We start from the raw sequence: 57,193 nt of genomic DNA, 5'->3' as shown, positions 1-57,193 counted from the left end.
GTGCTTCGGCTGCTCGAAAGACGCATTTGCACTGCGGGACATCAGCCACGAGCGCTGTGAGAATGGGACGCCGGTGTTGGCGGATTGCCTTGCGCGGTTCGAATGCGAACAGCACGCGTATCACGATGCAGGCGATCACGTTATTGTGGTTGGAAAGGTTCTCAAGGCCAGCATGTCGGATGGAGACGCGCTGACATTTTATGCCGGGAAACTCGGCCAATTCGCGAAAGTCTAAGCGCGATTTGATGACCGTGGGGGACACCCACGGCTGACCAAGGGAGGATCCGCATGGGCGGACTGGCATCGGTGCTTGCACCGATTGCATTCGTGAACGAAACCGTGCTGCGTCTGGGCCGGGCGTTTGGTGTTGTTGCGATTGCGCTCATGGTGATCGCAATCTTGATCCAGGTGTTTTTCCGATACGTTCTGGGCAATGCGCTGCCGTGGCCGGATGAGGCAGCGCGGTTCTGCATGTTGTGGATGACCGGTCTAATGGCGCCCACCGCCTTTCGGCGTGGCGGCTTTGTGGCCATAGACATGCTGGAACGCTTCCTTCCCCGTATCATCGGTCAAACGCTGAATCTGTTCCTGCTTTTGCTCTCGTTCGCCGTCCTGCTGGTCGCGGTCAATATCGGCTGGTCTGAGGTTACCGGCTTTGGCGGAAAATTCGCCACTGCCGCGCTGTATTTGCCCACCTCTTTCGGGTTCGATGAATGGTATCGCATTCCGCGCAGTTGGATGATGGCATCGCTGCTGGTGGGGATCATCCTGCTGATCTCGGTGAATATCGAGCTGATCCTGCGATCCTTCATCACCTTGCTGGGCGGCGGCCACCTGTTGCCTGAAATTCCTGATGCGGCAGTGGGGGCCGAATAAGTGCTGATCTGGTTCCTGCCCACCTTCCTGATTTTCCTGCTGATCGGCCTGCCGGTCTTTTTTGCTTTGCTGGCGGCGCCCGGTATCCTGCTGTGGCTGAACGGCCAGACGAACGACATCACGTTGCTGTATCGCAATGTCTATAACGGCATGGACAGCTTCCCTCTGATGGCGATCCCCTTCTTCATGCTGGCCGGAGAGCTCATGAACCGAGGCGGCATCACCATCCGCCTTGTCGAGTTTTCGCAGGCTCTGATGGGTCATCTGCGCGGTGGTCTGGCGCATGTGAACGTGCTGAGTTCGATCCTGTTCGCGGGCCTCTCGGGATCCGCCGTGGCGGACACCTCGGCGCTAGGGTCGATGCTGATCCCGGCGATGGAGAAACAGGGCTATACCCGGAAATTCGCCGCCGCGATCACGGCGGCAAGTTCCGTGATCGGGCCGATCATTCCGCCCTCGGGCATCATGATCATCTACGCCTATGTGATGGGCGAAAGCGTGGCCGCGTTGTTCCTTGCGGGGATCGTGCCGGGCGTGATGGTCGGTGTCGGTCTGATGCTGATGATCAAACTGATGGCCGACCGCTATGACTTCCCCGTCGCCAGCCGCAAATACACATGGCCCGAGCGGCGTCAGGCCAGTTTGAAGGCCTTTTTCCCATTGATGACACCGGTCATCATTCTGGGCGGTATTCTGGGTGGTATCTTCACACCGACCGAGGCTGCGGCAGTCGCCGTGGGCTATGCCTTCATCATCGGGTTCTTCATCCTGCGGACATTGACATGGAAAGAGGTCCCCGAGGTGCTCAGCAATGCAGGCATGACTTCAGCCGTTGTTCTGCTGCTGGTTGGTGCTGCGATGGCGTTCAAGACGGTCGTCAGCCTCAGCCATGCGCCGGAACAACTGGCCTCGCTGATCCTCAGCCTGTCAGAAAACCCGCTGATCCTTTTGTTCCTGATCAACCTGCTGCTGTTCATCGTCGGCATGTTCCTGGACGCAGGCCCCGCGATCATCATCCTTGGACCAATCCTTGGACCGATCTTCACCAGTCTCGGCGTCGACCCGATCCATTTCGCCATCATCATGAGCGTCAACCTGACCGTCGGCCTCGCCACCCCGCCAATGGGCCTTGTGCTGTTCGTGGCCGCCGCCGTATCGCGCGAACGGGTTGAAACCATCGCCAAGGCGATCCTGCCGTTCCTGGCGGTCGAAATCATCGTGATTTTCCTGATCACCTACATACCCGCACTATCCATGACGATCCCGAGGATAACGGGATTTGCCAACTAACTGAGTTCCACAGGGAGGAAACGCATGCTCAGAGAATTCATCAAAACCGCAGCGGTGGCCACATCGCTGGTGGCGGCGTCCGCCATGGCTGCGACAGCCGCCGATTATACGCTGCGCGCAACCGCAAATTCGAACGAAAACGATGAGGATTATGACGGTCTGATCGTCTTCAAGAACTATGTCGAATCTGCCTCGAACGGCGCCATCGAGGTTGAACTGTTCATCGGCACGCAGCTCTGTTCGAACGGTGCTGAGTGTCTACAGGGCGTGGCAGACGGCACCATCGACATCTACATCTCGACCTCGGGCGGTGCCTCAGGCATCTTTCCTTACGTGCAGGTTCTGGACCTGCCTTATCTGATGGCCGATGACCGCATTGCCGAGCATGTCCTGTCGGGCGATTTCACCCGCACAATGCGCGACATGGCGCTTGAGGACTCGGGCGGCGCAATCCGTCTGATGACCATCGGCAACACAGGCGGCTGGCGCAACTTTGCCAACACACAGCGCCGCATTGCCGAGCCCGCGGATATGGAAGGTCTGAAAATCCGCACCGTCGTCGCCGACCTGCCGCAGGAACTGGTCAAGGCGCTGGGTGCGTCGCCCACCCCGATCCCGTGGCCGGAACTGTTCACCAGCTTCCAGACCGGTGTCGTTGAAGGATCCAAGAACGGCATCACCGACATCATGGGCATGAAATTCCCGGATGCGGGCCTGCAATACGTAACGCTGGACGGCCACGCCTATATGGGCGCATTGTGGTGGATGAACAACGCCAAGTTCCAGGAGATGCCCGAGGATCTGCGCCGCGTCGTTGTCGACGGGTTTTATGCCCTGCAACAGGCCACTTTCGCCTCCCCCAAGCGCAAGTCGATCCAAGCCTATGAAGATTTCGTCGCCGGTGGCGGAGACCTCTATGTGCTGACACCCGATCAGAAGGCTGCGTTCAAAGAGGCCGCAACGCCAGTCTATGATTGGTTCCAGTCCAACGTTGCGCGTGGCGACGAGATCTTTGCTGCACTGACCGAGGCGGTCGCGGCGGCTGAGGCGGACGTCAACGCCGCTCGTGATGCGGATCTGAAGTGAACGGTTGGGCCGGGCTTTGCGGCCTGGCCCTCACCGAAACGGGTACATCCACCCTTTGTAGTCGTTGACCAGAACATGCGCCTTTTCGATCTGCTCCGGCGACATTTTCTTGACCACTTCCTCAAGGCTGATCGCCGCGTCGGGGTCGCCGCCAATGGCGCTGAGCGTGTACCACATATACGCTCGCACCAGATCGGGCGCGGGCATGCCCAGACCCAATTCATAGTACCAGCCAACGCCCGATTGCGCCCCCGGATGCCCCTTCATCGAGGCGCGCAGATACCATTCAAAGGCCCGTTCGTAATCCTGCTCGACTCCCAAACCCAGCCCGTACATCACGCCGATCAACTCTTCAGCCTCGGCGTTGCCCGAGCGCGCGGCTGGAAGAAGTTCCTCGCGCGCAGCTGCAAACTGTCCGGCTTCCATCATATCGCGGGCTTGTTCCAGTTCAGACAGAGCCGGAGACGCAAATACGCAAAGGGCAAAAACAAGCTGGCGCATGGGATCGTTGCCTTCTTCTGGGTCGGGGCCGCTGTGGCACAGGATTTGCCGCGCCCGCTGACCGATGATGACTTTATCCCCTTTGATATGAAACAGGCCGCCATCGGTCATCAACTGTTTTACGACCCGATCCTGTCAGGCAACCGCAACATCGCCTGCGCCCATTGTCACCACCCGGATTTCGGCACTTCGGACGGGTTGTCGCTGGGCATAGGAGAAGGCGGGCAGGGGTTGGGGCCGGACCGCACACCCGGCACCGGGGCCGACAGAATACGCAAGCGCATCCCTCGGAACTCTCTGGGCCTGTGGAATCTTGCGGCCAAGGACATACACACCGTCTTTCACGACGGCAGGCTGAGCATTTCCGACGTCTACGGCAACGGCTTCAATTCCCCGGCGCAGGAGTGGCTGCCCGAGGGCCTGAACTCCCTGCTGGCGGCACAGGCTCTGTTCCCCCTGACCTCACAATTCGAGATGGCGGGCAATGTGGCCGAAAATGAAGTCACAGGCGCGGTGCATGATCGTATCGACAACGGCTGGCCCATTCTGGCGAAACGCGTCCGCACCGATCCGCGCTATGGTCCGGCCATCGTCGCCGCCTTTGATGAGGTCGAGACGACCGAGGACATCATGATCACGCAAGTCGCCAACGCTCTGGCCGCTTTCATGGCGATCGAGTGGCGTAGCACCGACAGCCCGTTTGACCACTATCTTGCGGGCGACATGAATGCCCTTTCACCTGCGCAAATCGAGGGGATGAGGCTGTTCTACGGAAAAGCCCGCTGCTCCGCCTGCCACCGCGGACCGCTCATGTCAGATCAGAAGTTCCATGCACTGGGCTTGCCACCCTTTGGGCCGGGTCGCACCCGGCAGTGGGATCCCTTCGTCCGGGATGTCGGCCGCATGGGTGAAAGCAACCGCCTTGAGGATGCCTACAGGTTCCGTACCCCGATGCTACGCAATGTTGCCCTGACCGCGCCTTACGGTCACAATGGCGCTTTCCCCGATCTTGAAAGCGTCATTCGCCATCATTTGGATCCGCAGGCCAGCCTGGACAAATGGACCCCTCAAATGGCTGCCTTACCCAAGGTGCCATGGTTGCAAAAAACGGATTTTCTGGTTTGGCAGGACCAATATGAAATGGCACGTCAACGCAAGAAAATTGATATTGATCCGATCCAGCTTGCGGAATTGGAAATCGAAAACCTGATTGCTTTTCTGCATTCGTTGACAGGTCGCAGCGTAGACTCTCCGATATTCGGTGTGCCGAAAGGATTTACTCCTTAGGGTCAGGATGCATTGATTTTCAAAGCGCTGCATGATTCACGGTTCGAAAAACGGAGCGGTGATATGAGCGACCTTTTCTGGCTGACTGACGAGCAGATGGCCAAACTTTCCCCTTTCTTTCCGCGGTCGCATGGCAAGCCACGGGTCGATGACAAGAGGGTGCTGAGCGGGATTATCTTCATCAATCGCAATGGGTTGCGGTGGCGTGACGCTCCCAAAGAATACGGACCGCACAAGACGCTTTATAGCCGGTGGAAGCGTTGGAGTGAGAAAGGTATCTTCGCTCGGATGATGGTCGGCTTGGCAGCCGAACACGGCGAGGAAAAGACCGTGATGATCAACGCGACCTATCTGAAAGCACATCGTACCGCGACCAGCATGGCCGCGAAAAAGGGGGGCGTGGTCGCCTGATTGGCCGAACCAAGGGCGGCATGAATACCAAACTGCATGCTATCTGTGACAGCCAAGGGCGACCGATCAGCCTTTTTGTCACCGCTGGCCAAGTCAGTGACTACATCGGTGCGCGAGCGCTACTGAGCAGTATTCCAGATGTCGACTGGCTGCTCGGGGATCGTGGCTATGATGCAGACTGGTTCCGAGATGCGTTAAAAGACAAAGGGATACGCGCCTGCATCCCAGGTCGAAAGCAACGCAAGACAACCGTGAAGTATGACCAGCGCCGATACAAACGGCGCAACCGTATTGAGATCATGTTTGGTAGGCTCAAGGACTGGAGGCGCGTAGCGACACGTTATGATCGCTTTCCCAAAGTCTTCCTCTCCGCAATCGCCCTCGCAGCAACCGTCATCTATTGGTTTTGAATCCTGACCCTAGGTCCGTTTCGAGCCGATCCTCAACGGCATTATCCGTCCCGGTATGTCGACCTCGCCAGATTGGTTTCGCTTGGGGTGTCCTCACACTCGACTCTTAATCTGCCTCACTCCACAAGGATTTTGAGACGCAAACTTGTATTGCCCTCCTTCCGAGGCCCACGCATAAGCGTGGGTTTTCGTTTTTCTGGATGTAAGCTTGACTTGGGTTGTGTATTTGACAGCAACGACAGAAATGTGATCCGCGCCGGAAGCCGGGCTTTGCACAGTGCGCGTATCTGCGCGCCGTCGGATTAATTAAGCTGAAGACCGTGGCCAAGCGTTCGCAATTTACGACCCCAATGATGGGCTGAGCCGCAAACCTCCAATGCCAGCCACTCAGCGTAGGACCGTCTATCATAAATGGGAGTGACTTGGTGCGCTTGATTTCCTTATTAAGGATCCGCCGCTCGGTGGCTAAAACGCAGTGTACCTGAAAAACGTCCTTAGCCAGATCCAGACCTACATTTCTTCTCCGTAATTGGATGGCTCCTCTCTTTGCAGTCGATAACAACTGCACTTTGGCGCGTTCGATGCCGACGAAGGAGGAACTATCCACCTCATCCGGTAAGGATCGATTACTTCAAAAAGAGCGTTTGAAGTAGCAGTAATTCAGACTGCGAGAAGTAACTTTTGTTGGCGGAAAGGTAAGTTAACTGGTCAAAAGGCAAAATATCTCTGCATTTGACAAGTTGATTTCATTGGTCGGAGTGAGAGGATTCGAACCTCCGACCCCTGCCTCCCGAAGACAGTGCTCTACCAGGCTGAGCTACACTCCGACCGTGGCGGGTGATCTATACGCGGCGGGTCTGATGCGCAAGAGGATTCTGTAATGCGACTACCCGAATCTTTCGATCTCAACACCCAAAAATATATGGCAGCGGACCAATGGGCACGGAACCCGGTGATCTAAGCAGGTCGCCATGTTTATGGTTCGCAAAAACGAGCGTTTACATGTTTGCGTTCTGCTGTTGACCGGCGCGCACAGTGTCCGCCAACTTGTTCACCTCCCCCCCCCCCGCCGGGCAGGTCGCGATGGCACCGGTGTTAAAACGTTGGCTGGATGACAGGCTTGTTGAAAGGCAAGGGAATCGCAACCTTTTGCGGTGGAAACCCTGTGGTTTCTTTGTCCGCTTTCGCCCGCGCAGCCATCGTCATCAATTGGTTGTGAAGCGTCCCAGGCAATCACGGCAAGGGATCTGTTTTGTACAGACGAATTTTGGTTCCACCATGGTCGACGACCGGTCCTGGCGCCAGCAAAGGCAGGCGTGTGGCCCGGGCAAGCCCCGGAGCGCTGGTGATCACGCCGACCCGCCATCCCTGGAACCGGTTCATCAGGGTTTTGCCCATCGCGCCATAGACCGAGCGCAAGCGTCTTTCGTCACCAATTCGCGCCCCGTAGGGCGGGTTCACAATGACCAGCCCCGCAGGACCTTCGGGGGGTTTTATGTCGCTGACGGAACGCTGTTGAAACCGTGTCACGGCACCGACTTGGGCCCTTTCGGCATTGGCAGTCGCCGCGTCAACCGCGCCCGAGTTGCGATCCGAGCCGTAGAAGGTAAGCGCGCATTCCGCCGCCTTCGTTTCCCGTCGCATTTCCTGCCACTGATCAGGGTCAAAGCCCGCCAGGTCCTCGAATGCAAAACCGCGGGAGCGGCCAGGGCGTAGACCCAGAGCGATCTCGGCGGCCTCGATCACGAAGGTACCCGATCCGCACATCGGGTCCAGTACGGGTTCATCGCCCGAGTAGCCACATTCTTTCAGGAACATGGCGGCCATTGTTTCGCGCATTGGGGCCTTGGCAATGGCTTCCTTGTGACCGCGTTTGTGCAACAGCTCGCCGGAACTGTCGACCGAGATCGTGCAGATGTCTTTTTCGATTCGAAGCAACACCCGAAGGTTTGCCTCGGATGAAATCGAGGTGCCCAATGTTTCGGATATTGCCCGCTCGATCCTCTGACGAGCTGCACCGGCGTGATAAATTCTGGATTTGCGGCTGATGGCTTCCACCTTGACCGGCACGTCAGGACGCAAAACGGTGCCCCAAGGAAATTTCCGAGCACGTTTGTCCAATTGGGCAAGGTGCACGGCGGGGAAGCTGCCCAGTCGCACCAGAACCTTGTTGGCGCCGCGCAATGTCAGGTTGGCACGCCAGACCTCGGGCCATGAACCCCGGCATGTTACCCCGCCGGGTACAGTTCTGACCTGCGCGAATCCGTTGAATTGCGCCTCGTCACCAAGAGGCGCCTCGAGGCCCGGCGTGGCAACCAGAAAGATTTCCAAATCTGTGTCTTTTTCCATTCCGGTTGCTTACACTGGAACCTTGGTGGGCGCGATATGCAATTATACGCCATGGATTCAGAAGAAATGACCGATCAATCGCAGGATTGTGTGGTTCATCCTCAAGTTTTGGCGGTAACAGGTTTGCGTTTATGACCTTCCCCGCGTAAAGGGTCCTTGATCGGAAATACGCCTGCGGATTTTGGACCGTTTTCGACGCTTTTGCGACGGAGGCTCGGAAAAACCGCGCTATTGCATGACCCCGAAAGGGCGTTAGCAGAGCTGGCGCAGAAAAGAGGCTTGGAAGAACGTAGCAACATGCAAACTTTCAAACTGAAAAAGGGGCTGGATCTGCCGGTGGAAGGCGCTCCTGACCAGACCATTCACCCGGGCCCGGAATACGCGACCGTTGGCGTCCTGGGCGGTGACTACATCGGCCTGAAACCCAAGATGCTGGTGCAGGAAGGCGACAGCGTCGTACGTGGCGCGCCGCTGTTCTGTCACAAGAACGCGCCTGACGCGATGATGGTCGCACCGGTAAGTGGCAGGGTCGTCGCGATCAACCGTGGTGCCCGTCGGGTGCTGCAAGGCGTCGTGATCGAAGTGACAGATGTCAATGACACCGGTGTTGATTTCTCGGGCATAGGGGATGCCGACAGCGCCGAAGGCGTGACGGCCAAGCTGTGCGCCGCCGGCTTGTGGACGTCGTTCCGCACGCGCCCCTATTCAAAAATGCCGAACCCCGGCGTCAAACCGGATGCGATCTTTGTCACCGCCATGGACAGTGACCCGCTGGCCGCTGACGCTGCCACGATCATTGCCGAGGCGCCCGAAGAATTTACCGCCGGTTTGGCGGCAGTCAGCACATTGACCGAGGGCAAAACCTATCTTTGCCAAAAAGAGGGTGACACGATACCCGGCGCAGATGTCGCCGGTGTCGAAGCTGCATCTTTCGCAGGCCCGCACCCATCGGGGCTGGCCGGAACGCATATTCACTTCCTCGAACCCCTTGCAGGCGACAAGCAGGTCTGGACCATCGGGTATCAGGATGTCATCGCTATTGGTCGCCTGATGCTGACCGGCCATCTGGATCCGAATGTCGTGATTGCCCTGACGGGGCCGGGTGCGCGTCAACCACGTTTGATCCGTACCGTGATGGGCGCATCAACTGACGATCTGATCCGCGACGAAGTCGATGTGGACGGCACGCCCCGCATCATTTCGGGTTCGATCCTGTCGGGCCGGCACGCTGAGGGCCCGACCGCCTATCTGGGCCGGTTCGCGCGTCAGATCAGCATCATCCGTGAAGATCCCGATCAAATCCCGTTGGGCTGGATTCGTCCGATGCCGTCGAAATACGCGGTCCAGCCTGTATTGGGTTCGGCATTCGCCAAGAAGCTGTATGCGTTCACCTCCAATCTGAACGGCGGGCGTCGGGCCATGGTGCCCACAGGTGTTTTCGAAGACCTGATGCCGCAGGACTATCTGCCCACTCAGTTGCTGCGGGCGCTGCTGGTAATGGATACGGACACTGCCCAAGCCCTGGGTGCGCTGGAGCTGGACGAAGAGGATCTTGGCCTTGTGGGCTTTGCCTGTCCGGCAAAATATGAATACGGGCTGGCGCTGCGCGACTGCCTGAGCAAAATTGAAAAGGAGGGCTGAGCCGAATGGGTTTGCGCAGCTTCTTTGACAGGATCGAGCCGAACTTTACCAAGGGCGGCAAGTACGAAAAGTACTTCCCCATCTACGAGATGGTGGAAAGCTTCATCTACACTCCAAAAACCGTGACCACGGTGGCGCCGCACGCGCGGTCCTATGTGGATATGAAGCGGATCATGACCTATGTCGTGATCGCGACGATCCCCTGCATCCTGTGGGGGATGTGGAACACCGGCTATCAGGCAAACTCTGCGATTGCTTTGCTGGGTCCGGAATCGGCCACCGGCTGGCGGATTGCTTTGTTGCAGATGTTCGGGATTTCGCTGGACCCGTCCAGCATCTTTGCCAATGTCATGCATGGTCTGATGTATTTCCTTCCGATCTACATCGTCACGCTGGTCGCGGGCGGTATCTTCGAGGTCATCTTTGCCACCGTGCGCGGCCATGAGGTGAACGAAGGCTTCCTAGTTACATCAATGCTTTACACGCTGATCATGCCTGCTACGACGCCCCTGTGGCAGGTGGCATTGGGCATCATCTTCGGCGTTGTGATCGGTAAGGAAGTGTTCGGGGGCACCGGCAAGAACTTTCTCAACCCCGCGCTTGTGGGGCGGGCGTTTTTGTATTTCGCCTATCCGGCGCAGATGTCGGGGGATGCGGTCTGGACACCCGTTGACGGGTTCTCGGGCGCAACTGCATTGGGCGTGTCTGCGGCCGACGGCGTGCAGGCGCTGGCCGCTGAAGGCATCACCTGGTCGAGCGCGTTTTTCGGCACCATTCAGGGCAGCTTTGGCGAAACATCGACGCTGGCCTGCATGATCGGTCTGGCTTTCCTTCTGATGACCAGGATCGCCAACTATCGCCTGATTGTGGGCTGTCTGGCGGGCACCATCGGCTTTACCCTGCTGCTGAACCTGATCGGATCGGATACCAACCCGATGTTCGCGATGCCATGGTACTGGCATATCGTGTTGGGCGGTTACGCTTTCGGGCTGGCCTTTATGGTGACGGAACCGGTTTCCGCCAGCCACACCAATGTAGGGCGTTATATTTATGGCGCTCTGATCGGTGTCATGGTCGTGATGATCCGCGTGATCAACCCGGCTTTCCCCGAAGGCATGATGCTGGCAATCCTGTTCGGCAACGTCTTTGCACCGCTGATCGACTATTTCGTCGTGCAAGCCAACATCAAACGGAGGGCGCGTCGCCATGTCTGATACGCAATCCCCAGATCAAAACGAGGCACCCAAGGGCGCATTAGCCAAATTCCTGGCGGCGTCGCCGGATTCTGTTGGCAAGACGATCTTCATCGCCGTTGCCGTCTGTCTGGTCGCCTCGATGGTTGTGTCCGCGGCCGCAGTCAGCCTGCGCCCGGTGCAAGAGGCCAACCGGCTGAAGGACAAACAGGTAAACGTTCTGCAAGTTGCGGGCGTGTTCGAGCCGGGCATCGACGTGACAGAGGCTTTTGCCGCCTTCGAACCACATGTGCTGGAGCTGTCCACAGGCACCTTCGTCGATGATCAGTTTGATCCGACCACATTTGACGACATCGCCGCCGCTAGCGATCCTGAGCTGAGCGTCGCGTTGGACAATGACCCCGCCGGTATCGGCCGCAAATCCAAATACCGTGTTATCTATCTGCTGCGCGATGATGCAGGTGATCTGGACAAGGTGATCCTGCCTCTGCACGGATACGGCCTGTGGTCGACGCTCTATGGATTTATCGCGCTTGAAAACAACGGCAACGATATCTACGGCCTGCAATTCTATCAGCATGGTGAAACTCCGGGTCTTGGGGCCGAGGTGGACAACCCACGCTGGAAAGCCCTGTGGAACGGGAAAAAGCTGCGCGACGAAGCAGGTGATCTGCAAATCACCGTTGCCAAATCGCAGCCCGCAGCCGGGCCAGATTTCTATGTGGATGCGTTGGCGGGGGCCACGCTGACGTCGGTCGGCGTCGATAACCTTGTGAAATTCTGGATGGGCGATGCGGGCTATGGTCCCTTCCTGGCCAAACTTCAAGCAGGAGAGATTTGATGTCCCAGACCAAGAAAGAGATGCTGGTCGACCCGCTTGTCGACAACAATCCGATCACATTGCAGGTGCTGGGCATCTGTTCAGCACTTGCGGTGACATCATCGTTGCAAGTGTCGATGGTGATGGCGCTGGCGGTGATCTTCGTGACCTCGTTTTCGTCGTTCTTCATTTCGTGCCTGCGCAACCAGATCCCCGGTTCGATCCGGATCATCGTTCAGATGGTGATCATCGCGTCGTTGGTGATCTTGGTGGACCAGATCCTGAAAGCCTATGCTTTCGAGATTTCGAAAACCCTGTCGGTTTTCGTCGGCCTGATCATCACCAACTGCATCGTGATGGGCCGCGCCGAGGCGTTTGCGATGAAGAATCCGCCGGTTGCGTCCTTTATCGACGGAATGGGCAACGGCATGGGCTATGGTCTTATCCTGCTGCTGGTCGGCTTCATTCGCGAGCTGTTTGGCGCGGGGTCGCTGTTCGGCGTTACCATTCTGGAAACCGTCAACAATGGCGGCTGGTACGTGCCCAACGGCATGCTGTTGCTGCCGCCCTCGGCGTTCTTCATCATCGGTCTGATCATCTGGGCCTTCCGCACCTGGAAGCCGAACCAGGTGGAAGAGCGTGAATACAAAATTCAGCAGGTAGAGGCCCACTGATGGAAGGTCTGATCTCACTGGCCGTAAAGGCCATCTTTGTCGAAAACCTTGCGCTTAGCTTCTTCCTGGGGATGTGTACCTTCATCGCCGTGTCCAAGAAGATTTCGACAGCGCTGGGTCTGGGGATTTCGGTCATGGTCGTGCAGGCCATCACCGTGCCTGCCAACAACCTACTGCTGAACTACTTGTTGAAACCGGGCGCGCTGGCCTGGGCCGGGTTCCCGGATGTAGACCTGACCTTCCTTGGCCTGATTTCCTATATCGGCGTGATCGCGGCGATGGTTCAGATACTCGAGATGGTTTTGGACAAGTATTTCCCACCGCTTTACAACGCGTTGGGGATCTTTCTGCCACTGATCACGGTGAACTGCGCCATCCTTGGCGGGTCGCTGTTCATGGTGGAGCGTGACTATAACTTTGCCGAGGCGGCGACTTATGGCTTGTCTTCCGGTTTTGGCTGGGCACTGGCAATCACCGCAATGGCCGGAGTCCGGGAAAAGCTGAAATATTCAGACATCCCCGATGGTCTGCAAGGTCTGGGCATCACTTTCATTACCGCAGGTCTGATGGCTATGGCCTTCATGTCCTTCTCGGGCGTGAAACTGTAAGGGGGCGTTGATGGAAACCTTTACCTTAGGCGTAGCTCTTTTCACCGCAATCGTTCTGGCATTGGTGGCCATCATCATGGCCGCCCGATCCAAGCTGGTATCGACCGGAAACGTCAACATTACGATCAACGGCGAAAAGACCATTTCCGTTCCGGCAGGTGGCAAGCTGCTACAGACGCTGGCTGCCGAGAAGCTGTTCGTTCCTTCGGCCTGCGGTGGCGGCGGCACCTGTGCGCAGTGTCGGGTGCGGGTGCATTCTGGGGGCGGATCGATCCTGCCGACCGAAGAAAGCCATATCACGAAACGTGAAGCGTCATGTGGTGATCGCCTGTCTTGCCAGGTGGCGGTCAAGCAGGACATGGATATCGAAGTTCCGGAAGAAGTCTTCGGCGTCAAGAAATGGGAATGTACCGTTCGGTCGAACGAAAACGTAGCGACCTTCATCAAGGCGTTGATCCTGGACCTGCCCGAGGGTGAGGATGTGAACTTCCGCGCCGGTGGCTACATCCAGATCGAAGCACCTGCACACCAGTTGAAATACACGGATTTCGACATTGAAGAGGAATATCGCGAGGATTGGGATCGCTTCAATCTGTGGCAATATGAATCGGTGGTGACCGAACCCATCGAGCGCGCCTATTCGATGGCCAACTACCCGGACGAAAAGGGCATGATCATGCTGAACGTCCGCGTGGCCTCGCCGCCACCGGGGTCCGAAGGCATTCCGGCGGGTCAGATGTCGTCTTACATCTTCAACCTGAAGCCGGGTGATAAGGTCACCATTTCAGGCCCATTCGGCGAGTTCTTTGCCCGCGAAACTGACAAAGAGATGGTCTTTATTGGCGGAGGCGCCGGTATGGCCCCAATGCGCAGCCATATCTTTGATCAGCTCAAGCGTCTTCAGAACCGCAACCGCAAGATCAGCTTCTGGTACGGTGCGCGGTCGAAGAAAGAGATGTTCTTTGTCGAAGATTTCGACAGTCTGGCTGAAGAATTCGACAATTTCGAATGGCATGTGGCCTTGTCGGACGCGCAGCCCGAGGACAATTGGAAAGGCTATACCGGCTTCATCCACAACGTATTGTTCGAAGAGTACCTCAAGAATCATCCCGCGCCTGAGGATTGCGAATACTACATGTGTGGTCCGCCAATCATGAACCAGTCGGTCATCAACATGCTGCTGGATCTGGGTGTGGATCGTGAAGACATCATGCTCGACGATTTCGGCGGGTAAGGAACAAAAAAGAACCGGCGTTGAAGACGCCGGTTCTTTCATTTGGCGGTAAGCCTGCGTTATTTTCCGTAATACTCTCGATACCACGCGACGAATTGTGTGATACCGTCTTTCAGATCTGTCTGGGGGCGATAGTTCGTCAGTCTTTGTAGCAGCCGATTGTCCGCCCAAGTGGCATGAACATCACCCATCTGCATCGGCATGAAATTCTTGATCGCCTTCTGCCCCACGGCCTGTTCGATGGCTTCGATGAAATCCATCAGGCGCACTTTTTCGCCGTTGCCGATATTCACGATGCGATAGGGCGCGACGGGCGACAGGCTGTCTCCGTCCTCGATATCCTCACGGCTGGCTGGCCGCACCGGAGGCACATCGATCAGCAATCTGATGCCGCGTACAAGGTCCTGGACATGGGTGAAATCCCGGTACATGTCGCCGTGATTGTAAATGTCGATCGGGCGACCATCCAGGATGGCGGCGACAAATTTGAAATACGCCAGATCCGGTCGTCCCCAGGTGCCGTAGACGGTAAAGAAGCGGAACATGGTCGTCGGCAAATCCCACAAATGGGCATAGGAATGCCCCATCGCCTCATTCGCCTTTTTTGTCGCGGAATAGATGGTAAGCTGGGTGTCGGCTTTTTCCGTCTCGGTGAAGGGCATGTCCTCGTTGGCACCGTAGATGGAGGAGGTCGATGCCATCAAAAGATGATCCACCTTATGTTGCCGTGCAATTTCCATCACGTTGAATGTTCCAACGACATTCGATTCAACATAGCTGCGGGGATGTTCCAAACTGTGTCTCACACCGGCCTGAGCCGCCAGATGAACGATGACTTCCGGCTGAAATTCTTCGGCGACCTGCATCAACCGATCAAAATTTTCCAACCGATCCTCGGTTGCCGTGAACCCGGGTGTCTGAAGCAGAATTTGATGCCGACGCTGTTTCAGGACCACATCATAGTAATCCGTCATCCCGTCGTATCCATGCACGCGGAACCCTTCCTCTAACAGCCGCTTTGCCAGATGGAACCCGATGAACCCCGCAGAGCCCGTAATCAAAACCCGTTTCATAGAACCCTCAAAACGCCCTGCACGATCATCGCTGAACAAAAGGTTCTTCCCGTGATGCCGGGTCAAACATTTTGAACTGCGCCGAAGGTCATATCGAACATCCAGACGTCATTGGTCAACTCTTTGCTGATTCAATCAGATGCTCATTGCCGCCAATGGGCGAGAAGGATAGGGATCAACGTGTATGATTACGAACTGGATCAGACGGTGGTTCGACCGCACGGCGGGGCGGACAACGAATGCAGTGTCTTGCGACATCGCTCCGGCCGAGAAAGTGACGGCCGTGGGCGATATCCACGGTCGTCTGGACTTGTTGCAGGCGTTGTTGCCCAGACTGGACGATCAGAGCTTGCTGGTCTTTGTCGGAGATTACATCGACCGAGGGCCATACAGCGCGCAGGTGCTGCGCCACCTGTTTCACCTGAGCGAGACGTCAGGAGGACGCGTTCAGTGTCTTCTTGGAAACCACGAAGAGTTTCTGTTGCAATTCCTGGAGGTGCCGGAAGGCAACGCCCGGCTCTGGTTTCAAAATGGGGGTGTGCACACGTTGGCGTCTTTCGGGCTGAAACCGCCCGGGGATATCGACAACTACCAGCAGGTTCGAAAACTGGCGGATGATCTTCGCCTGAAGATGGGGGAAAGCCTGATCAACTGGCTAGCTGACCGGCCTTTGACCTGGACTACCGGCAACGTCACATTCGTTCATGCGGCGCTGGACCCCCGACATCCGACTGAGGCCCAGGATCGCCAGATTTGTCTTTGGGGACATCCCATGTTTCCCAGGCTGGCCCGCAGCGATGGCCAATGGGTGGTGCATGGCCACACCATCATGGACCTGCCCCGGATCAGGAACCGGGTGGTATCGGTTGACACGGGCGCATTCGCTTCGGGTCGTTTGACAGCCGCCGAGATCAACGCCGGAAGTGTTCGGTTCACCTCGACCGGATGAACAGTGGGCCTTTAACCGACGATCATTTGCTTCATGCGAAGCGCTTCATATTCCAACTCTTTGAGACGGAAGTGGACAACGTCTCCGATCGTGATGACGCCGCACAAATTGCCGTCGCGCAGCACCGGCATATGGCGAAAACGACCCTCGGTCATTGTTTTCAGAACTTCATTCAGCAGATCATCCGGTGTGCAGGTCTTAACATCCCTGGTCATGAGGTCTTCGACCGATTGCGGAAGGGTCTGGCCGGGTGTATCTGCCATGCGCCGAACGATGTCGCGTTCTGACAAAATCCCCTGCAATGCCCCGTTCTGATCCGTCACGAGAACAGCACCGATCCGCTTTTCCTTCAGCGTGTTGACCACGGAATGGATCGTGTCATTTGGCCGCACCGAAAACACCGCGTCCCCTTTACCTTCAAGCAGCCTGGCCACGGTTGTCTGCGAATGCGACAGGTTCGATTCCGCAGACTGGCTGTACGTCGTCTTGTCAGCCTTGTCGCCACGCGAAGGCGACTGGTAAGAGGTTGGAGCCATGGGCAATCTCCTTGTGGTTCTTGCAAAGTCTTTCCCTTTCACCTTAGCGCAGCTAAACGACCTGTATAGGGTGCAATTGCGCCGATCGGCAAAAACGCAGGCCGGAAAGGACGTTCAAGCCATTGAGTGAACTCTATCTTACGCCACCCATAGCGGCATTGATCTTCTTTGCCGTTGTTGTTTGTGGCCACAATTTCCGCATGGCGTGGAAGCAACAGCCGCCGGGTTGGCAAAAACGTGCGTGGTTGTTCGGCGTGCCGGCGGGGGTCGGCCTTTTGGTGCTGGGTTTCCTGCCGCTGAAGATGTGATCGCAGTTTGACTCTGGCGGGGGCCACTGGCATATGCCGGGCACAGAATTTCCCGGAGATCGCCGATGCGTCTTTTGCCTTTACTGGCCGTTGCCACCCTCCTTTCCGGCTGTTTGTTCGACAAAGAACCCGAGGTGGTTCGTCTGTCGGGCGAAACAATGGGCACGACCTTCAACATAACCGCGATCGGCGAAGATCTTGATGAGGCCGCATTGGCCGCGGCCGTCGAAGAGACGCTGGCCGAGGTGAACGCCAAAATGTCCAATTGGGATCCAGAATCCGAGGTGTCCGTCTTTTCCGCTTCAACTAGCACAGCCCCCGTTCCGGTCTCGGACGAACTCGCACTGGTCCTTTCGGCCGCCAATGACGTGCACGAAAAAACCGGTGGGACTTTTGATGTAACTCTGGGCCCGCTGATCGAACTTTGGGGCTTTGGCCCACGCAAGCCCGAGGATCCAGTGCCATCGGATCCCGAAATCGAGACCGCGTTAAGCGGCGTCGGGCAGGCCCGTTTGCTGACGCTCGACACCGAAGCCGGCACGCTGTCGAAGGCTGATCCGCAGGTGGGCATCAACCTGTCGGCGATCGCAAAGGGCTATGGCATCGATGCGGTTGCCGGCGCTTTGCAGGATGCTGGTATCGACGATTACCTTGTCGAGATCGGCGGTGATCTTGTTGCCAAAGGCAAGAATGAGCAGGGCGAAGCCTGGCGCATTGGCATCGAAAAGCCTGAAACGGGCGCTCAGAGCATTCAACTGATCGTTTCCCTGGATGATCGCGGCATGGCCAGCTCGGGCGACTACAAGAATTTTTTCGAACAGGACGGTGTGCGGTATTCGCATATCATCGATCCGACAACGGGACGCCCGATTACACATCGCACGACTTCTGTCACGGTTCTTGCGGAAAACGCAATGTTGGCGGATGCCTGGGCAACGGCCATGCTGGCTTTGGGTCACGAGAAGGGAATGGACATTGCGGAAAAGTATAAACTTGCCGTGTACTTCATTTCGCGGGATGTGACAGGCGGCGAAGATGCCTATATTACGTCGCACAGCACCGCGTTCAAAGACGCTTTGGGAACCAACTGACAGGCAGGAACCGAGATGAGCACTTTTATTCTGGCCTTTATTCTTTTGGCGCTTGTCATGGTCGGTATGTCATTGGGTGTCATGCTGATGGGGAAGACCATCAAAGGCAGCTGCGGCGGCCTGAATGCGATCTCGGGCGCCGATAAATGCGTTGTGTGCCAAAAGGATGTCGACCCGGACAGCCCGCTGCGCGATCAGTTGCAGTGCAAACGGGCCAGGAAGATGCTGGAACAGATGGAACATCAGGCCTGAAGCAAGTTTTGCTTCGCTCTGCGAACGGAAGTGGCTAACTAGGTTCCCATGACTTTCGGGGAGGCGCCGCGTTGGCCAAGGCAAAGAATATCCTGTTCATCATGTTCGACCAGCTGCGCTGGGATTATCTGAGCTGTTACGGGCACCCACATCTGCATACTCCGAATATCGATCGTCTGGCCGCGCGCGGTGTCCGCTTTGACCGGGCCTATATCCAATCGCCGATTTGCGGCAGTTCCCGTATGTCGACCTATACCGGGCGCTATGTGCATTCCCATGGGGCTTCATGGAACAACATTCCCCTCAAAGTGGGTGAGATCACGTTGGGCGACCACCTGCGCAAGGCGGGAATGGACTGCTGGCTGGTCGGCAAGACACATATGGCCGCCGATGCCGAGGGGATGGCCCGTCTTGGGTTGGAGCCCGACAGCATCATCGGGGCCCGCGTTGCGGAATGCGGGTTTGACGTGTTCGAACGCGATGACGGGTTGCGCGCAGAGGGTCCGGACGGGTTCTATGACCCGGACGGGGCAAAGAAATACAACCATTACCTAGCAGACAAGGGGTACGAGAGCGACAATCCGTGGCATGATTTTGCCAATTCCGGTCTGGATGCCGATGGCAACGTGCTGTCAGGGTGGTTCCTGAAGAATTCATCCGAACCTGCAAATATCGCGGAAGAGGACAGTGAAACACCATATCTGACCACCCGTGGAATCGAGTTCATGAACAGCCATGACGGACCATGGTGCTGTCACCTCAGCTACATCAAGCCTCACTGGCCTTACATCGTGCCGGAACCTTACGCTTCGATGTACAGGCCTGAACATGTCGTGCCCGTGGTCCGCTCGGAAACTGAGCGAAAGAATGCCCACCCCGTCCTGAAGGCCTTCATGGACACCAAGGTCGGGCAGGCATTTTCACGAAAGGATGTCCGCGAGGCGGTGATCCCAGCTTACATGGGGCTGATCAAACAAGCGGATGACCAGATGGGTCGCCTGTTTGACTGGATGGAGAAAACCGGGCGGATGGACGACACGATGATCGTGCTGACCTCAGATCACGGTGATTTTCTGGGCGACCACTGGATGGGTGAAAAGACCTTTTTCCACGATGCCTCAACCAAAATGCCGCTGATCATTTATGACCCATCACCCGACGCGGACGTCACGCGCGGCACCACCTGCGACGCGCTGGTCGAGTCGATCGATCTGGTGCCAACGTTTCTGGAACTGGCAGGCGGCGAAAAGGCCGGGCATATTCTCGAAGGGCATTCTCTGCTGCCGATCCTGCATGGTCAGTCCGACAAAACGCCCCGACAGGTCGCGATTTGCGAGTATGACTATTCCGCCTCTCCCATTGCGCAGCGGCTGAACGCATCTGTTCGTGACGCGGTGATGTTCATGGTCGCGAATGAAAAGTGGAAGCTCATCCATTGCGAAGGCGGGTACAGGCCGATCCTGTTCGATCTGGAAAACGACCCCGATGAACTGGTGGATCTGGGTGACAGCGCGGACCATTCGGACGTCATCGCGCAAATGTACGATTACCTGTTTGCCTGGGCGCGGCGCCCGTCACAGCGCACCACCCGGTCCGAACAGCAGTTGATCGATATGCGAACCCGAAGCGGGGGCACAGGCATAATGATCGGCATCTACGACGAAAACGACACGCCGCTGGAACTGACGGTCAAGTATCGCAACCGCAAGGCGAAGCCATACACGCGTTACTTCAAAGACTAGTCTCGTCCGGGTTGTCACCGCTAAAACCATGATGGCTTTAGGTCGAAAAATGCAGCGGCTCAATGTCCTCCAGCGATGGGCCGAAGCCGCTAGGCCGTTTAACTAATTCTGCGTAATTTGCCGCAAAGATGGTTCACCCCTTGCCGACCAGACGCTAGAAGAAGACCCAAGAGCAGTAATTGGAGAATTTCAATGCCAACCCCCAAACCCGTTGTTCTGTGCATTCTTGATGGGTGGGGCGTGTCAGACGACACACAGGCGAATGCGCCCTATCTGGCGAACACGCCGACCTTTGACGCGATCATGGCCAAATGCCCGCACGCCACGCTGACAACGCATGGCCCGGACGTAGGTCTGCCCAGTGGGCAGATGGGTAACTCCGAAGTCGGTCATACTAATATAGGTGCGGGCCGTGTTGTGGCCATGGATTTGGGGCAGATCGACCTGGCCATCGAAGACGGTTCGTTCTTTGGAAATGAGGCATTGCAGGCATTCATTTCCAAGGTCAAATCCTCAGGGGGGACGGCTCATCTCATGGGGTTGGTCTCGGATGGTGGTGTTCACGGGCACCTGAACCACATCATCGCTGCAACCAAGGCCATTACGGATGCCGGTGTTCCGGTCGCCCTGCATGCGGTCACGGATGGGCGCGACGTGGCCCCCAAATCTGCGCTGACCTATTTTTCCCAGTTGGAAGAACGGCTGCCCGAGGGGGCACGTGTCGTCACGGTAAGCGGTCGCTATTTCGCCATGGATCGCGACAATCGCTGGGAACGGATCTCAGAAGCTTATGACGCGATGATCAACGGCAAGGGCAGGGCGGCCGACACCGCACATGGCGCCGTGGACCATGCCTACAACCAGTCTGAATCTGACGAATTCATTACGCCGACCGTGTTGCAAGGTTACAAGGGCGTCACCGACGGCGATGGTTTTTTCTGTCTAAATTTCCGCGCAGATCGTGCTCGTGAAATCCTGCGCGCGATTGGTGAACCGGGCTTTGCCGAGTTCGAAACCGGGCCGCGGCCGAAACTGTCGGCGCTGCTGGGCATGGTAGAGTATTCCGACGCTCACAACGCATATATGACCGCGGTTTTTCCGAAACGGGCGATTGTGAACACGCTCGGGGAATGGGTCGCCAAACAGGGGTTGCGTCAGTTCCGGCTAGCTGAAACCGAAAAATACCCCCATGTCACTTTTTTCCTGAACGGGGGCAAGGAGACCCCTGAAAAAGGTGAAGATCGCTATATGCCCAAATCACCCAAGGTTGCGACCTATGATTTGCAACCCGAGATGTCCTCGGCTGAGGTCACAGCCAAGTTTGTCGAGGCGATCGAACAAGGTTACGACCTGATCGTAACCAATTACGCCAACCCAGATATGGTCGGGCATACCGGCGACCTTCAAGCTGCGATCCAGGCATGCGAGGCCGTTGATGCGGGGTTGACTCAGGTCGTTGCTGCCTTGGAAAAAGCAGGTGGAGCAATGATCGTCACCGCCGATCACGGTAACTGTGAAGTGATGGTTGATCCGGAAACCGGCGGTCCGCATACGGCACACACGCTGAACCCGGTGCCCATAGCTTTGGTCGGAGGGCCAGAGGGCGCGCAGGTGCGTCAGGGGCGGTTATCTGATCTGGCGCCGACCCTGCTTGATTTGATGAACCTGCCCAAACCGCCGGAAATGACCGGAGAAAGCCTGCTGTCATGAGGCTGGCCGCCCTAGCGATTGTGCTGCTTTCAGCTTGTCAGGCCTTTGCCCAGACCGACGCTTCTCGGGCAGCACTGGATGCGGCAAGGATGCTGGAACAAGCGTCGATCTCGCTGAGCGAAGCAGACGGCGCAAGGGATCGGGTGCGGGCGCTGACCAAAACGATACAAGCCTATGAGGCCGGGCTGAGCGCGATGCGGACCGGTCTGCGCAAGGCTGCAACACGCGAAGCGCAACTGAGCGCGCAATTGAGCGCGCGTGAAAAGGACGTCAGGCAGTTGCTTGGCATCTTGCAGACCATCGAAACGACCGCGCCGCCAGTGCTGATGCTGCACCCGTCAGGCCCGTTGGGCGCGGCGCGGGCCGGAATGATGCTGTCCGAGGTCACGCCTGGTCTTAATGCAAAAGCGCAAGCGCTGGCACAGGACCTGCAAGAGGTTCAGACCCTGCGTCTGCTGCAACAAAGCGCCTCGGAAACTTTGACCGAAGGGCTGCGCGGTGTGCAGGACGCCCGCACGCGGTTGAGCGAAGCGATTGCCGACCGCACTGATTTGCCGCGTCGGTTTGTCGAAGACCCGGTGCGCACGGCCATTCTGATTTCTTCGACCGAGACTCTGGATGGTTTTGCAAGCGGTCTGTCAGAGATTTCAGAAGGCGAGATCATTGAAACCGACGCAAGCATCCTGGATCAGAAAGGACAGATTCCCTTGCCGGTGCAGGGCATTCTGCTGCACAAGGCCGGTGAACCGGACGCCGCAGGGGTCGCCCGCGCTGGTCTGGTCATCGGCACCCGTTCCCGTGCGCTTGTAACATCCCCCACTGCGGCCACGATCCGTTATCGCGGGCCATTGCTGGATTTGGGAAACCTTGTCATTCTGGAGCCGCAACCGGGCCTGTTGTTCGTGTTTTCGGGCTTGCAAGAGGTCTATGGTCAACCCGGGCAGGTGATCCCCAAAGGCACTCCGGTTGGCCTGATGCCGGGTGAAACGCCGGAAATCGGCGCAATATTGTCAACAAGCGGTGATGGCACTGGAACTGATCGTCCAGAAACGCTCTATATAGAGGTAAGAGAAGACAACACCCCGGTGGACCCGGAAACGTGGTTTCGGACCGACAAGGATGGATAAACGAGTATGAAGAAATTTGTGATGGCCGGTTTGGCCGGAACTGTGGCAGGCATTCTTGCGACTACGCAGATCGCAGGCCCACTGCTGGCGCAAGAGGCTGTGAACAAGGCCAGCGTCTATGAACAGCTTGACCTGTTCGGTGACATTTTCGAACGCATCCGTGCGCAATATGTCGAAGAGGTCGAGCCCGAAGAACTTATCGAGGCGGCAATCGATGGTATGCTGACCTCTCTTGATCCGCATTCCAGTTATCTTTCGCCCGATGATGCCGAACAGATGCGCGTGCAGACCCGGGGCGAGTTCGGTGGACTGGGTATTGAGGTCACGCAGGAAGACGGTTTTGTCAAAGTCGTGTCTCCCATCGACGACACACCCGCTGACGAGGCCGGGATCGAAGCCGGAGATTTCATCACACATGTGGATGGCGAAAGCATTCTGGGCCTGACGCTGGACAAGGCGGTGGATCTGATGCGGGGGCCGGTCGGCTCCGAGATTGTTATTACCGTCGTGCGCGAAGGCGAACCTGATCCCTTCGATGTCACCATTATCCGTGACACGATCAAACTGACCGCCGTTCGCGCCCGCACCGAAGGCACAAGTGTCGTCCTGCGGGTAACGACCTTTAATGATCAGACTTTCCCCAACCTACAGGAAGGGTTGAAGGAACAGATCGAAGAAGCTGGTGGCATCGACAAGGTCAATGGTGTCGTACTGGACCTGCGCAACAACCCGGGCGGTCTGTTGACACAGGCCATCAAAGTTTCGGATGCGTTCCTGAACGAAGGGGAAATCGTCTCGACCCGTGGACGGGACCCGGAAGAGGGTGAGCGTTTCAATGCCACCCCCGGCGATCTGGCGGAAGGCAAACCCATTGTCGTGTTGATCAATGGTGGTTCGGCCTCGGCATCTGAAATCGTCGCGGGCGCGCTACAGGATCATCGCCGGGCCATCGTCGTCGGCACCAAAAGCTTCGGCAAAGGGTCGGTTCAGACGGTGATGCCGCTGCGGGGTGATGGTGCGATGCGCCTGACCACGTCCCGGTATTACACCCCATCGGGGCGGTCGATTCAGGCTCTGGGTGTCAGCCCTGATATTATCGTGGAACAACCCCGTCCGGCGCCAGAACCGGAAGAGGAAGAAACCAACGCCCGTTCGCGCTCCGAGGCCGATCTGCGCGGCAGCCTCAACAATGACAGCCTGAGCGAAGATGAGATCCGCCAGATAGAAGAAGATCGCGCCAAGGCCGAGGCAACCGCAGAGCTGAGGGAAGAGGATTACCAGCTGGCCTATGCCATCGATATCCTGAAGGGACTATCGGCCTTCAACCCCAACGGGCCGTCACAGTAAAACGGTAAGGGCTGCGGGTGTCGCAGCCCTTGGCTCCCGACTTCAGCTTTCGATCCGGTGCAGTTTCTTTTCGTCGAGAAGCAGCGCCAGAACGAGACCGACCGAGACGGACAAGGCCGAAAAGACGAAAGCCATACTCATCCCGCTGTCAAACGCCGCCGACAATGCCCGTTGAACCGTCTCTGCCTCGCTGGATGACAACCGGCTTATTACCGCGTGGGCGGACGGCGTATCAAGTGTTCCGCCATTGATCGTGCGAAGCTCTGCTTCGGTCAATTTGATGCCCGAAGCGGCCACAAACTGGCGAAGCTCAGACAGGCTGACGACGTACATGATGGCCGTGGCACAGGCGACAGAGATTGCGCCGTAAACCAGGTGGGTCATGAAACTCAGGCCGCCAACCAACCCAGCCCGTTCCGGCTTTACGGCGCACATTGCAGCAGTGCCTGACGGCCCAACCGTCAAAGTTGCGCCCAGCCCGATCATCGCCATGCCGGGCAGGATGCGAAAGTACCCCAGATCACCGGGCAGCACGACAATGGTCGCAGCGCCGATCGTTGCGATCAGATATCCCCAAAACAGCAGTCGCTTGGGGCCGAAATCATTGTAAAGCGTACCCGAAACAATTGATCCCACGGCAAGCAACACGGTCAGCGGCGCCAAGCCCAGTGCCGATTCAAACGTCGACCAGCCCAGCACCTTTTGCATGTATTGGGGAAAATACAGCAGCCCCACAAATGCCGCGGACACGTTGAACATGTTCAGGCCAAGGGTGATGCGAAACTCGCGGTTTTGCATCATCTGCGGCAAAAGCAGTGGCTCTGTCACGCGTTTCTCGACTTTGGGGAACAGAATGAAAAGCGCAGCGCTGGTGAAAAACAGCATCAACAACGGGACGGACGTCCACCCCCAGTCCGCGCCCACATCCAAACCGTAAAGCAGCAGCAAAACGGCAAAAGACAACACACTCATCCCGGCGAGGTCAAGGTGTTCATCCGGTTTGTGCTGTGTTTCGCGCTCCATCAGGATCAGCGCGGAGGCCATCGAAATGCAGGAAAAGACCACATTGGCGAGGAAAAAGTAGCGCCACTCTCCCAAGTTCACGGCCAATCCGCTTATCATCGGACCAAACACATTGCCGGTGGTCACACCTGCCAGAATTAGCCCCATCACCAAGGCTCGATGTTCTGGCTTTGATACTTTGGTTGCCCCGAAGGCCAGCGTGCAGGGCCATACACAACCCGCGCCGATGCCTTGCAGCGCACGCGCAATGACAAGAAAATCAAGACTGGGCGAAACAAAGCACATGACTGAGGAAAACAGAAAGATCGACAGGCCAAAAAGCATCATCCTGCGGTGGCCGTACATGTCGCCAAGTCGCCCGCCTGCGACCATGGTCATGGCAAAAAACAAGGCATAGATGTTCAGAACCCATTGGGTGCTGGTGATATCGGCGTCAAAGCTGCTTTCGATCGCAGGCACCAGCATCAGGGCGCCGGTAAAATCAATACCGATACCAAATCCGGTAACCATCAAAGCAATGACTTTGACTATGCTGCTGCGATCCATGATAAGGCGCGATCCGTTCAGAAAACGCCAATGATGCACGAATTTTGAAAGATTGACAGGAAAACCAGCCGGAACGGATCAGGGGTCGTCGCGGCAGATCCGCCGGAAAGCGCGTTTCAGCATATCCAGTTCAGCCCGCAGCAAATCAATTTCGGCCCTTAGGTCATCTGCGGCGGGCTCACCGGCAATCACCGTGAAGCTTCCCAGTTTCTCGGTTGTGGCTGCATCTGCAACGACGAACGTGTGCACGCCTTCGGATAGGGCTGCAACAGGCACCTGTATGCGCAAGTCCCATCCGTCTGCTGCGGGCGACAGGTCAACATTGCTCAGGGTTTCGCCCTGATAGCTTACCTCGGGGTTAGGCGTACTGCTGGCTTGAATGTGGCCTTGCCAGATTCCGTTTTCGAACCGTATGAAGGTTAGCTTGGTCTGCGTCATGACTGATCTTCTCACAAATCGGCGCGATGAAAACGGCAAAACGTAAGATCCCGCACCACCATGCGATTCATCTCGGGCGTTTCAAAAATCAAATCCAGCCAGATTTTTTCGATCCTGCGCTCATTCAGGGGGAGATGCGCCAGATCAAAATCCACGGCCTTTGATACCTCGCCGGGATCAAGGCGTCGCAACACCTGTTCCATATTGGGCCCGTGCTGAATGTTGAGGCGCGCGAAAACGCCCGATGGCTTTTCACACTCGATCAGGGTTTCCAGCCTCACAAGATGCTCGCGCGTCAGGTGAATTGCAGCGTCCTCAGGCAATTCAACCGAAACGGACAGGAAGGACCCCCCAAAGCTGAAAGCCTCGATCACGAGACTGAACGGAGCCAAATCTCTGTCCTCTCTGTTTCGGACTTGCCGCACGGCAATTTCAGAAAACGGGCAATCGTGGAACACGCTGACCTGACTGTCCAGGACGGTCTTTCGCGGTGCCGAAGCCACACCCGGTTGCGTGAGGGGCGCACGCCATAGGTCGGGACGGCAGCTCCAGTCTGTTCCGACGGGTTTGGGAAACTGTGTGGACCCAATCGTCGGCCGGATCAAGCGACTGTCTGCCTGCTGAATTAAATGATCAAGATGCCTGCGCAAACTGCGGGCCTGATCCCGTTGCAAGCGCAAATCTGCCTGGCTGGCATACGGCGCCTGATGCGCGGCCCGACGCCAGCGCCCCAGAGTCTTGCGATGAGTATAGCGATCCAGAATCCTGCCCATGGCCACGTCGTCCGATAATGCCCGGCCTTAGTCAAGGACAACGGCATGAACAAAACCGTAATAACGGAATTGCTATCGAAGCCTTGTGTTTTCCTGTTGGGGTCTGACCACAATTTGGATAGGCGCAACATGCTGAAACTGAACCGGTCTATTCTTGCAATGTACCGGGTCAGTGCTTACCGTTTGGCTCCTGCAAAGTGGGTCATCCCAAGAACAGCCACACAACAGTTTAGCGCATGACAAGGCCAGGTTATGGAGTCCACTTTATTTGCCTTCATTTGGAAATATTCGAAGAAACAGCAACTTGTTCTACTTCTGCTGACGGTCCTGTCGTTCCCGTTTCTTTACGCCTCGCTGGAACTTCCCAAACAGATCATCAACGACGCAATCGGCGCGCCGGGTGACACGGTAACCATCTGGAACTTCACCGTGACGCAGGTTCAGTATCTAATGATACTGTGTGTTGCGTTCCTGGCGACGGTGATCGTGAGCGGTGTCATGAAGATGCGCATCAACACGATGAAGGGCGTCCTTGCCGAGCGCATGCTGCGGCGCCTGCGCTATACGTTGTTTCAACGGTCGATGCGGTTTCCGAAATCCTATTTTGCGACCACCAGCCAGGGTGAGCTAGTATCGATGATCACGTCCGAGGCCGAACCGATGGGTGGCCTGATGGGGGATGCCATCGCGCAGCCGGTTTTCCAGTTCGGCCAGATGATGACGATCGTCACCTTCCTGTTCATGCAAAGCGTTTGGTTCGGACTTGCCAGTATCGCGCTGATCCCGCTTCAGGCCTGGCTGATCCCCAAGCTTCAGCGGCAGATCAACCTTCTAAACAAGGACCGCATTCAGGAAGTCCGACGTCTGAGCTCGGAGATCGGCGAAACTGCGGCAGGTATCAGCGATCTGCGTACCAACGGAGGGTGGCGCTATCGCCTTGCGCAATTCAGCCATCGGCTAGGGAAACTGTTCGAGATCCGTTTCAAGATCTACAACAAAAAATTCTTCATGAAGTTCCTCAACAACCTGATAACTCAGATGACACCCTTCCTGTTTTATTCAGTGGGAGGATATCTGGCGATTACCGGTGAGGTGACCGTAGGTGCGCTGGTTGCCGCATTGGGCGCCTACAAGGATCTGAGCGGCCCATGGAAGGATCTGCTGACCTATTACAACCAGGTGCAGGACATGTCTTTGCGTTGGGAAATCGTCACCGAAAGATTTGCGCCTGACAACATGATACCGGAAGAGCTGTTCGAGGGAGAACCTGAAACCATCCCGCGTCTGACTGGCGACATCGAGCTGCGAAATGTGACGGTTCGCGACAGCGATGGGAAAACCGTTCTCGAAGATCTTGATCTGACCATTCCGCGTGGCGCGCGCGTCGCAATTCAGTCTGGACAGGCGTCGGAACGCAGTGCGTTGGGACAGCTTTTGACTCGTGAGGTGTTGCCGGCTCAGGGTGAGGTGATAATAGCGGGGCATAATCTGCGGGGTCTGCATCAGGCCGTCATCGCGGCCCGGATCGGCTATGCCTATTCGCGCCCTTACCTGTTTGACGGCACATTGGGCGACAACCTCATGATGCCTTTGCGCACGCATCCACGACATCAAGCAGATATGCTCAAGGCCCCGACGCGGTGGCAGATCGAAGCTGTTCGTGCAGGCAATTCACCGGATTCTCTGGACGATGAATGGATTGACCCGGGTCTCGCCGGTCTTGACGATATCGACGACATACGTGACTGGTGGTTCCAGCTGGTGGAAGCGATGGGCATCGACGAGTTCATGTTCCGCCGCACTTTGCGTACGCAGTTCGACCCGGAAATTCACCCGGTCCTGGCACAGGAAGTTGTCAATTTACGAGGGACCATCGCCGAGCGCTTGGCAGAAAAGGGGCTTGATCGATATGTGTACCGTTTCGACCCTGATCGCTTTAACCCGGCAGTTCCGCTGGGCGGAAACTTGTTGTTCGCGGCGCCATCCAAGGACATTTCTCCGGATATACTGGCGGGTGACGAACGGTTCGTTCAGATGCTCAGCGCCCATGATCTGGTTGACGACGTGATCAGCATTTCTCAGGCCGTCATGGACACGCTCAGCAAGACCTTCGGGCGGGACGGGGCGGATCACCCGCTTTTCCTGAGGCTCGGCATGTCCAAGGACATGTATCACAAATTGCTGGATATCGAAGAACGGCGCAAAGCCAAGGGTGATATGGCTGTGAGCGACCAGGAGCGCGCATTGCTATTGACGGTACCGTTCCTGTTGACGGCCGAGCAGATCGGCCCCAACTTCCCGGAAGAATACAAGGAAAAGATTCTTGCCATCCGCAAAAGTCAGGCCAAGCGGCTGCTGGACGCGATGGGCGGCATGTTCATGTCAGTTGCGCCGGACATCTATGTGCCACGTCTGACCGCGATGGAAAATGCGATCTACGGCCGGGTTTCGTTGATGGCCGGTGCACACGCGGACGAAATAGAAGACGTTGTGGCCGAAGCCATGAACGAAGCCGGCCTGCGACGCCGTGCAGCTGCCATCATCTACGATCTGGCAGCAGGCCTGGGCGGGAACAATCTGCCGACCGTCTTTCAGGAGCGTGCCGCATTCTCACGCGCGGGTATCAAACGGCCTGACGTCCTGATTCTGGACAGGGCCCTGGCAAGTCACGATTCCGAAAGCCGGTTGCGCACCCGCCTGAAACTGCGGGAATTGTTGCCGGATTCCATTATGATCTTTATGGAAGATCACTTTGCACATCCCGAAGCGTATGATCTGTTTGTGGAAATCAAGGATGGCCGTATCGATGGTGTGTCACGATCCAAATCCCCGCAAGAAGACAGCACGTCGGACGATCTGAGCCGCAAGCTCGAAATCATTTCGGCGACCGAGTTGTTTTCCGGCGTGGATGGCCGCAACCAGAGGTTGTTGGCGTTCTCAGCGCAATGGTACGAAGCAGCAGCGGGGCAAGTCATTTTCTCGCGTGGTCAGGCGCCCGACGCGGCGTATCTGTGCGTCTCAGGGCAGGCCAGGCTGGACTGGCCCACGGATGATGGAAAAAAACGCCCGATCTCGATCATCGAACCCGGGCGGCTGATCGGTGATCTCTCGATCATAACAGGAGAGCCCAGACAACTGGATCTGGTCGCCACCGAAGATTGCAGGTTCCTGCGTATCGGCGCCGAGGAACTGCGTGCCGTGGTCGAAAGCGACGCTTCGGTTGCTACGCAATTGCTACAGACTGTTGCGGGATATCTGACTACGTTGTCCACAAGAATCAATGCGGCGCAGAACCCCGAGGAGCTGCTCCCGATGATTACGGATCAGGCGATTCAGGAAAGCACGGGTGAAAATGCCTGAAGCATATTCCGCTCATGACCATCTGGTCGAAACCGCACGCGGCAAACCGGAAATCTGGCGCCTGTTGCTGGGGCTCTTGCTGGTTGCCGTGCTGGTCAGCGTTCTGAACATGGTATTTTTTACCGTGGTTGCCGGGATGGGTCCGGAAAACTGGGCGCAGACGCTTCTGTTGGGCGGTTCACCCCTCGCGCTGCTGTTGCTGTTGGCCAGTTTCGGATTCATCATTCTGGGCGTGGCCGTCGCCGCGCGGCAGGTTCAGCAAAGGTCTTTGGTGTCCATCGTGGGCGGGTACCGATTGGCTGCGGGCCAATTCCTTAAAGTGTTGAAAGCACTTCTTATTTTGGGCGTTGTCGGGTTCCTGCTGCCGCCTTATGGCTTTGGCGGATCTCTGTCGCAGAACCTGCCATTGTCAACCTGGCTTCTTCTCTTGCCGGTTTCGGCCTTGGTTGTTCTGGTGCAGACCAGCGCCGAAGAGCTGTTGTTCAGAGGCTATATTCAGCAAACCCTGGCAGCCAGATTCCAATCGCCTGTCATCTGGATGGGGGTACCATCGATCCTGTTTGCAATTGGACATTACACACCGGACATGGCTGGCGACAACGCGTTGCTGATTGCGCTGTGGGCTTGCGTTTTCGGTCTGCTGACATCGGACCTGACGGCACGGGCGGGAACATTGGGGCCAGCTATCGCCTTGCATTTTTTCAACAACATCATTGCGTTGCTGTTCATCTCGTTGCCCGACAACCTGAACGGGCTGGCGCTGTTCACCCTTCCGTTTGATGCATCTGATGCCGAACAGCTTCGTCCCTGGCTTCTGGTGGACCTTGCCGTGATGTTCGTTTGCTGGCTGGCCGCGCGACTTGCGCTCAGGCGTTGATTGCAATTCCTTCCGTGGCGTCCTATTTGACGTCAACACCGCACAAGCCAAGGTTCCGACATGAACTGGATCACAAACTACGTCCGCCCCCGGATCAACTCGATCTTCTCACGCCGCGAAGTGCCTGAAAACCTCTGGCACAAATGCGACGAATGCGGAACGATGCTGTTCCATCGCGAGCTGGCGGAAAACCAGAATGTCTGCACACAGTGCGACCACCACATGGCGATCACACCGCGTGAGCGGTTCAAGCACTTGTTTGACGGCGGCATCTTTACCGAACTTGAAGTGCCCGCGCCAAAAGACGACCCGTTGCAATTCCGCGATCAGAAGAAATACCCCGACCGCATGAAAGCAGCGCAGAAGAAGACCGGCGAAAAGGAAGCCATGATGGTTGCCTTGGGTGAAATTGGCCGCACCCCCATTGTGGCCGCCGCGCAGGACTTTTCGTTCATGGGCGGATCGATGGGCATGTATGTCGGCAACGCGATCATCGCCGCCGCGCAGGAGGCGGTAAAACTCAAACGGCCGCTGATCCTGTTCTCGGCAGCCGGTGGCGCCCGTATGCAGGAAGGTATCCTCAGCCTGATGCAGATGCCGCGCACCACCGTGGCAGTCGAGATGCTGAAGGAAGCCAACCTGCCGTATATCGTGGTACTGACTCATCCGACAACCGGTGGCGTTACTGCGTCTTATGCGATGCTGGGCGATGTCCATATCTCGGAACCCAACGCGCTGATCTGCTTTGCCGGGCCTCGCGTGATCGAACAGACGATCCGCGAAAAACTGCCCGAAGGCTTTCAACGCGCCGAATACCTGCTGGATCACGGGATGCTGGACCGTGTCACCAGACGTACCGAAATGCGCGATGAACTGATTACCATCACGCGGATGCTGATGAATCTGCCGCCGGCGATCATGGGCGATCTGCCGGCACCGGAACCAACCGACGCAACAGAACTCCCCGCCGAAGAGACAGATCAGAAATGACGGCCAGGACGTCCGACGCCATCCTCGACCGGATGATGGCGCTGCACCCCAAGATCATTGATCTGACCTTGGACCGTGTCTGGCGTCTGCTGGCGGCATTGGACAATCCGCAGTTGAAATTGCCGCCGGTCATTCATATTGCCGGGACCAACGGCAAAGGCTCGACTCAGGCGATGATCAGAGCGGGTCTGGAAAGGGCAGGACGCTCGGTACACGCCTATACCTCGCCGCATCTGGCCCGTTTTCATGAACGTATTCGATTGGCCGGAGAGCTGATCTCGGAGCCAGAACTGACGGCGGTTCTGGATGAATGCTACGCTGCGAATGGCGGCGAAAACATCACTTATTTCGAGATCACAACATGCGCCGCCCTGTTGGCCTTTTCCCGCGCCAAGGCAGATTTCACATTGCTCGAGGTCGGGCTGGGTGGGCGCCTGGACGCCACAAACGTGATCGAAAACCCGGCCGTCACGGTTATTACCCCCGTATCCATCGACCATGAACAGTTCCTGGGTGATACTTTGGGCAAGATCGCGGCGGAAAAAGCGGGCATCATCAAGCCCGGCGTTCCGTGCATTGTCGGCCCGCAACAGGACGAAGCGCTTGAGGTCATCGAATACACGGCCGCCCGATTGGGTGCGCCTTTGTTGGTTCATGGTCAGCACTGGCACGTGCAGGAAGAAAACGGGCGTCTGATCTATCAGGACGAAACCGGTTTGCGGGATGTGCCTCTGCCCAACCTTCTGGGCGCACATCAGATTCAGAATGCGGGCGCAGCGTTGGCGGTTCTGCGCCATCTGAACATGGGCGACGACGCATACGAAGCTGCCGTGACCAAGGCCGAATGGCCGGCGCGAATGCAGCGTCTGAAATCCGGCCCGCTTGTCGATCAGGCGCCGCATGCCGAGATTTGGCTGGATGGTGGTCACAACGCCGCCGCCGGAATCGCGTTGGCGGATGTACTGACGAACCTGCCGCAAAAACCCACGCACATGATCTGCGGCATGCTCAACACCAAGGATGTGACAGGGTATCTTGCACCTCTGGCAGAGAAAGCGACAAGTCTGACAGCCGTGTCCATTCCGGGTGAGACCGCAACGCTCAGCGCGGAAGAAACCGCTGCGGCTGCGGCCAGGGTCAACCTTCCCGCATCCACCGCCGACAGCGTGGCGGACGCATTGAAAGTGATTGCGGACAATGACCCGCAGGCGCGGGTTCTGATCTGCGGCTCGCTCTATCTGGCTGGGAAAATTCTGCAAGAAAACGCGTAGGCGCGTTCCAACCTCATGATCTGGCTGACACTGTCTTGGATGGGGTGCGGGCGATACGGGCGGATCAGTGTCCCTGTCGCCCCCAATCCTGATCCTGCATTTCCCGCAGGCGTGATGCCGTGCGTTCAAATTCGAAGGTTCCTTCGCCTTCGACATACAGCATCTCGGGTTCCGCTGCAGCCGAGCAGATCAAACGCACCCTGGCTTCGTAAAGCGCATCAATCAGGGTGACAAAACGCTTGGCCTCGTTGAAATTGTTGCGCGACAGGCGTGGGATGTCCTCAAGCACCAGCACCTTTACCTCTTCGGCGATCGCCAGATAATCACCCGGCCCAAGCATGCGACCACACAGATCATAGAATGAAGCCCGCGCCACCCCGTTGCGAAAGGCGGGCAATTCAACGGCCCGGCCTTTGACGTGCAGCACAAGCGGATCAGCGGGTCCACCGGCAAGATCTGTCCAGACCTCTCTGATCTTCTGCCGGGCTTCTGGGCCAATCGGAGTGAAATAGACCGGGGCACCCTCCAACCGGTTCTGCCGATAGTCCGTCGGCGACACCAATTCCCACACCTGCAACTGCTCTTTGATATGCGCGATGAACGGCAGGAACAGCTGCCGGTTCAGCCCATCCTTGTACAGATCGTCGGGATGCCTGTTCGACGTGGTAACCACGACCACGCCGCCTTCGTGCAACAAGTCAAACAGCCGCCCGACAATCATTGCGTCCGTAATGTCGGTGATCTGCATTTCGTCAAACGCGAGCAAGCGAACTGAATTGACCACCTCTTTCGCCACCGGTGCCAGGGCATCCTCGACATTCTGTTGCCGGGCCTTGTGCATTCCAGCGTGAATTTCCTGCATGAAAGCGTGAAAATGCACGCGTCGTGCCGGGATATTGCCCAGCGTATCGACGAACATGTCCATCAGCATGGATTTCCCACGCCCGACACCGCCCCACAGGTACAACCCTTTGGGTGGCGGAGGCGCCTTGCGGAAGAGCCCGCGTTTGACCGGCTTGGACAGCGCCGCCCGGATGCGTTCGAATTGGGGCAGAACGGCCTCTTGCGCGTCGTCGCGTGTCAGGGTTCCGTCCGCAATGCGGGCCTCGTAAAGCGAAATAAGATCCGTCATGAATCCGAGCCTTACCCGTCGCCTCGGCCGTTGAAAAGAAGCCATTTTTGGCGACACATCAATTTTGTTTATCCGTGACCGCAAATCTGCTGAATTGACGGTTACACAAAAAGTAATACGGTCCTTCGGACGTTACGCCTGAGGTTCCATGCCCCGATCCGCCCGCTTGTTGAATCCGATTCTGATTGTCGGATGTATCATCATCACGGTCAGCTTCGCCGTTCGTGCGTCGTTCGGCGTATTCCAGATTCCGATAGCCGATGAGTTCGGCTGGCTGCGGACCGATTTCTCGATGGCGATTGCAATTCAAAACCTGGCCTGGGGCATCGGGCAGCCGATCTTTGCGGCGATTGCCGAAAAGGTGGGCGACCGCCGAGCCATCATCCTCGGCGCTCTCACTTACGCGGCTGGCATGGTGCTGACGGCGTGGTCCGTTACACCGTTCGAGCATCAGATATACGCGTGGCTGGTTGGTTTCGGCATCGCCGGGACCGGGTTTGGTGTGGTTCTGGCGGTTGTCGGACGCGCGTCCACCGATGAAAACCGGTCCATGTCGCTGGCCATCGTTACTGCTGCGGGCAGCTTTGGGCAGGTTCTGGGGGCGCCGACCGCTGAATGGCTGCTGACTTTCCTGCCTTGGCAGCAGGTTTTTGTCGTGTTTGCCGCGGCAATTCTTGCCCTTGTGCTGACCTTGCCCTTCATGCGTGCACCACAGCCCGTTTCGAAGGCAGAGATGCAAGAAAGCATGAGCGAGATTCTGGGAAAGGCGTTCCGCGACCCTTCCTATGCGCTGATATTTCTGGGTTTTTTCAGCTGCGGATACCAGCTGGGCTTCATCACCGCGCATTTCCCGGCTTTCGTGGCCGAGATGTGTGGACCAATCCAGCCCGGAGGCGTACTGCATTCCATCGGGATCACCTCTACATCCGCACTTGGTGCGGTGTCGATTTCATTGATCGGTCTGGCCAATATCGGCGGCACGCTACTGGCGGGTTGGGCCGGCAACCACTTTCCGAAAAAATACCTTCTGGCAGCGGTTTATACGGGCCGGACGATTGCAGCGGCTTTGTTCATCGTGTTCCCGATCACACCCCTTACGGTCATCGTGTTCTCGCTGGTGATGGGATCGCTTTGGCTGGCCACCGTGCCGCTGACCTCGGGGCTCGTCGCGCATCTATACGGTCTGCGTTATATGGGAACGCTCTATGGATTTATCTTCTTGAGCCACCAGATCGGCAGCTTCCTGGGCGTCTGGCTTGGCGGACGCATGTATGACCAGTATGGCGACTACAACATGGTTTGGTGGATCGGGGTCGCGATCGGTGCCTTCAGCGCCATAGTCCACCTGCCGATCCGCGAGAACCGGTCAGCAGTTCCTGCCTGAGGCACATCGACACGCCACAGGCAGGGAACCAATCGGGCAAAGGCGTTACCGAAGTTCGGCCTCGGTATTGCCGCCATCCACCGTCACGACATGACCGGTGGTGCGTTCCATCAGCGCCAGCGCAACAAAGGCGTTCGCGACATGCTTCGCCTCGACTTCGCGGCCCAGCAGGTTGCCTGACATATAGGTCTCCTCGGAAACGCCACGTGCGGCAGCGCGTTCCTGAATGAACCCATCCGTCAGCAGGCCAGACCGAATTCGATCTGCATTCACCCCGTTCACACGGATTCCGTATTCGGCCAATTCAAGCGTCAACTGGCGCAACAGGAACAGTGTGGCGGCTTTTGGCGTACCATAGGCCCCCATGTTCCGGCCCGGGTTGATCGCCTGTTTGGAGATATTGAACAGGATCTGACCGCCGCGGCCCTGAGCTTGCATCACTCGGGCAGCCTGTGTCGCAAATGCCTTATGCGCGAAGAAATTCAGTTCAAAAGCCGCGCGGAATTCGTCGTCACCAAGATCCAGCAAAGCGCCCGAAGTCGCCGACCCGGCATTCGATACCATTACATCGATCCCACCAAACCGGTGTATCGCCGCCGCAATCGCGGCATCTACGGCGCCTCTCTCGGTTACGTCGCAGGCATATGTCGAATGCCATGTGCCAAGGGTCGATTTGGCCTTGGCCAACGCCCGTTCATCCCGGTCCACCAGAACGACATTTGCACCGGCATCAGCAAAGGCCTTGGCGGTTGCCAGACCTATCGCCCCTGCACCACCGGTCACCATCACAATCTTGCCCTGAAGCGGAGGTGGTGAGCTTTTGCCCAGCTTCGCCTGTTCCAAGGACCAGTATTCACAATCAAAGCGATCTTTTTCATTGATGGGAAAAAAACCGCCCGCGTCTTCGCCCACTGATCGCACCCGCAGGTTTTGTTCCGCAAGATCTGCCGCGGCCGAGGCAGCCTTTGCGTTCGGGCCCATTCCCAGGATCCCCACGCCCTCGATCCACGCATGCTTGGGGTCTTGAGGCAGCAGTTTCTTGCGTTCGTCGGCCTGCGGCGCCTGCCGTTCAAAATACGCCCGATAGTCTTTGGCAAACTCTTCGACCTTTGCCTTGATCCGAGACCGCCCCCCAGACAAATCCGACGCGCGCAATACAAGCGGGCAGCCTTTTGTCCGTAATACGTGATCCGGCGACGCCATGCCCCGCTGGGCCAATGAATCAATATCCGGACGATCGAAAAACTGCATGACATCCGGCCCGTTGCGGAGGTCAAAAACCGGCATCGGGTCATCCCGTTGGGCCGCCACTTCGGCGATGACCCCGCGCAGGATCGGCAATACCTCAAGGTTCTCAGCCGGATCGCGACGGCCAATTGTCGTCAGGTCCTTCATCCCGAAATAGGCAGCAACCTCGTTGGTATGCGCCACGATCCGGTCATAGCTTTCCTGCGCCGTCGCGCCGAAGGTGAAATGCCCGTGCTGAAGCAGCAGAAGCCCTTCGACATTCGGGTTTTCGTCAAATACCTCGGCCGCCTTTTTGGCCAGCCCGAAGCCAGGCATGATGTAGGGCACAATGCCCAGTCGGTCGCCAAAAATCTCGCGGCAGACGTCCTCGGCATTTGGCAGATTGGCGAGCACCAGAAAGGGTGTCGCATGCGTATGATCCACATATTTGTGCGGTAAAAATGCATGCAACAGAGTTTCTACAGAGGGGTTCGGAGAACTCGAATCCAACAGATTGGCGCGCTGAACATTGACCATCTGTGCATCTGACAGATGGTCCAATGCGCGCAGTTTCATCAAAGGATCTAGCCACACGCCCGGCAAGCCCGGTGCCTCGATGCTGTCCAGATCCCACCCAGATCCCTTGACATGCAGAACGCGCTGTGGATCGCCAAACAGATCAGGGCGTTCCAGTTTGACCGACGTGTTGCCTCCCCCGTGCATCAGGAGGTCCGGGTTCTGACCGATCAGCCGCGAGGTATAGACACGTTCGCCCAGTTCCTGATCTGCGGGGTCTGTTCCGGCCCGGTCACGCCATTTCCGTGCCTCGTCGGCCCTGTACCAGTTTTCAATCATCATTCATTCTCAGCAAGTTAAGCGGGTGCATGATCCGCGTGGGCGATTGCACAATTCAAGACTGTGCTAAACAAAGTGTTAACCAGCCCGTTCGGGAAACAACCGGGCAAGCCCGTCAGCAGACGCCTCGCTGACGCCGCGCTCGGTGATAAGCCCTGTCACCAGCCGGTTTGGGGTGACATCAAAGGCAGGATTGCCACCTTCCGTGCCGTCTGGCGTCACGCGTACATCCGAGATGTTCCCCTGCCCATCAACCCCCATGACATGGGAGACTTCCCTGGAATCACGTTCTTCGATCGGGATTTCGGCCACACCGTCGCGAACGGTCCAGTCAATCGTAGGAGAGGGAAGGGCGACATAAAATGGCACACCGTTGTCCCGCGCAGCCAAAGCCTTCAGATAGGTCCCGATCTTGTTGCAAACATCACCTTGGGCCGTGGTTCGGTCCGTGCCCGTAATCACCAAATCAACCACGCCGTGCTGCATCAAATGACCGCCGGCATTATCCACGATGTAGCGGTGGGGAATGCCATGTTCGCCCAATTCCCAGGATGTCAGTGCGCCCTGGTTGCGCGGTCTGGTTTCATCCACCCAGACGTGCAAGGGGATGCCCGCGTCATGTGCGTGATACATCGGGCTTGTGGCCGTGCCCCAATCCACAGTCGCCAGCCATCCCGCATTGCAATGCGTCAGCAACCGAACCGGCTCACCGGCGGGTTTTCGGGCCGCGATATCCTTGATCAGTTCCAACCCGTGCCGGCCGATTGCGGCGTTGATCTCGACATCTTCGTCTGCAATCTCCTGCGCCAGCGACCAGGCGCGCTCGGCGCGGTCACCCGGAGCAAGCGGCATCAGCGCTTCTCGGCATCTGTCCAATGCCCAGCGCAGGTTGATTGCCGTGGGTCGGGTTGCATGTAAAACGTCATACGCGGCGTCAAACGAGGCTTCTGAGCTGTCCCGAGACATCTGCTCGGCAATTCCAAACGCAGCGGTCGCGCCTATCAAAGGTGCGCCCCTGACCCACATATCCCGTATCGCAGCTGCAAATTCATCAAGCGTTTTCAGGGTTACGACCCGAAAATCATGCGGCAACCACCTTTGGTCGATGATCCGAACCACGCCTGCCGGTTTGTCCCACCAAATAGACCGATAATGGGTGCCTTGTACTTTCATAACGCAGTCTCCGTATTCGAAAAGCCTGATCGGAATTCAAGCACAGGGTGCGTTCTAATGAGGTACTTGTAAACGGGCGTTTCGGAATTCGGGTCAGTATTTGATCTAGCAAAAGGAATGATCATCCCTTTCTGGCGGCACGTATTTCCCGTTCCAAGGCGTCCAGAAACCGCGAGCGGTCGGCTTTACCGAAGGGTCGCCCACCGCCGCCGGTTCCCAACGGATTGGCCGCGCGCAGATCGGCCATCAAGTCACGCATTGCCAGTTGTTGGCCAATATTTGCCGCGGTGAAGGTTTCACCATTGGGGCGCAGCACGCGTGCGCCTGCTTCGACGCATTTTGCGGCCAAAGGGATGTCGGACGTTATGACGACATCCCCTTCTCCACAGCGTTCGGCAATCCATTTGTCGGCCTCATCCGCGCCTTCGGAAACGACAATGACCTGCACCAGCGGGTTGGCCGATGGACGAAGCCCGCCATTGGACACCAGCGCCATCGGCACCTTGTGCCGCGTCGCGACCCGTTCGGCCTCGGCTTTTACAGGACAGGCATCGCCATCGACATACAGCGTCGTCACGCCTTCTTTGCCTCTTTCTTTGCCGGCTCCACCGGTTTCTTTTTGACCTTGAATTCCTCGGGTATGGGCATGCGGTTGAACGCATCCAGGCCCGCGATTTTATACGCTTCGGCAAGAGTCGGGTAGTTGAACGTGTTCTGAACGAAGTAGTCCACCGTACCTTTCAGGTTCAGCACGGCCTGCGCAATATGGATCAACTCCGTCGCGCCTTCACCAACGATCTGGACACCCAGCACCCTGCGGGTCTTGAGCGAGAACAGCATTTTCAACATGCCGTGTTCCAGCCCCATGATATGCCCGCGTGACGTCTCGCGGAATCGCGCGACACCGACCTCGTAGGGGATGTTGCGCTCCTGCAATTCTTCTTCCGACATTCCGCAGGTTGATATTTCGGGCACTGAATAGATGCCATAGGGGTACCACGGGCTTTCCGGCAGCGTGGGCGTTTCAAGGGCGTGACAGGCAGCCACGCGCCCCTGCTGCAAAGAGGTTGATGCCAGCGACGGATGTCCGATCACATCGCCCGTGGCATAGATATGCGGAACCGCCGTTTGATATGTCTTGCGGTCTACCTTGATCCGGTTGCGGTGGTCCGTCTCCAGCCCGACGGCATCCAGATTGAGTTTGGACGTCGCCCCCATGCGTCCGGCCGCAAACAGAAGCATTTCAGCGCGAACGTGGCGACCGTTTTCAAGGGTCACTTCCACATGTTCACCGGCGTCTTCAATCTTCTCGACAGCCGAGCCCAAACGCAGGTCGACACCGTTTTCCCGGATCTGATGGGTAAAGTCGTGGATCAACCGGCTGTCGATGAAATCCAGAAACGTGTCGCGGGGTTCAATCAGCGTCACACGCACGTCCAGGGCTGAAAACATCGTGGCATATTCCACGCCAATGACCCCGGCACCGATAACGACCAGCGAGCGCGGAATCTCTGCCATTTCCAGAAATTCGTCACCATCCACCACCGTCTTGCCGTTGAACGGGACATAATCCGGGCGATAGGTTTTCGTGCCTGTCGCAATCAGGAACTTCGCGGCCGTCACACGCGTTGTTTCCCCGGCATCGGTTGCGACCTCTACTTCGTGCGGCCCGGCAAATCTGGCCAGACCGTCCAGGGTTTCGACATGGTTCCTGTTGAACTGATGTTCCAACACGTCGACTTCATGGTCGAGGGTCATATGCAGGCGGGCTTTCAAGTCTTCTGCCCGGATCTGATCCTTTACCCGGTATGAACGCCCGTAAAAGCTGCGCTCGCGCCAGCCCGACAGGTTCAGAACCGTTTCGCGCAGGGTCTTGGACGGAATCGTGCCGGTGTGGACAGAGACGCCACCAAAACGGTCTTTGCGGTCGATGACCAGCACACGCCGTTTCAGTTTGCCTGCCTGAATCGCCGCAGAACGCCCAGAAGGCCCCGACCCTATGATGATCAGGTCATAATCGTAATTGCTCATCCCTCAGTCTCCGTACAGTGCCTCGGCATGGAAGATGACGTGATCTTCCATAAACGTGGACACAAAGAAGTACGAATGATCGTAACCCGGCTGGAAGCGATACGTCGCTTGCTGGCGGCGTTCGGCGATGGCTTGCGCCAACGCTTCGGGGCGCAAAAGGTCCATGAATTGATCGTTTGCACCTGTGTCGATCAGGATCGGACCGTCAAAACCGGTTTTCTTCATCAACAAGGACGCATCGTGTTTTGCCCAAAGCGTTTCGTCGTCACCAAGGTAGGCGCTCAGCTGTTTGCGTCCCCAATCCGCTCCGGTCGGGTTCGAGATCGGCGCAAAGGCTGACACCGAACGGAAGCGTCCGGGCAGGTTCATGGCAAGCGTCAGGGCGCCGTGCCCCCCCATGGAATGGCCCGTTATGGCCTGGCGTTCGCTGTCGATGGCGAAGTTTTCGAACAGCAGGGCGGGTAGCTCTTCGGCGACATAGTCCCACATCCGGAAATGCGGCGCCCAGGGTTCCTGTGTCGCGTTCACATAGAACCCTGCGCCCTGACCCAGATCATAATCTTCATGATCTGCGACGCCGTCACCACGCGGCGAGGTATCCGGAAACACCACGGCGATCCCTTGTTCCGCGGCCCACGCCTGAGCCCCGGCCTTGGTCATCGCGTTTTCATGGGTGCAGGTCAATCCCGACAAATACCAAAGAACCGGGACTGGGCCGTCCTTGGCCTCGGCTGGAAGAAACAGGCCAAAAGTCATGTCACACTTGCACGACGAAGAGGCGTGGCGGTACACGCCCTGCACACCGCCAAAACAGGCATTTTCCGAAAGGGTTTCCATCAGGCACCGTCCTTGTTTTCGAGTCGCAACATGGCTAACGATCCGCGGACCCGGCGTAAAGTCTGTGCGCCTTCGTTGAGAGTATTTTTCGAAAAGGTGAAGGTCAGAATGTGCCCGCCCAGGCGATCACCATCGGCACGGTGAGAATACTGACGATTGTGGATAGAAGGATTGCCGCCGACGCGCGATGCGGGGCAATGCCGTAATGCGCGGCCAGCATGTAAACATTGCCCGCAACGGGCAAAGCAGCGGCAGAGATGGCAACAGTTGCGGGAAAAGTATCAATCGGTATCAGCCATAACAGAGCGACCGCAACGCAGGCCGGATGGATCGCCAGTTTGCAGAAGCTCAACCATGCCGCGATCTGGACACGTTCAGCCGACTTGTCTGCCAATGATGCGCCAATGGCGAACAATGCACCCGGAGTCGCTGCACCACCGAGAATGATCAGAAAATCGCCAAGAGGTTCAGGAACAGGCAATTGCAGCGAGGACCAGATGAGACCGGCCGAGATGGATACGATCATGGGATTGCGGACCAAACCCATTCCGATCAACTTGAAGGTGGTCGGGGTCAGTTTGCCGTCACGGCCGCCATTGATCAGGATCACGATAAGGGAAGAGAACACGACCAGATCGACGGTCAGAACCAGCATCACGGGCCCGATCGCAGCCTCGGAGAACAAAAGGGAAAGCATGGGCAGCCCGAGGAACCCGACATTGCCGATGGCCGCGCACTGAGCCTCGACCGCAGCGGTCGGAATGTCGAGCTTGCGCAGCCAGGCGATGGTCGACGCCAGAACGTAAACGGTCATGGTTCCCAGCAGATATCCAAGGATGAGCCGGGCATTGAAAATCTCGGCAAAGGGAAGGGTGGCGGCAAAGCGAAACAGCATCGCCGACAGCGCAAAGAAAAAGACGAACTTGGTCAGATATGCCGTTGCTTCAGCCGTGAAAAAACGCGTGCGCCCCGCCCAAAAGCCCAGGCCGATAATCGCGAAAAACGGAAGGGTGCGCAGAAAGATTTCGACCATGGGCCCAGTCCTAGCACGGTTTGAACGCGCTGCAAGTACCCGACATCAAAGCAAATGCAACCTCCGCTTCGCTGGAATATTTGAGAATCGTTGTATCTAAACCGAGCGGTTTATAAACTGGCGCAGCTATCGATCGAGGAGAAGACATGACCCAGACCGCCACCATCCTGCGCACCGGCCGTAAATTCGACCAGGTTCTGCGCGGGGCTAGAGAGGTTTTCATGGCGGATGGGTTTGAAGGGGCAAGTGTGGATGACATTGCCCGCGCGGCGGGCGTGTCAAAAGCAACGCTGTACAGCTATTTCCCAGACAAGCGCCTTTTGTTCATGGAAGTGGCCCAGACAGAATGCTGCCTGATGGCCGAGCGGGTCATCTCGATGATCGACGAAACCAAACCCGCCCGCGAAGTGCTTCAGATCACGGCGACGCAATTGACGGCCTTCCTTGTGTCGGATTTCGCGCAGCAGGTTTTCAGGATCTGCGTTGCCGAGCGCGACCGGTTTCCCGAGCTTGGCCGTGCGTTTTACGAGGCAGGGCCGCAAAACGGCCAGCGACAGATGGCCGAGTATCTGGAAAAAGCCGTGGCCAAGGGTGAATTGGCCATTGATGATGTACATATCGCTGCCGAGCAGTTTTCCGAACTGTGCAAAGTGCGGATCTGGACCCGGGCGGCTTTTGGCATTCAGAACACGTTCACCCAGGAAGAAATAGATCAGGTCGCTGCTCAGGCCGTTGACATGTTTCTTGCCCGTTACGGGGTCTGATCCACAAAAGTGATGGCCCGCGCCCGGAACAGGGGCGCAGACCATCGCTCACTCACCAAAACACTCGATACACAACAGTTTAAAGCTGCAAGTCTTTTAAAACCCTTTACTCGAAGAAAGTTCTGGCCAGACGCTCGCTGACAGGGAGTGCCAGATATGCAATCACTGCGCGTTCACTTGTGTTGACGAACAGGTCTGCGGGCATGCCGGGGACCAAGTCCAAAGCCGCCACTTCGTCGGATTGCCGATCGTTCAGTTTGACCCGGGTCTTGAAATTGCACTCGCCAGTGCGTTCGTCCTCCAATGCGTCGGCTGAGATATTAAAGATTGAACCTCGGGCCTCGGACACATCGGCCTGCGCAAAAGCCGACAAACGAATCCGTGTGGCCTGACCGATTTTCAGCTTGTTGACGTCACCAAGTCTAATCCGGCCCGAAATCGCCGAATTGCAACCGGTAAGGATGTCGTCGCCGCCTTAACCGTTCTGCGGATCAACGCCGACCGCGCCGTTCAGCGCATTGGTCAGATCGCTGCCGACAATCACGTCGCCATCAGCCGAGTCAATGACGTACTTAGTTGAAAACAGTCCATCGGTTTCGACCTGGTTCGAGATCACGTCCTGACCGATGACACCGAGCCCCCTGATGCGTTCACGTTCAGCGTGGCGCCTGCCTCCGCCAGCGATTCCTGTACAACCGGGCCGTTTCGGCCGACCGGCACATTGTGCAGATGGATGGCCGAAACCGCGCCGGGGATGGGTGTGTTCAGGTCAGCTTCGTTCCGACCGACAACGCTCAGTTCGCTGGAATACGAGATTTCTCCGGTCGCCGAATTCCGGGTGATGACTACGGTCGCGTGGCCGGTGACCTTGCTGTCCAAGGCCGGCCCGGGCTCTTGCTCTGCGTTCAGGCTGCCGCTCAGGGTGACGGTGCGAATGTCACCCTTGGCCAACCAGATCAAAAAACTTAAACAGGAATTGGGAACCGATCTGTTCCTGCGCCTCAACAACGATGTGCCCCGACACTGTACGGTGCCCGTGTCGTTGAACAGGCTGGGCGCCTTCTGAACGATGCGCGGAAAATCCGTGACACCGCGACCGAGTTCCGCGACCCCGAAGTAGTTCCTTTGACTGTCGGAATGACTCCGACTTAGGCCCCTTATCTGACCGGGTATCTCTGAACCCTTCAGCCCGCTGTTTCCGTGGATGCGGGTCACGCTGGTCGAGGATCTGCCTGAAAACATGTTGCGTATGGTCGATGATCACTTGCTGGACAAGGCGCTTGCGGCGAAGATCAACAACAGCGCCGGTTTGGATTTCACTTCAATCTGGTCTGAACCATTGTTTCTGGCCCTTCGAAAAGGGCACGCGCTTTGCTCCTTGTCATCCATCACCCCAGAGGATGCTCCGCCGTTTGATTTTATCCGGCTTACACACTGTTTCGGATACGAACTTGAGGGGAGGCTTCCCAAACAAGATGGATCAAGCCGTATCAGCAAACGTTTCGACCTGACCACGCTGAGGTTCGAGACGACCTGCCGCCATATTTGCCATTCCGACGATTGCACCATTGTCTCTGCCTTGGCCGCTGAACAACGAGAGCCAAAACTGGGCCGCCTCGGAACCTGCGCGGGCAAAGGTGACTGCCACTACAGTCAGGAAGGTGGGATCGAAGTGATAAGGTTTTTGCTCCTATGTCAAAACCTGTTCGGTGCTCTGGCCTCAATACGTGGTGCGCATCTGGTATCCCTGATGGAAGGTCATGCGCACGAAAGTAACAGGATCGCTGCGAAACCATGTCGTGCGTTCTAGCTGAAACAACGGTGTGCCGGGCGGTACCGCCAGAAACTCCTGCAAATGCCCTGTTGCGGGGACGGCCGAGAAGGCAATTTCAGCGTTTGAAAATGGCACCTCAGACAGCAGCCATTCATTCGGCCCGGTGGTCAGGAAATCTTCGTCGAGAACCTGAGGCACGGTGCTGACGTTGATCCAGCGTTCCTCGAACTGAAACGGACGGTTGTCGGCGTGGTGCATGCATTGCAGATGGACGATCTGCGCACCTTCCGGGATGCTCAGCTTTGCCTGCAACCACGCGGGGCAATCGATTAGTGTTCGGCTTACCAGAGCATAGCGGTATTCGGCGTTCATTTCTTCGATGGCCTGTCGAACGACAGTGATCGGCAATTTCGCCTGCTTTACCGGTGTGGTCACAACACGCGTGCCACCCTTGCGTTTGCGGGTGACAATTCCCTGTTCGGCAAGTTCCCGCAGCGCCCGATTGACCGTCGCCCGTGCAACACCGAATTCGGCTGCCAGTTCCATCTCGGTGGGCAACAGGCTGCCCTGTGGCCAGACACGGGTTTGAATGCGGTTCACGACTTCGTCCCGAATGTCCTGAAAGCCGAGAGGTTTTTGATCGGTCACGTGGTGTTCATCCAATTACGTACAAACATATTGTTATTATGAGGCCATTTTTGTCGGCCCGTAAAGGCGCAGCAAGCTCAAAGTCTCGGCATGAGATCAGCCATGGCCTGTCGATAGTCAGATACAATCCGATCCCGAGCAATATGGCGGCCCCGGCGTACCTGATGGCGGCCAGCCGACCACAAATCGGTCACTACGTGGTCCTTCGCGGCAAAGACCAACCCATCGAGCAACTGTTCAGGACGCAGGGCACAAAGCGCGGGATCCTGACTGTCAATAGCAACAAGATCCGCCAGCATCCCTTCTGCGATCTGCCCCGCCGTGCGCCGCAGGGCCTGCGCACCGCCCAAAGCCGCATTGCAATACAGTGTCTGTCCAACCGAACCCTCCCCTTCGACCAGGACATTGCGCGACAGATCTCGCAGGCGTTGGGAATATTCCAGCGTACGTAGTTCCTCTGTCATCGAAACCAACACGTTTGAATCCGACCCGACCCCAAAACGACCACCGGCTTCAAGAAAGACGGCTCCATTGAAGGGGCCATCCCCCAAATTGGCCTCGGTGATCGGGCAAAGCCCCGCGACCGCGCCCGTTGCGGCCATATCGCGGGTTTCCTTTTCCGTCATGTGAGTGGCGTGGATGAGGCACCAGCGATGGTTTACCGTTGCATTGTTCAGCAGCCATTCCACCGGGCGGGCGCCCAGACCCTCGTGAACCTGTTCAACTTCCATGGGTTGTTCCGCGATGTGAATATGGACAGGTCCCGTCTTTTTTGCGTCCAGAACCCGGGCAAGATCTTGCGGTGATGTCGCGCGCAAGGAATGTGGGGCAATGCCTATCTGACAGTCATCCGGCAGATCGCCCAGTGCCGCCTGCGCCTGTTCGACCAACGCCAGATAGCGGTCCACATCATTGCCAAATCGTTGCTGTCCCGCTTCCAACGGTTGCTCGCCGACCCCTGCGTAAGAATAAAGTACGGGCAGATGCGTCAGTCCGATTCCCGTCTCGGCCGACGCAGCCATGATTCGCTGGGACAGCTCTGCGAGATTGTCATAAGGTGTGCCGTCTGGCTGGTGATGCAGATAATGGAATTCACCAACCGAGGCATAGCCGGCTTCCTGCATCTCCATATAGACCAGAGCGGCAATCGCCTGCACCTGTTCAGGCGTAAGGTGCGCAGTGAAACGATACATCAGTTCCCGCCACGTCCAGAAACTGTCGCGACCGGCCTTTCGATATTCGGTCATACCCGCCATCGCGCGCTGAAATGCGTGGCTATGCAGATTGGCCAATGCGGGCAGCAAAGTGTCGACGCAAGTATCGCCTTCTTGCGCCGTCGCGCCCTGTTGCAGCGACACCATCAGCCCTTGCCTGATTTCTACGCGCAGGCTCATAGCCCAACCGGTGCTCAGTAATGCGCGATTAGCGAAGATAGCCATTTTTCACCTCATTTTATGCATAGACATATAAATGATAGAAATGTACTAGAAAAGTAGGAAATGCACGGAGGGTGCGAGTCACATGCAGACGCAAACGCAGGTTTTGACGGATCTTGATGCCGCAACTATGACCGAAGGCGGCGCGCCATACGGTTTGGTCCCGGATGCCGCGATCGTGTTGCAGGACGGGCGCATCGCATGGGTCGGCCCTGTTGTGGATCTTCCGCCACGTTTCGCCGACCAGCCAAGGGCTCGAATGGGTGGGCGCCTGGTTACGCCCGCCTTTATCGATTGCCACACCCATGTGGTTCACGGTGGCCATCGCGCCGCAGAGTTCGAAATGCGCCTGAACGGCGCGAGCTATGAAGAGGTCGCGCGCGCTGGGGGCGGGATCATCTCGACGGTCAAAGCCACGCGCGCAGCCGGAGTGGAGGAGTTGGTCGCACAAGCATTGCCGCGTGTGGATGCGATGCTGGCCGAAGGGGCATCGGTCATCGAAGTAAAGTCCGGCTACGGGTTGGATGACAAGACTGAATTGAACATGTTGCGCGCGGCTCGGGCGTTGCCCGATCATCGCCCCGTCCGTGTTCTGACCAGCTTTTTGGGTGCTCATGCGGTGCCTCAGAACTATGAGGGCAGGGCGTCGGACTACATTCATCAGGTCTGCATTCCCACGCTTCGCGCCGCTCATGCCGAGGGATTGGTCGATGCGGTCGATGCCTTCTGCGAAGGCATCGCCTTTCAACCCGAAGAGTTGATCCCGCTTTTTGATGCCGCGACAGCGCTTGGCCTGCCGATCAAGATCCACGCCGAACAATTGTCGAATTTGGGCGGCGCAAAACTGGCTGCCGGATACGGCGCGCTTTCGGCAGATCATATAGAATATCTTGACGAAGCAGGTGTTCTGGACATGGCGCAGGCCGGTACCGTCGGTGTTATTCTGCCGGGGGCCTTCTACACCTTGCGCGAAACACAGGCGCCACCGATTGACCTGTTGCGCCGGCATGCTGTGCCCATGGCGCTTGCCACGGATTGCAATCCCGGTTCGGCGCCGATGACCTCGCTGTTGCTGGCGATGAACATGGGATGCACCCTGTTTCGCATGACGCCAGAAGAGGCCCTGCAAGGCGTGACGGTTCACGCGGCCCGTGCTCTCGGGTTGGCTGATTGCGGTCAGATCTCAGTCGGGCGGCGCGCTGATCTGGCGGTTTGGAATGTCGAACACCCCGCGGAATTGGCCTATCGCATCGGCTTCAACCCTCTTCATACCCGCATATTCGGAGGTATATTTTGACGACCCTCACCCTTACCCCGGGCGCCGTTACCCTGTCGCAACTGGAACTGGTCCTTCGCGAAGAGTGCGCTGTTCGGTTGGACCCAGCCTGCCGCCCGGCCGTCGAAGAAGCGCACAAGCGCATCGCCGATGCGGCGACGGGAGAGGCCGCCGTATATGGCGTGAACACAGGGTTCGGGAAACTGGCCAGCGTCAAAATCGCGGCCGAGGACACGGCAACCTTGCAGCGCAACCTGATCCTCAGCCATTGCTGCGGTGTTGGCCCTGCGATCCCGCGCGCCCTTGCCAGATTGATGATGGTTCTGAAATTGCTGAGCCTGGGGCGCGGAGCGTCGGGGGTTCGGCCAGAAGTGATCACCCTGCTGGAAGGGATGTTGTCACAAGGTGTGACCCCGGTGATCCCGGCGCAGGGTTCAGTTGGAGCTTCGGGTGATCTTGCGCCCTTGTCCCACATGGCTGCCGTCATGATGGGCGCTGGTGAGGCCGAATTCAGTGGCGATGTGATGCCCGGTGACGCTGCGCTGTCCAAAGCGGGTCTGCACCCGATCGAACTGGGCCCTAAAGAAGGGCTGGCGCTGATCAATGGCACCCAGTTTTCGACGGCCTTTGCGCTGTCCGGGCTGTTTGGCGCGTGGCAGGCGGCGCAAAGCGCGTTGGTTACCTCGGCGCTGACGACGGATGCGATCATGGGTTCGACCGCCCCGTTGCAACCGGAAATTCACACGTTGCGCGGGCATCGCGGGCAGATCGAGGCCGGCGTGACCATGCGGGCGCTGCTGGCCGGGTCGGTCATTCGTGAAAGCCATCGGGTTGGCGATACCCGGGTTCAGGACCCGTATTGTATCCGCTGCCAGCCTCAGGTGGTGGGGGCCGCGATGGATGTGCTGAGGCAGGCTGCAACAACGCTGGAAATCGAGGCCAACGCGGCGACGGACAATCCTCTGGTTCTTTCGGAAACCGGCCTGATCGTTTCGGGCGGGAATTTTCACGCCGAACCCGTTGGGTTTGCCGCAGACATGATTGCGCTCGCCGTGGCCGAGATCGGGGCAATTGCGCAACGCCGCATTGCGTTGATCGTCGATCCGGCACTCAGCTTTGATCTGCCGCCTTTTCTGACGCCCAATCCGGGCCTGAATTCGGGCTATATGATCGCTGAGGTGACGACCGCCGCACTGATGAGCGAAAACAAGCATCTGGCCAATCCATGCGTGACGGACTCGACGCCCACATCGGCCAATCAGGAAGATCACGTTTCGATGGCGGCCCATGGCGCGCGGCGATTGGGGCAGATGGTTGCCAATCTGGAACGCATTCTGGGGGTCGAACTGCTGTGTGCCACACAAGGGGTCGAGTTCCGCGCGCCGCTGCCTACGAGCGAAACGTTGCAGGCCGTGATGGCACGGCTTCGTGCCGTGGTGCCGGCCTTGGGTGACGATCGCTATATGGCACCCGAGATCGAAGCAGCCTCGGCCCTGATTGCCAGTGGCGAGATTGCCCGTGGCACGGGCATCGCCATGCCGGAACTTGGCGCATGAGCGGCCCGGTCGAGATTTCGCGCGGTGACAGTCCGATCGTGCTGGGTCTGCCGCATACCGGCACCCATGTGCCGGCCACGATCGAGGCCAAGCTGAATGCGCGGGGCAAGGCTCTGGCGGATACGGATTGGCATGTTCATACCTTGTATGAAGGACTTCTGCCCGGTGCGACCACGGTTCGGGCGACCTTCCACCGATATGTGATCGACGCCAACCGGGATCCGTCGGGCGTGTCGCTTTATCCCGGCCAGAACACGACCTCTCTTGTGCCGCTGACGGATTTTGACGGCCAAGGCATCTGGGACATCCCGCCTTCCGAAAAGGATATCCTCGAACGACGGGAAGCTTTTCATGCACCGTATCATGCCGCCCTGAAGGCCGAGCTGGAACGCGTGAAGGCGGCCCATGGGGTTGCGGTGCTGTATGATTGCCACTCGATCCGCAGCCATATTCCTTTTCTGTTCGAAGGTACTCTGCCCGATATGAGCATCGGCACGAACAATGGGGCGACCTGCGCGCCGGAAATCGAAGCCATAGCGCATGAACTCGCGACGTCCTCGCCCTATACGGCTGTTCTGAATGGGCGGTTCAAGGGCGGATGGACAACGCGCTATTATGGCCGCCCCTCCGAAGGGGTTCACGCGATCCAGATGGAGCTGGCTCAGTCGACCTACCTGAAAACTGAAGCGCCGCCCTGGGCTTTTGACACCGACAAAGCCGACCGCCTGCGCCGGTGGCTCAAAGACATTCTTGACGCTATCCATGACACTGCATTGGAGCTTGCCCGATGACCGATCCTCGTAAAAATACCCGTGACATCTTTCCCCCGACAGGGCCCGAACTGAACGCCAAAAGCTGGATGACCGAAGCCCCGATGCGGATGCTGATGAACAATCTGCACCCGGATGTGGCCGAGAACCCGCATGAGCTGGTTGTCTATGGCGGGATCGGCCGTGCCGCGCGGACGTGGAAAGATTTTGATACCATCGTTGCCAGCCTCAAGGATCTGGAGGAAGATGAAACGCTGGTGGTGCAATCCGGCAAACCGGTCGCCATCGTTCGGACGCATGCCGATGCACCTCGGGTGCTGATCGCGAACTCAAACCTCGTGCCGCATTGGGCCAACTGGGACCACTTCAACGAGCTCGATAAGAAGGGCCTGATGATGTACGGCCAGATGACGGCCGGTTCGTGGATCTATATCGGGACGCAAGGCATCGTTCAGGGCACCTACGAAACCTTCGCCGAGGCGGGACGCCAACACTATGACGGGGACCTGACCGGCAAGTGGATTCTGACTGGCGGTCTGGGCGGCATGGGTGGCGCGCAACCCCTGGCGGCGGTCTTTGCGGGGGCGTGTTGCCTAGCCGTCGAGTGCAATCCAGACAGCATCGATTTCCGCCTGCGCACCAAGTATCTCGACGAAAAGGCCGAGACGCTGGACGAAGCGCTGGAAATGATCGACCGCTGGACCAGGGCGGGCGAGGCGAAATCGGTCGGATTGCTGGGCAATGCGGCCGAGATTTTCCCCGAGATCTACCGGCGGATGCAGGCGGGTGGGATGCGCCCCGATATCGTGACCGACCAGACCAGCGCCCATGATCCGGTCAACGGTTATCTGCCATTGGGCTGGAGCATGGCGCAGTGGAAAGACAAGAGGGAAAGCGACCCCAAGGCCGTGGAAAAGGCAGCGCGCGCGTCGATGAAGCAACACGTGGCCGCCATGGTCGATTTCTGGAACGCGGGTGTGCCAACCCTGGATTATGGTAACAACATCCGGCAGGTGGCGCAGGACGAAGGCTTGGAAAACGCCTTTGCCTTTCCCGGTTTCGTGCCCGCCTATATCCGCCCGTTGTTTTGCCGCGGCATTGGCCCGTTCCGCTGGTGCGCGCTGTCGGGTGATCCCGAGGATATCTACAAAACTGATGCAAAGATGAAGGAACTGTTCCCCGAAAACACCCATCTGCACAACTGGCTCGACATGGCGCAGGAGCGCATCGCCTTTCAGGGCCTTCCCGCGCGCATCTGCTGGATCGGACTGGGTGACCGCCACAAGGCTGGGCTGGCATTTAACGAGATGGTCAAAACCGGAGAGTTGAAGGCGCCGGTCGTCATCGGTCGTGACCACCTCGACAGCGGCTCGGTCGCGTCGCCGAACCGCGAAACCGAGGCGATGAAGGACGGCTCGGACGCGGTGTCGGATTGGCCGCTGCTGAACGCGCTGGTCAATACCGCATCGGGCGCGACATGGGTCTCGCTGCACCACGGAGGCGGCGTTGGCATGGGTTTCAGCCAACATGCGGGCGTCGTGATTTGTGCCGACGGCACCGATGCAGCGGCTAAACGCCTTGAACGGGTTCTGTGGAACGATCCGGCTTCTGGCGTCTGGCGACACGCAGATGCGGGTTATGAGGATGCCAAGGCATGCGCACGTGAGCACGGGCTGCGACTGCCGGGGATTCTGGGCTGATTTGCCATTCATCTTTGAATTTGTCTGCATGGCTTAGCGCTAACGTCTCATTTTCCGGTTTCGAACCGGGGATGTTTCCGCTAGGGCTAAGCCGTTAAGCAGCCCGCCAGGCTAACGACAACTGACAAAGGTGGCTCGCCCGTTGCTCGATATTGCACAAGTCCGCACTGTTCTTTCGGACGTCTATGACCTCGCCCCATCGGCCACGTTGGCCAATGAGATGAAAGACACGTTTGCCCGTATGGATCGTGTGATCAGCCCGCCGGATTGGGCGATCTATGCGCCCTATGTGCGGGCGATCAACGCGCTCAAGAAAGAGCGTAACGCCGTGATCCTTGGGCACAATTACATGACACCGGAAATCTATCATGGTGTGTCCGATTTCGTGGGTGACAGCCTGCAACTGGCGATCAAGGCCAGCGAGGTGGAAGAGGATGTGATCGTTCAGGCCGGGGTTCATTTCATGGCCGAGACATCGAAAATTCTGAGCCCCGGGAAAACTGTTCTGATGCCCGACATGGATGCCGGCTGTTCTTTGGCAGAATCGATTACTGCCGAAGGAATCGACGAAATGCGGGCCAAATACCCCGGTGCGCCGGTTGTGTCTTACGTGAACACCACTGCCGAGGTCAAAGCGGCCTCGGATATCTGCTGCACCTCGTCGAACGCCTTGCAGATCGTGAATGCCATGGAGAGCGACACGGTCATCATGACGCCGGATCAATATCTGGCTCAAAACGTGGCCAATGAAAGCCACAAGAACGTGGTGTATTGGCCCGGTTCCTGCATCGTGCATGAACAATACACCGCACAGGACCTGCGCGACTTCCGGGAATGGAACCCCGGAACGCGCCTGATTGCGCACCCGGAATGCCCGCCGGATGTGGTGGCCGAGGCGGATTATTCCGGTTCAACCAGCGGGATCATCAAATATGTGCATGATGAGAAACCCGAAAAGGCGATGCTGATCACCGAATGTTCGATGGCGTCGAACATCGCGGATGAACTGCCCGAGGTCGATTTCGTAGGGCCGTGCAATATGTGCCCGTACATGAAAAAGATCACGCTGGAAAAGATCCTCTATGCTCTGCACACGATGGAAGGCCAGGTCGAGGTCGCCGAAGACGTGGCAGAGAAGGCGCGCAAATCTGTACAGGCGATGATTGATCTGTCCCGCAAGCTCGGCATCTGATCGGCAATGACCGACATCACCACGGATCGCGTCATTATTGTCGGGGCCGGGATTGGCGCGCTTTATGCTGCGCTGAAACTGGCGCCGCGACCGGTGGTGATCATCTCGCCTGAACCTTTGGGCGAAGGTGCAAGTTCGGCATGGGCGCAGGGTGGCGTGGCGGCGGCGATGGACCTGGCCGACAGCCCGGAAAGCCACGCCGTTGATACCGTCAATGCCGGGGCAGGCACCGTCGAACCTGACGTTGCGGATTTGGTGACCCGAGAAGCGCGGGACTATATTCTGGACCTGACCACTTTGGGCACACCATTTGATCGCACCGAGGGTGGCGGGTATGTCCTGTCCCGAGAAGCCGCGCACAGTTTTGCCCGCGTCGTGCGGGTAAAGGGCGATCAGGCAGGCAGTGAAATCATGGCCGCCCTGATCGAACGAGTGCGCGAAACTCCGTCGGTGCAGGTGTTGGAAGGGGTCCTTGCCGTTGCGCTGGAAGTGACGGATGGGCGCGTGTTGGGCGTGGTTCTGCAGGATGCCTCGGAAAGCGGATCTGCGTCCGTGACGCTTCGTGCACCTGCCGTATTGTTGGCGGGCGGCGGTTCTGGCGGGCTTTATGCCCTGACGACCAATCCGGCCCGCATCCGGGGACAGGTCATCGGAATGGCCGCACGGGCGGGGGCGCTGATCGCCGATGCCGAATTCGTGCAGTTCCACCCCACCGCCATGGACGTGGGTGAAGACCCGGCCCCGCTGGCGACCGAGGCCTTGCGCGGAGAAGGGGCAATACTGATAAACAAGTACGGCGAGCGTTTCATGCAGGCCGTTCACCCTGATGCCGAGCTTGCCCCGCGCGACGTTGTGGCCCGGGCGATTTTTGCCGAGGTACAGGCCGGCAACTGCCCGATGCTGGACACCCGCAAGGCTTTGGGCGCGCAAATCAACGAACTTTTCCCGGCGGTTGCCGCATATTGCGCGCGCAACGGAATCGATCCGGTCCGGGACGCGATCCCGGTTGCTCCGGCAGCGCATTACCACATGGGCGGGATTGCCACAGGCACTGATGGCCGCGCGACGCTGGATCGGTTGTGGGTGTGCGGCGAGGCGTCTTCGACCGGCCTTCACGGCGCCAACCGGCTGGCCTCGAACGGTTTGCTCGAAGCGTTGGTGTTTGCACGCATCTGTGCCGAGGACATTGCGCGTTCGATTCCGGACACTTCCGCGTCGGAACCTGTGGCCCTTCAATTTGATCAAGCTGACATCCCCGATACGTCTGAAGCGGTCAGTATGTTGCGCACGACCATGTCGCGCGATGTTGGCGTGGTCCGGAACCGCGCCGGGTTATGCCGGGCATTGCGCAGGATTGCCACGCTCGAAGAGCAGCATGGCAAATGCCCGTCCTTCAGAAACATGTGTGCCACATCAACCTTGATCGCCGCGGCGGCATTGCAGCGCGAAGAAAGCCGCGGCGCGCATGAGCGATCCGACTTTCCGGAAACTGCCGATGGCCCCGGCAAACGATCCCGGATGTATCTTAGCGACGCGCTGCACATTCGCGCCGAAGCCTGCAAGGAAATATCATGAGTTTTGCGACCCTGCCCGATCTGATCCTCGAACCCGTCATCCGCGCGGCGTTGATGGAGGATCTGGGAGCATACGGTGACGTGACCACCCGCGCCGTGATCCCGCCGAACGCGACCTATACGGCCCGGCTGAATGCGCGTGAGGATGCCGTCGTTTCGGGCATGCAGGTGGCGACGATTGCGTTCCGGCTGGTCGACCCAACGCTTGAGGTTGAGGCGCATGTCAAGGATGGCCAGCCCTGTCGGCGCGGCGACACGCTGATGACCATCAAAGGTTCTGCCGCCTCGATCCTTTCGGGTGAGCGGGTCGCGCTGAATTTTGCCGGTCGTCTGACCGGTATTGCCACAAAAACTGCCAGCTTTGTTCAGCAGACAAAGGGCACGAATGCCCGCATGACCTGTACCCGCAAAACCACGCCCGGACTTCGCATTGTCGAAAAACAGGCCGTGCTGCATGGCGGCGGTTTCAATCATCGCTACTCTTTGTCCGACGCGATCCTGATCAAGGACAACCACATTGCCGCTGCCGGGGGTGTGCGTCAGGTTCTTGAGGCCGCCAAAGCGCAAGCCAGCCACATGATGGCCGTCGAGATCGAAGTCGATCGACTGGACCAGCTGGCGGAAGTGCTCGAGGTTGGCGGCGCGTCCGTCGTATTGCTGGACAACATGGATGACGAGATGCTGCGCGAAGCGGTTGCCATGGTGGACGGGCGGATGAAGACCGAAGCCAGCGGTAATGTGACGTTGGACCGGGTTGCATCAATTGCGGCGACCGGGGTCGATTACATCTCGTCCGGGGCGCTGACGCATTCCGCCCGAACCGTTGATCTTGGTCTTGATTTCTGAAAAGCGCGGCATTTCCGCTTGATTTGGGATCGTTTGCGCCAACACGGTTGCGCCTTCAGATTTTATCGATAATAAATCCTCGGCAACGCAAGCTGCAGGAAGTTTTATAGATAAAATGATCATCCCTCATTCCGGCTGGACCCGAAAGTCTGCGCAAGCTGTTCATGACCTCCCGTTGATGGACCTTCTGTT

At 57.7% G+C, this 57,193-nt stretch carries 54 protein-coding genes and 1 tRNA gene (2 of these 55 only partly in view); 35 read left to right on the top strand and 20 right to left on the bottom strand.

Annotation, left to right across the window (positions count from 1 at the left end; all coding sequences use genetic code 11):
- The 4 genes in view from ACR3E6_RS16905 to ACR3E6_RS16890 are tightly spaced (at most 53 nt apart) and all read left to right on the top strand, a layout consistent with a single transcriptional unit that may run on beyond the window.
- Positions 1–235: the 3' portion of a flavin reductase family protein gene (locus tag ACR3E6_RS16905; protein WP_480488285.1), read on the top strand. It extends 281 nt beyond the left edge of the window; only the last 235 of its 516 coding nucleotides appear in the window; its start codon lies beyond the left edge, outside the window; it ends in the stop codon at positions 233–235.
- A 53-nt stretch (positions 236–288) separates the two neighbouring features.
- Positions 289–876 carry a TRAP transporter small permease gene (locus ACR3E6_RS16900; RefSeq protein ID WP_171638394.1) on the top strand — a complete coding sequence of 196 codons (588 nt, stop codon included), beginning with the start codon at positions 289–291 and terminating at the stop codon, positions 874–876.
- The gene (locus ACR3E6_RS16895) at positions 877–2,166 is read left to right on the top strand and encodes a TRAP transporter large permease (protein ID WP_152460165.1); all 1,290 of its coding nucleotides are present in this window, start codon (positions 877–879) and stop codon (positions 2,164–2,166) included.
- Between the two features lie 24 nt (positions 2,167–2,190).
- Positions 2,191–3,252: a TRAP transporter substrate-binding protein gene (locus ACR3E6_RS16890; RefSeq protein ID WP_152460164.1), complete on the top strand. Its 1,062-nt coding sequence runs from the start codon at positions 2,191–2,193 to the stop codon at positions 3,250–3,252.
- A gap of 30 nt (positions 3,253–3,282) precedes the next feature.
- Here the strand turns inward: ACR3E6_RS16890 and ACR3E6_RS16885 are convergent, their stop codons facing one another.
- Positions 3,283–3,753 carry a tetratricopeptide repeat protein gene (locus tag ACR3E6_RS16885; RefSeq protein ID WP_210092967.1) on the bottom strand — a complete coding sequence of 157 codons (471 nt, stop codon included), beginning with the start codon at positions 3,751–3,753 and terminating at the stop codon, positions 3,283–3,285.
- A 33-nt stretch (positions 3,754–3,786) separates the two neighbouring features.
- Between ACR3E6_RS16885 and ACR3E6_RS16880 the strand changes: the two genes are divergently transcribed.
- Together ACR3E6_RS16880 and ACR3E6_RS16875 are read left to right on the top strand one after the other, a co-directional pair.
- Positions 3,787–5,040: a cytochrome-c peroxidase gene (locus tag ACR3E6_RS16880; RefSeq protein WP_480488283.1), complete on the top strand. Its 1,254-nt coding sequence runs from the start codon at positions 3,787–3,789 to the stop codon at positions 5,038–5,040.
- A 63-nt stretch (positions 5,041–5,103) separates the two neighbouring features.
- Positions 5,104–5,861, top strand: a protein-coding gene (locus ACR3E6_RS16875; RefSeq protein ID WP_480488281.1) for an IS5 family transposase whose coding sequence is annotated in 2 segments (ribosomal slippage) — positions 5,104–5,428 and positions 5,428–5,861 — 759 coding nt in all. Because the reading frame shifts where the segments join, the coding sequence is not laid out codon by codon here.
- Positions 5,862–6,611: 750 nt separating this feature from the next.
- Here the strand turns inward: ACR3E6_RS16875 and ACR3E6_RS16870 are convergent.
- Positions 6,612–6,688: transfer RNA gene (locus tag ACR3E6_RS16870), tRNA-Pro, on the bottom strand.
- Between the two features lie 406 nt (positions 6,689–7,094).
- Entirely contained in the window at positions 7,095–8,210 is a 1,116-nt protein-coding gene (locus tag ACR3E6_RS16865) for a THUMP domain-containing class I SAM-dependent RNA methyltransferase (protein WP_171636244.1), read from the bottom strand.
- Positions 8,211–8,507: 297 nt separating this feature from the next.
- Between ACR3E6_RS16865 and ACR3E6_RS16860 the strand changes: the two genes are divergently transcribed.
- From ACR3E6_RS16860 to nqrF, 6 genes are read left to right on the top strand one after another with little or no spacing between them, the layout of a single operon-like run.
- Positions 8,508–9,851, top strand: coding sequence for a Na(+)-translocating NADH-quinone reductase subunit A (locus ACR3E6_RS16860; RefSeq protein WP_480488279.1), 1,344 nt, complete (start codon positions 8,508–8,510; stop codon positions 9,849–9,851).
- A gap of 5 nt (positions 9,852–9,856) precedes the next feature.
- Positions 9,857–11,065 (top strand): NADH:ubiquinone reductase (Na(+)-transporting) subunit B, encoded by a 1,209-nt coding sequence (locus ACR3E6_RS16855; protein ID WP_480488277.1) that lies wholly within the window; start codon positions 9,857–9,859, stop codon positions 11,063–11,065.
- Positions 11,058–11,885 (top strand): Na(+)-translocating NADH-quinone reductase subunit C, encoded by an 828-nt coding sequence (locus tag ACR3E6_RS16850; RefSeq protein ID WP_171636238.1) that lies wholly within the window; start codon positions 11,058–11,060, stop codon positions 11,883–11,885. Before ACR3E6_RS16855 ends, ACR3E6_RS16850 begins: the two co-directional genes overlap by 8 nt.
- Positions 11,885–12,538 carry an NADH:ubiquinone reductase (Na(+)-transporting) subunit D gene (locus tag ACR3E6_RS16845; RefSeq protein WP_152460184.1) on the top strand — a complete coding sequence of 218 codons (654 nt, stop codon included), beginning with the start codon at positions 11,885–11,887 and terminating at the stop codon, positions 12,536–12,538. The genes ACR3E6_RS16850 and ACR3E6_RS16845 overlap by 1 nt, the downstream gene beginning before the upstream one ends.
- The gene (gene nqrE, locus ACR3E6_RS16840; RefSeq protein ID WP_050603817.1) at positions 12,538–13,146 is read left to right on the top strand and encodes an NADH:ubiquinone reductase (Na(+)-transporting) subunit E; all 609 of its coding nucleotides are present in this window, start codon (positions 12,538–12,540) and stop codon (positions 13,144–13,146) included. Before ACR3E6_RS16845 ends, nqrE begins: the two co-directional genes overlap by 1 nt.
- Positions 13,147–13,156: 10 nt before the next feature.
- On the top strand, positions 13,157–14,380 hold the full coding sequence (nqrF, locus tag ACR3E6_RS16835; RefSeq protein ID WP_480488275.1) for an NADH:ubiquinone reductase (Na(+)-transporting) subunit F: 1,224 nt from the start codon (positions 13,157–13,159) through the stop codon (positions 14,378–14,380).
- A gap of 59 nt (positions 14,381–14,439) precedes the next feature.
- Here the strand turns inward: nqrF and ACR3E6_RS16830 are convergent, their stop codons facing one another.
- Complete coding sequence (locus tag ACR3E6_RS16830) at positions 14,440–15,453, bottom strand: NAD-dependent epimerase/dehydratase family protein (RefSeq protein ID WP_480488273.1); 1,014 nt, start codon at positions 15,451–15,453, stop codon at positions 14,440–14,442.
- A gap of 184 nt (positions 15,454–15,637) precedes the next feature.
- On the opposite strand from ACR3E6_RS16830, the gene ACR3E6_RS16825 reads away from it, so the two are divergent.
- Positions 15,638–16,402, top strand: coding sequence for a metallophosphoesterase family protein (locus tag ACR3E6_RS16825; RefSeq protein WP_480488271.1), 765 nt, complete (start codon positions 15,638–15,640; stop codon positions 16,400–16,402).
- Between the two features lie 11 nt (positions 16,403–16,413).
- Here ACR3E6_RS16825 and ACR3E6_RS16820 read toward each other — a convergent pair whose 3' ends face one another.
- The gene (locus tag ACR3E6_RS16820) at positions 16,414–16,938 is read right to left on the bottom strand and encodes a CBS domain-containing protein (RefSeq protein ID WP_171636230.1); all 525 of its coding nucleotides are present in this window, start codon (positions 16,936–16,938) and stop codon (positions 16,414–16,416) included.
- Between the two features lie 158 nt (positions 16,939–17,096).
- Here ACR3E6_RS16820 and ACR3E6_RS16815 point away from each other — a divergent pair, with 158 nt between their 5' ends.
- The 7 genes from ACR3E6_RS16815 (at position 17,097) to ACR3E6_RS16785 (ending at position 24,515) form a co-directional block, all read left to right on the top strand.
- Positions 17,097–17,246: a hypothetical protein gene (locus tag ACR3E6_RS16815; RefSeq protein ID WP_480488269.1), complete on the top strand. Its 150-nt coding sequence runs from the start codon at positions 17,097–17,099 to the stop codon at positions 17,244–17,246.
- A gap of 65 nt (positions 17,247–17,311) precedes the next feature.
- On the top strand, positions 17,312–18,337 hold the full coding sequence (locus ACR3E6_RS16810) for an FAD:protein FMN transferase (RefSeq protein ID WP_480488267.1): 1,026 nt from the start codon (positions 17,312–17,314) through the stop codon (positions 18,335–18,337).
- Positions 18,338–18,352: 15 nt separating this feature from the next.
- Positions 18,353–18,589, top strand: coding sequence for a (Na+)-NQR maturation NqrM (gene nqrM, locus ACR3E6_RS16805; RefSeq protein ID WP_152460192.1), 237 nt, complete (start codon positions 18,353–18,355; stop codon positions 18,587–18,589).
- A 71-nt stretch (positions 18,590–18,660) separates the two neighbouring features.
- Positions 18,661–20,331: a sulfatase-like hydrolase/transferase gene (locus tag ACR3E6_RS16800; protein ID WP_480488265.1), complete on the top strand. Its 1,671-nt coding sequence runs from the start codon at positions 18,661–18,663 to the stop codon at positions 20,329–20,331.
- A gap of 192 nt (positions 20,332–20,523) precedes the next feature.
- Complete coding sequence (gpmI, locus tag ACR3E6_RS16795; protein ID WP_480488263.1) at positions 20,524–22,041, top strand: 2,3-bisphosphoglycerate-independent phosphoglycerate mutase; 1,518 nt, start codon at positions 20,524–20,526, stop codon at positions 22,039–22,041.
- Positions 22,038–23,168, top strand: coding sequence for a murein hydrolase activator EnvC family protein (locus tag ACR3E6_RS16790; protein ID WP_171636221.1), 1,131 nt, complete (start codon positions 22,038–22,040; stop codon positions 23,166–23,168). Before gpmI ends, ACR3E6_RS16790 begins: the two co-directional genes overlap by 4 nt.
- Positions 23,169–23,174: 6 nt before the next feature.
- Positions 23,175–24,515: a S41 family peptidase gene (locus tag ACR3E6_RS16785; RefSeq protein WP_171119151.1), complete on the top strand. Its 1,341-nt coding sequence runs from the start codon at positions 23,175–23,177 to the stop codon at positions 24,513–24,515.
- 42 nt (positions 24,516–24,557) lie between these two features.
- On the opposite strand, the gene ACR3E6_RS16780 is transcribed toward ACR3E6_RS16785, so the two are convergent.
- The 3 genes from ACR3E6_RS16780 to ACR3E6_RS16770 all read right to left on the bottom strand — a co-directional run bounded on the left by ACR3E6_RS16780 (position 24,558) and on the right by ACR3E6_RS16770 (position 27,295).
- On the bottom strand, positions 24,558–26,084 hold the full coding sequence (locus ACR3E6_RS16780; RefSeq protein WP_480488261.1) for an MFS transporter: 1,527 nt from the start codon (positions 26,082–26,084) through the stop codon (positions 24,558–24,560).
- Positions 26,085–26,162: 78 nt separating this feature from the next.
- Positions 26,163–26,522, bottom strand: coding sequence for a hypothetical protein (locus tag ACR3E6_RS16775; RefSeq protein WP_171636217.1), 360 nt, complete (start codon positions 26,520–26,522; stop codon positions 26,163–26,165).
- Between the two features lie 11 nt (positions 26,523–26,533).
- The gene (locus tag ACR3E6_RS16770) at positions 26,534–27,295 is read right to left on the bottom strand and encodes a DUF6478 family protein (protein ID WP_480488259.1); all 762 of its coding nucleotides are present in this window, start codon (positions 27,293–27,295) and stop codon (positions 26,534–26,536) included.
- Positions 27,296–27,547: 252 nt separating this feature from the next.
- Here ACR3E6_RS16770 and ACR3E6_RS16765 point away from each other — a divergent pair, with 252 nt between their 5' ends.
- Genes ACR3E6_RS16765 through ACR3E6_RS16750 form a run of 4 tightly spaced genes read left to right on the top strand, consistent with a single transcriptional unit; the run spans position 27,548 to position 33,793 of the window.
- Positions 27,548–30,655 carry an ABC transporter transmembrane domain-containing protein gene (locus tag ACR3E6_RS16765; protein ID WP_480488257.1) on the top strand — a complete coding sequence of 1,036 codons (3,108 nt, stop codon included), beginning with the start codon at positions 27,548–27,550 and terminating at the stop codon, positions 30,653–30,655.
- Positions 30,648–31,532, top strand: coding sequence for a CPBP family intramembrane glutamic endopeptidase (locus ACR3E6_RS16760; RefSeq protein WP_480489143.1), 885 nt, complete (start codon positions 30,648–30,650; stop codon positions 31,530–31,532). Before ACR3E6_RS16765 ends, ACR3E6_RS16760 begins: the two co-directional genes overlap by 8 nt.
- 60 nt (positions 31,533–31,592) lie before the next feature.
- On the top strand, positions 31,593–32,522 hold the full coding sequence (gene accD / locus ACR3E6_RS16755; RefSeq protein ID WP_480488255.1) for an acetyl-CoA carboxylase, carboxyltransferase subunit beta: 930 nt from the start codon (positions 31,593–31,595) through the stop codon (positions 32,520–32,522).
- The gene (locus ACR3E6_RS16750) at positions 32,519–33,793 is read left to right on the top strand and encodes a bifunctional folylpolyglutamate synthase/dihydrofolate synthase (RefSeq protein WP_171636209.1); all 1,275 of its coding nucleotides are present in this window, start codon (positions 32,519–32,521) and stop codon (positions 33,791–33,793) included. Before accD ends, ACR3E6_RS16750 begins: the two co-directional genes overlap by 4 nt.
- 64 nt (positions 33,794–33,857) lie before the next feature.
- On the opposite strand, the gene zapE is transcribed toward ACR3E6_RS16750, so the two are convergent.
- The gene (gene zapE / locus ACR3E6_RS16745; protein ID WP_171636208.1) at positions 33,858–34,925 is read right to left on the bottom strand and encodes a cell division protein ZapE; all 1,068 of its coding nucleotides are present in this window, start codon (positions 34,923–34,925) and stop codon (positions 33,858–33,860) included.
- A gap of 148 nt (positions 34,926–35,073) precedes the next feature.
- Between zapE and ACR3E6_RS16740 the strand changes: the two genes are divergently transcribed.
- A complete protein-coding gene (locus tag ACR3E6_RS16740; RefSeq protein WP_171723820.1) occupies positions 35,074–36,309 on the top strand; it encodes an MFS transporter in 1,236 nt (411 codons plus the stop codon).
- Positions 36,310–36,354: 45 nt separating this feature from the next.
- On the opposite strand, the gene ACR3E6_RS16735 is transcribed toward ACR3E6_RS16740, so the two are convergent.
- From ACR3E6_RS16735 to ACR3E6_RS16710, 6 genes are all read right to left on the bottom strand, one after another.
- Entirely contained in the window at positions 36,355–38,394 is a 2,040-nt protein-coding gene (locus tag ACR3E6_RS16735; protein WP_480488253.1) for a bifunctional aldolase/short-chain dehydrogenase, read from the bottom strand.
- Between the two features lie 75 nt (positions 38,395–38,469).
- On the bottom strand, positions 38,470–39,564 hold the full coding sequence (mtnA, locus tag ACR3E6_RS16730) for an S-methyl-5-thioribose-1-phosphate isomerase (protein ID WP_480488251.1): 1,095 nt from the start codon (positions 39,562–39,564) through the stop codon (positions 38,470–38,472).
- Between the two features lie 121 nt (positions 39,565–39,685).
- Complete coding sequence (locus ACR3E6_RS16725) at positions 39,686–40,141, bottom strand: YaiI/YqxD family protein (protein ID WP_171119171.1); 456 nt, start codon at positions 40,139–40,141, stop codon at positions 39,686–39,688.
- Positions 40,138–41,595 (bottom strand): Si-specific NAD(P)(+) transhydrogenase, encoded by a 1,458-nt coding sequence (gene sthA / locus ACR3E6_RS16720; RefSeq protein ID WP_480488249.1) that lies wholly within the window; start codon positions 41,593–41,595, stop codon positions 40,138–40,140. Before sthA ends, ACR3E6_RS16725 begins: the two co-directional genes overlap by 4 nt.
- Positions 41,596–41,598: 3 nt before the next feature.
- Positions 41,599–42,432 (bottom strand): S-formylglutathione hydrolase, encoded by an 834-nt coding sequence (gene fghA / locus ACR3E6_RS16715; protein WP_171723817.1) that lies wholly within the window; start codon positions 42,430–42,432, stop codon positions 41,599–41,601.
- 103 nt (positions 42,433–42,535) lie between these two features.
- Positions 42,536–43,465 (bottom strand): AEC family transporter, encoded by a 930-nt coding sequence (locus ACR3E6_RS16710; protein WP_480488246.1) that lies wholly within the window; start codon positions 43,463–43,465, stop codon positions 42,536–42,538.
- Between the two features lie 146 nt (positions 43,466–43,611).
- Between ACR3E6_RS16710 and ACR3E6_RS16705 the strand changes: the two genes are divergently transcribed.
- The gene (locus ACR3E6_RS16705; RefSeq protein WP_171169500.1) at positions 43,612–44,229 is read left to right on the top strand and encodes a TetR/AcrR family transcriptional regulator; all 618 of its coding nucleotides are present in this window, start codon (positions 43,612–43,614) and stop codon (positions 44,227–44,229) included.
- Positions 44,230–44,335: 106 nt separating this feature from the next.
- On the opposite strand, the gene ACR3E6_RS16700 is transcribed toward ACR3E6_RS16705, so the two are convergent.
- The 3 genes from ACR3E6_RS16700 to ACR3E6_RS16690 are packed head-to-tail and all read right to left on the bottom strand — an operon-like array spanning position 44,336 to position 45,189.
- A complete protein-coding gene (locus tag ACR3E6_RS16700) occupies positions 44,336–44,656 on the bottom strand; it encodes a beta-barrel domain-containing protein (RefSeq protein ID WP_480489141.1) in 321 nt (106 codons plus the stop codon).
- Positions 44,657–44,704: 48 nt separating this feature from the next.
- Entirely contained in the window at positions 44,705–44,845 is a 141-nt protein-coding gene (locus ACR3E6_RS16695; RefSeq protein WP_480488244.1) for a hypothetical protein, read from the bottom strand.
- Positions 44,842–45,189, bottom strand: a complete 348-nt coding sequence (locus ACR3E6_RS16690) for a CHRD domain-containing protein (RefSeq protein WP_210092946.1) — start codon at positions 45,187–45,189, stop codon at positions 44,842–44,844. Before ACR3E6_RS16690 ends, ACR3E6_RS16695 begins: the two co-directional genes overlap by 4 nt.
- A gap of 211 nt (positions 45,190–45,400) precedes the next feature.
- On the opposite strand from ACR3E6_RS16690, the gene ACR3E6_RS16685 reads away from it, so the two are divergent.
- Complete coding sequence (locus ACR3E6_RS16685) at positions 45,401–46,039, top strand: LysR substrate-binding domain-containing protein (RefSeq protein ID WP_480489139.1); 639 nt, start codon at positions 45,401–45,403, stop codon at positions 46,037–46,039.
- Here the strand turns inward: ACR3E6_RS16685 and ACR3E6_RS16680 are convergent.
- Positions 45,950–46,651, bottom strand: coding sequence for a GntR family transcriptional regulator (locus ACR3E6_RS16680; RefSeq protein ID WP_480488242.1), 702 nt, complete (start codon positions 46,649–46,651; stop codon positions 45,950–45,952). The genes ACR3E6_RS16685 and ACR3E6_RS16680 overlap by 90 nt on opposite strands.
- Positions 46,652–46,728: 77 nt before the next feature.
- Positions 46,729–48,090, bottom strand: a complete 1,362-nt coding sequence (locus ACR3E6_RS16675; protein WP_480488240.1) for a formimidoylglutamate deiminase — start codon at positions 48,088–48,090, stop codon at positions 46,729–46,731.
- An 82-nt stretch (positions 48,091–48,172) separates the two neighbouring features.
- Here ACR3E6_RS16675 and hutI point away from each other — a divergent pair, with 82 nt between their 5' ends.
- The 8 genes from hutI to bioB all read left to right on the top strand — a co-directional run.
- Entirely contained in the window at positions 48,173–49,384 is a 1,212-nt protein-coding gene (gene hutI, locus ACR3E6_RS16670) for an imidazolonepropionase (protein ID WP_480488238.1), read from the top strand.
- Positions 49,381–50,919, top strand: a complete 1,539-nt coding sequence (gene hutH, locus ACR3E6_RS16665) for a histidine ammonia-lyase (RefSeq protein WP_480488236.1) — start codon at positions 49,381–49,383, stop codon at positions 50,917–50,919. The genes hutI and hutH overlap by 4 nt, the downstream gene beginning before the upstream one ends.
- Positions 50,916–51,710 (top strand): N-formylglutamate deformylase, encoded by a 795-nt coding sequence (hutG, locus tag ACR3E6_RS16660; protein ID WP_480488234.1) that lies wholly within the window; start codon positions 50,916–50,918, stop codon positions 51,708–51,710. The genes hutH and hutG overlap by 4 nt, the downstream gene beginning before the upstream one ends.
- Complete coding sequence (gene hutU / locus ACR3E6_RS16655; RefSeq protein WP_171723807.1) at positions 51,707–53,389, top strand: urocanate hydratase; 1,683 nt, start codon at positions 51,707–51,709, stop codon at positions 53,387–53,389. The genes hutG and hutU overlap by 4 nt, the downstream gene beginning before the upstream one ends.
- A gap of 130 nt (positions 53,390–53,519) precedes the next feature.
- A complete protein-coding gene (nadA, locus tag ACR3E6_RS16650) occupies positions 53,520–54,581 on the top strand; it encodes a quinolinate synthase NadA (protein ID WP_480488232.1) in 1,062 nt (353 codons plus the stop codon).
- Positions 54,582–54,587: 6 nt separating this feature from the next.
- Positions 54,588–56,156: an L-aspartate oxidase gene (locus tag ACR3E6_RS16645; RefSeq protein ID WP_480488230.1), complete on the top strand. Its 1,569-nt coding sequence runs from the start codon at positions 54,588–54,590 to the stop codon at positions 56,154–56,156.
- Positions 56,153–57,001: a carboxylating nicotinate-nucleotide diphosphorylase gene (gene nadC / locus ACR3E6_RS16640; protein ID WP_171723804.1), complete on the top strand. Its 849-nt coding sequence runs from the start codon at positions 56,153–56,155 to the stop codon at positions 56,999–57,001. Before ACR3E6_RS16645 ends, nadC begins: the two co-directional genes overlap by 4 nt.
- A 115-nt stretch (positions 57,002–57,116) precedes the next feature.
- A protein-coding gene (gene bioB, locus ACR3E6_RS16635; RefSeq protein ID WP_171636182.1) for a biotin synthase BioB crosses the window boundary here: on the top strand, positions 57,117–57,193 show its start. 904 nt of this gene lie beyond the right edge of the window; 77 of the gene's 981 nt are visible here — the first part of the coding sequence; it begins with the start codon at positions 57,117–57,119; its stop codon lies off the right edge, out of view.

The organism is Ruegeria sp. AL3 (assembly GCF_056536065.1).
Note: the sequence above shows the minus strand (reverse complement) of the source record. Positions and strands in the feature narration are given on the sequence as shown.

Bases quoted from the DNA above. Each gene is read 5' to 3' on its own strand.
- ACR3E6_RS16900 (WP_171638394.1), top strand. From the start codon at position 289: ATGGGCGGACTGGCATCGGTGCTTGCACCGATTGCATTCGTGAACGAA.
- ACR3E6_RS16890 (WP_152460164.1), top strand. From the start codon at position 2,191: ATGCTCAGAGAATTCATCAAAACCGCAGCGGTGGCCACATCGCTGGTG.
- ACR3E6_RS16885 (WP_210092967.1), bottom strand. From the start codon at position 3,753: ATGCGCCAGCTTGTTTTTGCCCTTTGCGTATTTGCGTCTCCGGCTCTG.
- ACR3E6_RS16865 (WP_171636244.1), bottom strand. From the start codon at position 8,210: ATGGAAAAAGACACAGATTTGGAAATCTTTCTGGTTGCCACGCCGGGC.
- ACR3E6_RS16860 (WP_480488279.1), top strand. From the start codon at position 8,508: ATGCAAACTTTCAAACTGAAAAAGGGGCTGGATCTGCCGGTGGAAGGC.
- ACR3E6_RS16855 (WP_480488277.1), top strand. From the start codon at position 9,857: ATGGGTTTGCGCAGCTTCTTTGACAGGATCGAGCCGAACTTTACCAAG.
- ACR3E6_RS16850 (WP_171636238.1), top strand. From the start codon at position 11,058: ATGTCTGATACGCAATCCCCAGATCAAAACGAGGCACCCAAGGGCGCA.
- ACR3E6_RS16845 (WP_152460184.1), top strand. From the start codon at position 11,885: ATGTCCCAGACCAAGAAAGAGATGCTGGTCGACCCGCTTGTCGACAAC.
- nqrE (WP_050603817.1), top strand. From the start codon at position 12,538: ATGGAAGGTCTGATCTCACTGGCCGTAAAGGCCATCTTTGTCGAAAAC.
- nqrF (WP_480488275.1), top strand. From the start codon at position 13,157: ATGGAAACCTTTACCTTAGGCGTAGCTCTTTTCACCGCAATCGTTCTG.
- ACR3E6_RS16830 (WP_480488273.1), bottom strand. From the start codon at position 15,453: ATGAAACGGGTTTTGATTACGGGCTCTGCGGGGTTCATCGGGTTCCAT.
- ACR3E6_RS16825 (WP_480488271.1), top strand. From the start codon at position 15,638: ATGATTACGAACTGGATCAGACGGTGGTTCGACCGCACGGCGGGGCGG.
- ACR3E6_RS16820 (WP_171636230.1), bottom strand. From the start codon at position 16,938: ATGGCTCCAACCTCTTACCAGTCGCCTTCGCGTGGCGACAAGGCTGAC.
- ACR3E6_RS16810 (WP_480488267.1), top strand. From the start codon at position 17,312: ATGCGTCTTTTGCCTTTACTGGCCGTTGCCACCCTCCTTTCCGGCTGT.
- nqrM (WP_152460192.1), top strand. From the start codon at position 18,353: ATGAGCACTTTTATTCTGGCCTTTATTCTTTTGGCGCTTGTCATGGTC.
- gpmI (WP_480488263.1), top strand. From the start codon at position 20,524: ATGCCAACCCCCAAACCCGTTGTTCTGTGCATTCTTGATGGGTGGGGC.
- ACR3E6_RS16790 (WP_171636221.1), top strand. From the start codon at position 22,038: ATGAGGCTGGCCGCCCTAGCGATTGTGCTGCTTTCAGCTTGTCAGGCC.
- ACR3E6_RS16785 (WP_171119151.1), top strand. From the start codon at position 23,175: ATGAAGAAATTTGTGATGGCCGGTTTGGCCGGAACTGTGGCAGGCATT.
- ACR3E6_RS16780 (WP_480488261.1), bottom strand. From the start codon at position 26,084: ATGGATCGCAGCAGCATAGTCAAAGTCATTGCTTTGATGGTTACCGGA.
- ACR3E6_RS16775 (WP_171636217.1), bottom strand. From the start codon at position 26,522: ATGACGCAGACCAAGCTAACCTTCATACGGTTCGAAAACGGAATCTGG.
- ACR3E6_RS16770 (WP_480488259.1), bottom strand. From the start codon at position 27,295: ATGGGCAGGATTCTGGATCGCTATACTCATCGCAAGACTCTGGGGCGC.
- ACR3E6_RS16765 (WP_480488257.1), top strand. From the start codon at position 27,548: ATGGAGTCCACTTTATTTGCCTTCATTTGGAAATATTCGAAGAAACAG.
- ACR3E6_RS16760 (WP_480489143.1), top strand. From the start codon at position 30,648: ATGCCTGAAGCATATTCCGCTCATGACCATCTGGTCGAAACCGCACGC.
- accD (WP_480488255.1), top strand. From the start codon at position 31,593: ATGAACTGGATCACAAACTACGTCCGCCCCCGGATCAACTCGATCTTC.
- ACR3E6_RS16750 (WP_171636209.1), top strand. From the start codon at position 32,519: ATGACGGCCAGGACGTCCGACGCCATCCTCGACCGGATGATGGCGCTG.
- zapE (WP_171636208.1), bottom strand. From the start codon at position 34,925: ATGACGGATCTTATTTCGCTTTACGAGGCCCGCATTGCGGACGGAACC.
- ACR3E6_RS16740 (WP_171723820.1), top strand. From the start codon at position 35,074: ATGCCCCGATCCGCCCGCTTGTTGAATCCGATTCTGATTGTCGGATGT.
- ACR3E6_RS16735 (WP_480488253.1), bottom strand. From the start codon at position 38,394: ATGATGATTGAAAACTGGTACAGGGCCGACGAGGCACGGAAATGGCGT.
- mtnA (WP_480488251.1), bottom strand. From the start codon at position 39,564: ATGAAAGTACAAGGCACCCATTATCGGTCTATTTGGTGGGACAAACCG.
- sthA (WP_480488249.1), bottom strand. From the start codon at position 41,595: ATGAGCAATTACGATTATGACCTGATCATCATAGGGTCGGGGCCTTCT.
- fghA (WP_171723817.1), bottom strand. From the start codon at position 42,432: ATGGAAACCCTTTCGGAAAATGCCTGTTTTGGCGGTGTGCAGGGCGTG.
- ACR3E6_RS16710 (WP_480488246.1), bottom strand. From the start codon at position 43,465: ATGGTCGAAATCTTTCTGCGCACCCTTCCGTTTTTCGCGATTATCGGC.
- ACR3E6_RS16705 (WP_171169500.1), top strand. From the start codon at position 43,612: ATGACCCAGACCGCCACCATCCTGCGCACCGGCCGTAAATTCGACCAG.
- ACR3E6_RS16675 (WP_480488240.1), bottom strand. From the start codon at position 48,090: ATGGCTATCTTCGCTAATCGCGCATTACTGAGCACCGGTTGGGCTATG.
- hutI (WP_480488238.1), top strand. From the start codon at position 48,173: ATGCAGACGCAAACGCAGGTTTTGACGGATCTTGATGCCGCAACTATG.
- hutG (WP_480488234.1), top strand. From the start codon at position 50,916: ATGAGCGGCCCGGTCGAGATTTCGCGCGGTGACAGTCCGATCGTGCTG.
- hutU (WP_171723807.1), top strand. From the start codon at position 51,707: ATGACCGATCCTCGTAAAAATACCCGTGACATCTTTCCCCCGACAGGG.
- ACR3E6_RS16645 (WP_480488230.1), top strand. From the start codon at position 54,588: ATGACCGACATCACCACGGATCGCGTCATTATTGTCGGGGCCGGGATT.
- nadC (WP_171723804.1), top strand. From the start codon at position 56,153: ATGAGTTTTGCGACCCTGCCCGATCTGATCCTCGAACCCGTCATCCGC.